Annotated in this window: 43 protein-coding genes and 6 pseudogenes (2 of these 49 running past the window's edge); 10 read left to right on the plus strand and 39 right to left on the minus strand. The window is 35.6% G+C overall.

The genetic code is table 11. The annotated features are described in order from the left end of the window. The 3 genes and pseudogenes from LMD38_RS20930 to LMD38_RS20935 all read right to left on the minus strand — a co-directional run. Positions 1-642, minus strand: a pseudogene (locus tag LMD38_RS20930) (RHS repeat domain-containing protein) (its annotated part extends 1659 nt beyond the left edge of the window); the annotation flags it as partial. Positions 643-748: 106 nt separating this feature from the next. After that, positions 749-883, minus strand: coding sequence for a hypothetical protein (locus LMD38_RS28660; protein WP_262730709.1), 135 nt, complete (start codon positions 881-883; stop codon positions 749-751). Positions 884-1683: 800 nt separating this feature from the next. Further along, a pseudogene (locus LMD38_RS20935) lies at positions 1684-2712 on the minus strand (RHS repeat-associated core domain-containing protein); the annotation flags it as partial. Here LMD38_RS20935 and LMD38_RS20940 point away from each other — a divergent pair. Further along, positions 2711-3094 (plus strand): annotated as a pseudogene (locus tag LMD38_RS20940) (Tn3 family transposase); the annotation flags it as partial. The pseudogenes LMD38_RS20935 and LMD38_RS20940 sit on opposite strands and share 2 nt — an antisense overlap. Before the next feature lie 353 nt (positions 3095-3447). On the opposite strand, the pseudogene LMD38_RS20945 reads toward LMD38_RS20940, so the two are convergent. The 14 genes and pseudogenes from LMD38_RS20945 to LMD38_RS21010 all read right to left on the minus strand — a co-directional run. Then, positions 3448-5067, minus strand: a pseudogene (locus LMD38_RS20945) (RHS repeat domain-containing protein); the annotation flags it as partial. Positions 5068-5149: 82 nt separating this feature from the next. Then, on the minus strand, positions 5150-5512 hold the full coding sequence (locus tag LMD38_RS20950) for a ribonuclease E inhibitor RraB (protein ID WP_228919966.1): 363 nt from the start codon (positions 5510-5512) through the stop codon (positions 5150-5152). A gap of 92 nt (positions 5513-5604) precedes the next feature. Next, positions 5605-6231, minus strand: a complete 627-nt coding sequence (locus LMD38_RS20955; RefSeq protein WP_062822190.1) for a suppressor of fused domain protein — start codon at positions 6229-6231, stop codon at positions 5605-5607. A gap of 152 nt (positions 6232-6383) precedes the next feature. Then, positions 6384-13088 carry a DNRLRE domain-containing protein gene (locus LMD38_RS20960; protein WP_228919968.1) on the minus strand — a complete coding sequence of 2235 codons (6705 nt, stop codon included), beginning with the start codon at positions 13086-13088 and terminating at the stop codon, positions 6384-6386. A gap of 515 nt (positions 13089-13603) precedes the next feature. After that, positions 13604-14677: a sulfate/molybdate ABC transporter ATP-binding protein gene (locus tag LMD38_RS20965; RefSeq protein WP_016716746.1), complete on the minus strand. Its 1074-nt coding sequence runs from the start codon at positions 14675-14677 to the stop codon at positions 13604-13606. Between the two features lie 11 nt (positions 14678-14688). Beyond that, positions 14689-15546, minus strand: a complete 858-nt coding sequence (gene cysW, locus LMD38_RS20970; RefSeq protein ID WP_016716745.1) for a sulfate ABC transporter permease subunit CysW — start codon at positions 15544-15546, stop codon at positions 14689-14691. An 11-nt stretch (positions 15547-15557) separates the two neighbouring features. Next, positions 15558-16385 (minus strand): sulfate ABC transporter permease subunit CysT, encoded by an 828-nt coding sequence (gene cysT / locus LMD38_RS20975; protein WP_062821627.1) that lies wholly within the window; start codon positions 16383-16385, stop codon positions 15558-15560. A 21-nt stretch (positions 16386-16406) separates the two neighbouring features. Further along, a complete protein-coding gene (locus LMD38_RS20980) occupies positions 16407-17462 on the minus strand; it encodes a sulfate ABC transporter substrate-binding protein (protein ID WP_016716743.1) in 1056 nt (351 codons plus the stop codon). A gap of 213 nt (positions 17463-17675) precedes the next feature. Continuing rightward, positions 17676-18701, minus strand: a complete 1026-nt coding sequence (locus LMD38_RS20985) for an NEAT domain-containing protein (RefSeq protein WP_062821626.1) — start codon at positions 18699-18701, stop codon at positions 17676-17678. A gap of 89 nt (positions 18702-18790) precedes the next feature. Next, positions 18791-19042, minus strand: coding sequence for a hypothetical protein (locus tag LMD38_RS20990; RefSeq protein ID WP_000435470.1), 252 nt, complete (start codon positions 19040-19042; stop codon positions 18791-18793). A gap of 112 nt (positions 19043-19154) precedes the next feature. Continuing rightward, complete coding sequence (locus LMD38_RS20995; protein WP_227585698.1) at positions 19155-20687, minus strand: fatty acid--CoA ligase family protein; 1533 nt, start codon at positions 20685-20687, stop codon at positions 19155-19157. Positions 20688-20848: 161 nt separating this feature from the next. Continuing rightward, complete coding sequence (locus LMD38_RS21000) at positions 20849-21277, minus strand: hypothetical protein (RefSeq protein WP_016716739.1); 429 nt, start codon at positions 21275-21277, stop codon at positions 20849-20851. A 252-nt stretch (positions 21278-21529) separates the two neighbouring features. Further along, the gene (locus tag LMD38_RS21005; RefSeq protein ID WP_000897255.1) at positions 21530-22519 is read right to left on the minus strand and encodes a lipoate--protein ligase; all 990 of its coding nucleotides are present in this window, start codon (positions 22517-22519) and stop codon (positions 21530-21532) included. Between the two features lie 9 nt (positions 22520-22528). Then, positions 22529-23263 carry an MBL fold metallo-hydrolase gene (locus LMD38_RS21010; protein WP_228919970.1) on the minus strand — a complete coding sequence of 245 codons (735 nt, stop codon included), beginning with the start codon at positions 23261-23263 and terminating at the stop codon, positions 22529-22531. Positions 23264-23443: 180 nt separating this feature from the next. Here LMD38_RS21010 and yhfH point away from each other — a divergent pair, with 180 nt between their 5' ends. Beyond that, positions 23444-23572, plus strand: coding sequence for a protein YhfH (gene yhfH, locus LMD38_RS21015; RefSeq protein WP_000567010.1), 129 nt, complete (start codon positions 23444-23446; stop codon positions 23570-23572). A 39-nt stretch (positions 23573-23611) separates the two neighbouring features. On the opposite strand, the gene LMD38_RS21020 is transcribed toward yhfH, so the two are convergent. Further along, positions 23612-24625, minus strand: a complete 1014-nt coding sequence (locus LMD38_RS21020; RefSeq protein WP_000103718.1) for a LacI family DNA-binding transcriptional regulator — start codon at positions 24623-24625, stop codon at positions 23612-23614. 197 nt (positions 24626-24822) lie between these two features. On the opposite strand from LMD38_RS21020, the gene LMD38_RS21025 reads away from it, so the two are divergent. From LMD38_RS21025 to LMD38_RS21040, 4 genes are all read left to right on the plus strand, one after another. Next, a complete protein-coding gene (locus tag LMD38_RS21025; protein WP_062821623.1) occupies positions 24823-25764 on the plus strand; it encodes a helix-turn-helix transcriptional regulator in 942 nt (313 codons plus the stop codon). 84 nt (positions 25765-25848) lie between these two features. Next, positions 25849-26349 carry a DinB family protein gene (locus tag LMD38_RS21030; RefSeq protein ID WP_016716736.1) on the plus strand — a complete coding sequence of 167 codons (501 nt, stop codon included), beginning with the start codon at positions 25849-25851 and terminating at the stop codon, positions 26347-26349. A 582-nt stretch (positions 26350-26931) separates the two neighbouring features. Beyond that, complete coding sequence (locus LMD38_RS21035; RefSeq protein WP_228919972.1) at positions 26932-27678, plus strand: hypothetical protein; 747 nt, start codon at positions 26932-26934, stop codon at positions 27676-27678. A gap of 64 nt (positions 27679-27742) precedes the next feature. Continuing rightward, entirely contained in the window at positions 27743-28936 is a 1194-nt protein-coding gene (locus LMD38_RS21040) for a hypothetical protein (RefSeq protein WP_000720213.1), read from the plus strand. Positions 28937-28967: 31 nt separating this feature from the next. On the opposite strand, the gene LMD38_RS21045 is transcribed toward LMD38_RS21040, so the two are convergent. Both LMD38_RS21045 and LMD38_RS21050 read right to left on the minus strand, forming a co-directional pair. Then, positions 28968-29273, minus strand: coding sequence for a DUF2087 domain-containing protein (locus LMD38_RS21045; protein ID WP_016716734.1), 306 nt, complete (start codon positions 29271-29273; stop codon positions 28968-28970). Continuing rightward, entirely contained in the window at positions 29266-29502 is a 237-nt protein-coding gene (locus LMD38_RS21050; RefSeq protein WP_029141072.1) for a hypothetical protein, read from the minus strand. The genes LMD38_RS21045 and LMD38_RS21050 overlap by 8 nt, the downstream gene beginning before the upstream one ends. Before the next feature lie 318 nt (positions 29503-29820). On the opposite strand from LMD38_RS21050, the gene LMD38_RS21055 reads away from it, so the two are divergent. Beyond that, a complete protein-coding gene (locus tag LMD38_RS21055; RefSeq protein WP_016716732.1) occupies positions 29821-30540 on the plus strand; it encodes a hypothetical protein in 720 nt (239 codons plus the stop codon). A 40-nt stretch (positions 30541-30580) separates the two neighbouring features. Here the strand turns inward: LMD38_RS21055 and LMD38_RS21060 are convergent, their stop codons facing one another. The 4 genes from LMD38_RS21060 to LMD38_RS21075 form a co-directional block, all read right to left on the minus strand. Next, the gene (locus LMD38_RS21060; RefSeq protein WP_228919974.1) at positions 30581-33748 is read right to left on the minus strand and encodes a YhgE/Pip domain-containing protein; all 3168 of its coding nucleotides are present in this window, start codon (positions 33746-33748) and stop codon (positions 30581-30583) included. 216 nt (positions 33749-33964) lie between these two features. Then, positions 33965-34537 (minus strand): TetR/AcrR family transcriptional regulator, encoded by a 573-nt coding sequence (locus LMD38_RS21065; protein WP_000963380.1) that lies wholly within the window; start codon positions 34535-34537, stop codon positions 33965-33967. A gap of 273 nt (positions 34538-34810) precedes the next feature. After that, positions 34811-36742, minus strand: a complete 1932-nt coding sequence (locus tag LMD38_RS21070) for a M56 family metallopeptidase (RefSeq protein WP_062821517.1) — start codon at positions 36740-36742, stop codon at positions 34811-34813. Between the two features lie 2 nt (positions 36743-36744). Next, on the minus strand, positions 36745-37146 hold the full coding sequence (locus LMD38_RS21075) for a BlaI/MecI/CopY family transcriptional regulator (RefSeq protein ID WP_000184506.1): 402 nt from the start codon (positions 37144-37146) through the stop codon (positions 36745-36747). Between the two features lie 230 nt (positions 37147-37376). Here LMD38_RS21075 and LMD38_RS21080 point away from each other — a divergent pair, with 230 nt between their 5' ends. After that, entirely contained in the window at positions 37377-38231 is an 855-nt protein-coding gene (locus tag LMD38_RS21080) for a hypothetical protein (protein ID WP_061183727.1), read from the plus strand. A gap of 87 nt (positions 38232-38318) precedes the next feature. Here the strand turns inward: LMD38_RS21080 and LMD38_RS21085 are convergent, their stop codons facing one another. From LMD38_RS21085 to LMD38_RS21095, 3 genes and pseudogenes are all read right to left on the minus strand, one after another. Further along, positions 38319-38618, minus strand: a complete 300-nt coding sequence (locus tag LMD38_RS21085) for a hypothetical protein (RefSeq protein ID WP_061183728.1) — start codon at positions 38616-38618, stop codon at positions 38319-38321. An 86-nt stretch (positions 38619-38704) separates the two neighbouring features. Continuing rightward, the gene (locus LMD38_RS21090) at positions 38705-39007 is read right to left on the minus strand and encodes a hypothetical protein (RefSeq protein ID WP_062821516.1); all 303 of its coding nucleotides are present in this window, start codon (positions 39005-39007) and stop codon (positions 38705-38707) included. A gap of 110 nt (positions 39008-39117) precedes the next feature. Continuing rightward, a pseudogene (locus tag LMD38_RS21095) lies at positions 39118-41483 on the minus strand (DUF6359 domain-containing protein). Between the two features lie 239 nt (positions 41484-41722). On the opposite strand from LMD38_RS21095, the gene LMD38_RS21100 reads away from it, so the two are divergent. After that, the gene (locus LMD38_RS21100; protein ID WP_061183731.1) at positions 41723-43075 is read left to right on the plus strand and encodes a DUF4026 domain-containing protein; all 1353 of its coding nucleotides are present in this window, start codon (positions 41723-41725) and stop codon (positions 43073-43075) included. Between the two features lie 39 nt (positions 43076-43114). Here the strand turns inward: LMD38_RS21100 and hemY are convergent, their stop codons facing one another. The 4 genes from hemY to LMD38_RS21120 all read right to left on the minus strand — a co-directional run bounded on the left by hemY (position 43115) and on the right by LMD38_RS21120 (position 48847). Further along, positions 43115-44536: a protoporphyrinogen oxidase gene (gene hemY, locus LMD38_RS21105; protein WP_062821514.1), complete on the minus strand. Its 1422-nt coding sequence runs from the start codon at positions 44534-44536 to the stop codon at positions 43115-43117. A gap of 19 nt (positions 44537-44555) precedes the next feature. Then, the gene (gene hemH, locus LMD38_RS21110; RefSeq protein WP_062821513.1) at positions 44556-45491 is read right to left on the minus strand and encodes a ferrochelatase; all 936 of its coding nucleotides are present in this window, start codon (positions 45489-45491) and stop codon (positions 44556-44558) included. 14 nt (positions 45492-45505) lie between these two features. Continuing rightward, positions 45506-46552: a uroporphyrinogen decarboxylase gene (gene hemE / locus LMD38_RS21115; protein WP_000252614.1), complete on the minus strand. Its 1047-nt coding sequence runs from the start codon at positions 46550-46552 to the stop codon at positions 45506-45508. A gap of 177 nt (positions 46553-46729) precedes the next feature. Then, positions 46730-48847, minus strand: a complete 2118-nt coding sequence (locus LMD38_RS21120) for a transglycosylase domain-containing protein (RefSeq protein WP_062821512.1) — start codon at positions 48845-48847, stop codon at positions 46730-46732. A 127-nt stretch (positions 48848-48974) separates the two neighbouring features. Between LMD38_RS21120 and hmoB the strand changes: the two genes are divergently transcribed. Beyond that, complete coding sequence (hmoB, locus tag LMD38_RS21125) at positions 48975-49472, plus strand: heme-degrading monooxygenase HmoB (RefSeq protein WP_000644069.1); 498 nt, start codon at positions 48975-48977, stop codon at positions 49470-49472. Positions 49473-49650: 178 nt separating this feature from the next. Here hmoB and LMD38_RS21130 read toward each other — a convergent pair whose 3' ends face one another. The 8 genes and pseudogenes from LMD38_RS21130 to LMD38_RS21165 all read right to left on the minus strand — a co-directional run. Next, positions 49651-51069: a PH domain-containing protein gene (locus LMD38_RS21130; protein ID WP_062821511.1), complete on the minus strand. Its 1419-nt coding sequence runs from the start codon at positions 51067-51069 to the stop codon at positions 49651-49653. Then, on the minus strand, positions 51062-51538 hold the full coding sequence (locus LMD38_RS21135; protein WP_001182711.1) for a PH domain-containing protein: 477 nt from the start codon (positions 51536-51538) through the stop codon (positions 51062-51064). The genes LMD38_RS21130 and LMD38_RS21135 overlap by 8 nt, the downstream gene beginning before the upstream one ends. Before the next feature lie 220 nt (positions 51539-51758). Next, on the minus strand, positions 51759-52055 hold the full coding sequence (locus LMD38_RS21140; RefSeq protein WP_016716722.1) for a hypothetical protein: 297 nt from the start codon (positions 52053-52055) through the stop codon (positions 51759-51761). 247 nt (positions 52056-52302) lie between these two features. Continuing rightward, the gene (locus tag LMD38_RS21145; RefSeq protein WP_062821510.1) at positions 52303-53295 is read right to left on the minus strand and encodes a hypothetical protein; all 993 of its coding nucleotides are present in this window, start codon (positions 53293-53295) and stop codon (positions 52303-52305) included. Positions 53296-53946: 651 nt separating this feature from the next. Next, positions 53947-54318, minus strand: coding sequence for a DUF1304 domain-containing protein (locus LMD38_RS21150; RefSeq protein ID WP_000402488.1), 372 nt, complete (start codon positions 54316-54318; stop codon positions 53947-53949). A gap of 639 nt (positions 54319-54957) precedes the next feature. After that, positions 54958-55272: pseudogene (locus tag LMD38_RS21155) on the minus strand (L,D-transpeptidase family protein); the annotation flags it as partial. Positions 55273-55454: 182 nt separating this feature from the next. Further along, positions 55455-55988 carry a hypothetical protein gene (locus LMD38_RS21160; protein WP_062821509.1) on the minus strand — a complete coding sequence of 178 codons (534 nt, stop codon included), beginning with the start codon at positions 55986-55988 and terminating at the stop codon, positions 55455-55457. A gap of 766 nt (positions 55989-56754) precedes the next feature. Then, a protein-coding gene (locus tag LMD38_RS21165; RefSeq protein ID WP_062821508.1) for a PH domain-containing protein crosses the window boundary here: on the minus strand, positions 56755-57671 show its 3' portion. Its footprint extends 526 nt past the window's final position; only the last 917 of its 1443 coding nucleotides appear in the window; the start codon falls outside the window, past its right edge — the gene reads right to left on this strand; the stop codon is at positions 56755-56757.

Raw genomic sequence — 57671 nt, forward strand, 5'->3', positions numbered from 1 at the left:
GCCTCGGCTATCTGTTGCGCTTGTGACACGGTCTGCCTTGTCGTATGTTTTTGTACGTTCTACGCCATTGACATGGTCTTTGACTTTCGGAACTTGTCCATTTTGATCACGTTCAAATGTAAATGAATCTTTTCCATTTCGCTTTTCACCAATGACGCGATCTGCAGTATCATATACAGATTCTAAGATAGAACCGTTTGGCATTTTCGTTTTAATCTTGTTTGCATTTTCATCGTACATATTTTCAATACGACGGTTCAACGCATCGATATACACTGTATTTTTATTATCTACATCATATTCATATTTGTGTGTTTGTGTTTTCCCACCAAACATAACAGATTTCTCTGTTGTGTTTCCATTATGATCATAACGATAATTTACAGAGGTACCATTTTTTAATGTAACCTTCGTTAATAGATTATCTTTGTTGTAATCATATAGTTTTGTATTTCCTTTTTCATCGGTTTCGCTCTTTTTATTTCCTGATGCATCGTATGTGAATGTATTCTTCTGTCCTTCTTCATCATACGTCGCAACAACATTGCCATCGTTGTCGTACTCGTTTTTAATAAGAGCGTTCCCTTCTAGTAAACGAATATTATCAAACCAAACATTTCCTTTATTATTGTTTCTAAAGAGAAAAGACCCCTGCTAAATCTTCAAAAACAATATATTCTTTTGATCTAAAATCCGGTATAAGCATAAGAATTTTCCCGATTTGTAAAGTATAATTTAATTCATTAAATTATATTGATTCTCTCCTATAACACTCTAACTGTTCTTCATTGAAATCATTTTCAAAATTATCATGTTCATCCAACACTAAAAAGTATCCGTTCTTTTCCGTTGCAGGTTTGTGTATTTCGATGTATGTGTCCATGGTTTCTCCTTCTAACTCGTTCGTATGGCTGATTACTGTTATCCCACTTATTTTCAAGCTCCTTTTAAGGAAAAAACGATATATTCACGTTGTACAATGTATTCCCCCAAAAATACCCCATTTAAAAATTAGATGCATACTGTTTTATAAAGATCTTATTTCAATTATATATAATTGAATACTATCGTAAACTGTGATGTACATTCAGCCGTATAGAGCACTTCTAAAGAATATCCTAATTTATAACATATAAAAAAGGAAGAGCTTAAAAGTTTGCAGTGCTCCCTGTCTACTTGACAGGGGACACTGCATTTCAGCTCTTCTTTCTTTTTAAATTCTTATATTATCATCAATAATTATTTTCTCCTTAACCTCTCAAGTACTTACACACTAAGTTATAATCCAAAATAACTATATACATCATAAAAGATCGAATATAATATAGCTACTCCTACACCGATTGAAAATATCTTAAACAAATAAAAACTGAAAGACAGTACGATTGGGAATGGTGTTAATAAAGAAAATAACAGTGAGTTAACACGCTGCTTTTTAAAAGTTTCTTTATCTATTATAATTCCAAAAATTATAATTCCACAGGCTATAAAAAAACATAGTACCATAAAAAAAATGTCTTCCATATATCTCTCCTACTTTATTATTTTTTAAAGGACCTTATCCATTAAGTGAAAAATATATTTTCACTTAATGGATATTATTCATAAACATTCATCTTACTCATAATAATAAAATAACTTCTAACTAATATACTAACCTCAATTTTCTATTAAAAACTATCTTCACCTTTTTTTAGCAGCCTTTTTATTACTTTTTGTATTTTTCTTCTTACTACTTACATTTTTAGTAGAACGATTATCACGATATGCAGTAGCAAAGGTTAATCCTAAATAACCTTTACTTCCAGTCATAGAATATGCTACATCTCGAGCCATACCTTTTCCACTATAACCACTTTGTCCTTTTCTTTGTACACCACTTCCAGCATTCGCTACAGCATACCCAGGTACTGCTGTATGAGTACTAACAAATAAACGAGCTCCTTTGCCTAAATTCCTAGCAACATGACCTCCTGATCCTCCTATAATACCACCGGCTACCCCCCAAAGGAAATCCTTACCCAGTCTTTTATAATTCATTCCTTTTAAAGTTTTATGTTTTGCATAATGCCCTATTACATAACTGCCCACATTAGCAATTCCACCAACAGCTCCAGAAGCTATCCACCATGCAAGATGCCCATCCGGATCCACCTTCATCACCGGATTATTATCACCATACGTATACCCATTCATTGTAACCGGATCATCCTCATCACCTGGATCTGGATCCACCGATAAGAACACACCATGATTTGGGTTATAATAACGCGCAATCAGATAATACATACCAATCTCTTTATCATACATATATCCCGCATATCCAAATGGATTGTCTGCTGCGATACCTTTTGTATCACTCTTTAATACATTACCCCACGAATCATATTCATACGTTGCTACAACTTCTCTATTTTGATCTGCCATCGCAATGACATCACCACGAGGGTTATAGTGGTAGTATAATGTTTGTCCTTTTGATTTCATTGCTAGACGCACGCCAGTTGTAGAGTATACATATTGACGAAGAACATTTCCACTACCATCCGTCTCGTACAACGGATTAATGCTGTCTCCATCATAGAAATAACGTGTTACTTGACCATTTACACTCTTTTCAATACGACGATTATCCTCGTCATATTTATAAGTCGCAAATGCATTGCTCTCACCTTGTTTTGTAATAGCTACAATTTGGTCATCTTCGTTCCATTCTGATGAAAAACTAAGAAGTACAATCCAAGCCGCTACAAATAAAAGTGAATCTTTTAATGGGTTTGCAAAGTGGTTATTCTTTGGCGGTGAAAGAATTATCGCAGAAAATAATCGAGAGCGTCAAAGAAAAGTTATAAAGTACAATCATCTAGTAACAAATTGCTTAATTTTTTATAATATCTTTCAACTCACACAAATTCTTCATGAATATATACAAGAGGGAAATACAGTTGATGAGGACGTCTTATCTGATTTAAGTCCGTATTTAACATTTCATGTGAACTGATTTGGAAAATATAGATTAGATTCAAATCGACGTCCACTAGATATTGAGTTTGATATACCTGTATCACTTACTAAAACTGAAGAGGCAAGCTAATCAAAAACAAGAGAAATGAGTGTGTGAAAACCTCACTTCTCTTACTTTATATTTGTGAGTAGCTCCAAAAAGAAGGAATGGCTGCCGTACCCCAATAGACTTTACTTTTCTTTTTCAAAAATACCAGCCAAGATAAAACTAATCCCCAGAAAAATTACAATTATCACGTTAATTTTGTAACCCAAGAACGACATATATGAGGTAAAACTTACTAGAATTGTATATATGAGACTTACTACTAACACCATTGTAGCTCGATAGTTTTTCCTTTTTAACATAATCACCAATAATGCTACAATAAAAACAACATTATATATACCAATCATTGTATGTGTCGTCTCCATTTTACTAATCTATCTCCTTCTTTTCTTAGAATTAGTTTTTTTCGGCTTATAATCTTTATATCCTTTTTTATACCCCTTATAATATCCATCTACAAAAACCGCCGCGTCCGGAATCAGCCCTATCCCTCCAACAGCTTTACTACCAGTGAATAACGCTCCTTTAGCCGCTGATTTCACTGCATTTTTTAGTATTTGCTGCTTTTGAACGCGCTGTCCCGGCGATAAATTTGCGATTTGTTTTTTCGAGCTACTTCTAGATGATTTCCATCCATAAGTTGCACCAACACCAAAGGTTAGCACCTTATTCATTATATTTCCAAATCCAGAAATTCCTTCATAACTACTTTTCACAGCACTCAATCCAGACTTAACTCCCTTAAAATGTGCATATCGTGTCTTGTTATTATAATATGGCATAGGTGTCGTACCCCAAGGACGATATGCCCAATGTCCATCCGGATCCACATTCATCACCGGATTATTATCACCATACGTATACCCATTCTGCGTCACTGGATCGTCTTCATCACCTGGATCAGGATCCACCGATAAGAACACACCATGTTCTGGATTATAGTATCTCGCAATCAGGTAATACATACCAATTTCTTTATCATACATGTATCCTGCATATCCAAACGGATTATCTGCTGCGATACCTTTTGCGTCACTCTTTAATACATTACCCCACGAATCATATTCATACGTTGCTACAACTTCTCTATTTTGATCTGTCATTGCGACTACATCACCGCGTGGGTTGTAGTGATAGTATAATGTTTGTCCTTGCGATTTCATAGCCATACGTAAACCATTTACGGAATACACATATTGGCGAAGTACCTTTCCACTACCATCCGTCTCATATAACGGATTAATGCTGTCTCCATCATAGAAATAACGTGTTACTTGACCATTCACATTCTTTTCAATACGACGATTATCCTCGTCATACTTATAGGTCGCGAATGGAGTAGTTGCCCCTTGTTTTGTAATCGATACAAGTTGATCGTCTTCGTTCCATGTATACTTATACTTCCCATCTGATGTACGATTTCCATTTGCATCATACGTTAACGATTCATTTCCGAATTTGACAAGCTGATTCCCATCATTGAATGTTGCCGCTATAGATTTTGTTTCTTTTCCATTCTCTACAACTTTCACACTCGTACGGTTTCCAAATCCGTCATATGTGTATGATTTAGTTGTTCCATTTGGTAATGCTTCATTTAATAATTGGTTAATCGGGTCATAGACAAAGTTTGTCTCTGTTACTTTTCCGCCCGCACCTTCATGTTTAATCTTCGTACGGTTACCCGATTGGTCATAGTTAAAAGTAGAACCTGAACCATTTCCAGCTGTATACGTACGAACATTTCCTTGATCATCATAATCAAATCGATACGTTTGAGAACCGTCTGTTACACGAATGTTTTGATCTAACGTGTTGTAGTCATACGATACTTTATTTGTGTATCCGCCTTGCGTTACTGTTTGTTCTTTTAGCTTTTCTGTCTTACTGTTTGCTTTATCGTGATATGCCCAGTCAACTTTTCCGCCTCGGCTATCTGTTGCGCTTGTAGCGCGGTCTGCCTTGTCGTATGTTTTTGTACGTTCTACGCCATTTGTGGTTATTATTAATTCAGTTCATATTTTCACAATAAAAAAGACTACCTAAAATTTAATTTAGAATAGTCCTTCTTTATTATTACTCTACAACCTGTGTTTCCCATCCGTCATAACTATCACATGTTCCACTATATAGAATCGCTAACTCAGCCATTTGCTTTGTTTCTTCCCAAACATTTTCTTTTGTTGGTATACAATTTTTCCCCACTATAAATACATAGAAACTTAATCCGTCTTCTGATACTTGTTCAGATGGTTCATAAATATCATAGCCTTTTTCATGTAGTACATCTGCAATTTTCTCAGCCATCTCTATTGTATCTACTAAAAAGTAATGTTCTAGATAGTGCACTTTCGTTAAATTAGATCCTGCATCCTTCAAAGCTGCTAGCGTTTCTATATCCTGATTTTCTCGTTTTTGTCTTTCATGAATTGTTCCCAAAATCTATAACCTTCCCGTGGATCACTTTGTAATATGGACAAAAGCTACTATCCTCAGTTCCAAAGTTTCTATTATTATTTAAAATATTTTTATCAAACCGTAGATAAACGATTTGGATCACAGAAAGTTTCTGTGTCAATCTCTTTTTCCAGCCAAAGGTCAAAGAGCACACTAATATCTCCATCTCCCTGTTCCATCATATACTCTTTCTCTGCTTGATGAATAGGTAATAACCAAAATAAATCAAGCTCCTTTTCTTCAAAAAACTCCATTAGCTCTGGAGACTCTCCTGCCTCAATAACTGCCGGGCTTACTAAAAGCACATTCATTGAAAAATCAGATTCAGCATCCGCATTAGAAATTGTATCCCCATAATCAAACGAGGTTTCATCTATAAATGGATAATGTGCTAATCCAGCAAGTAAATCAATTATTTCATCATTTTGGTTTGCATTTAACCAAATTAATTCGCCTTTAGCACCATTAGTCATATATTCAGCTGACATCCCTAATGTTACATATGTCCATACTGGTCTATCTTCATTTTTCGGGAATTCTAAAACGTATAGCATTCCTTTTTTCAAAGTGTAATTATCTAATTCTACTCTTTTAGCTCCTCTTTCACCCCATGTATATTCAAGAATCTGACTAGGCTCTCCAAAATGTTCATAGTACTTTTTCTGAATTTCACTTAATTTATTTTTTCGAAAAAAATTCATTTATGCTCTACAACTCCCTTTCTAATAGCTTTTATCTTATTTTACATCGTAGAAGTTATTATGAGTATTACAACTACTTTATATACTCATAATAACTCAGCTTATCACTTTTCTACTCTTCAATTCAAATCAAGAAAAAATCGAAATTATCTCTATTTCCTTTTTCTGTTAATGAATTTTTTATCATATTTTTTCAAAAACTTTTTAACCGGTAAATCCCTCTTTTTACTATTGCAACTCCTACAAGCAGGTGCCAAATTTATAGTTCTATTATATAGATTTATAACTTTTTCCCTTGTATTCACCTTACTATTTTTAGAAAATGTTTCTTTCAGTCTTTTCCATGGTACAATATGATCAATTGAAGTCGCCTTTTTACCACAATAAACACATTGATTTCCCCATTTCTGTTCTACAGCTTTTTTCGTGCCTGTCCTAAATCCAGGACGATTCCACATACTCGCCCCAAGTTTTTTAGCGATTTTTAACGGCTTAACATAATTCGAAGCAACTGCCCATCCGACTTGCTTCCAGTTTCCACCTGCTTTATATGCTTTATACCCATCATATGCTGCAAATCCAGCGTTGACTGCAATCCATACCCAATGTCCATCTGGATCTACATTCATCACAGGATTATTATCACCATACGTATATCCATTCATGGTAATCGGATCATCTTCATCACCTGGATCAGGATCAACCGACAAGAACACACCATGCTCCGGATTATAGTATCTCGCAATCAAGTAATACATACCAATTTCTTTATCATACATGTATCCTGCATATCCAAACGGATTATCTGCTGCGATACCTTTTGCGTCACTCTTTAATACATTACCCCACGAATCATATTCATACGTTGCTACAACTTCTCTATTTTGATCTGTCATTGCGACTACATCACCGCGTGGGTTGTAGTGATAGTATAATGTTTGTCCTTGCGATTTCATAGCCATACGTAAACCATTTACGGAATACACATATTGGCGAAGTACCTTTCCACTACCATCCGTCTCATATAACGGATTAATGCTGTCTCCATCATAGAAATAACGTGTTACTTGACCATTCACATTCTTTTCAATACGACGATTATCCTCGTCATACTTATAAGTTGCGAATGCATTGCTCTCACCTTGTTTTGTGATAGCTATAATTTGGTCGTCTTCATTCCATGTATACTTGTACTTTCCGTCTGATGTACGATTGCCATTCGCATCATACGTTAACGATTCATTTCCGAATTTTACAAGCTGATTTCCTTCGTTAAATGTTGCTGCTATAGATTTTGTTTCTTTTCCATTCTCTACAACTTTCACACTTGTACGGTTTCCAAATCCGTCATATGTGTATGATTTAGTTGTTCCGTTTGGTAATGCTTCATTTAATAATTGGTTAATCGGGTCATATACAAAGTTTGTCTCTGTTACTTTCCCGCCCGCACCTTCATGTTTAATCTTCGTACGGTTGCCTGCTTGGTCATATTCATATCGTTCAGAAAGTAGAATACTATTTGACGTACCTACTACTAAATCTTTAATTTTGTTCGCGTGGTCATAGTTAAACGTCGAACCTGAACCATTTCCAGCTGTATACGTACGAACATTTCCTTGATCATCGTAATCAAAGCGATACGTTTGAGAACCGTCTGTCACACGAATGTTTTGATCTAGCGTGTTGTAGTCATACGATACTTTATTTGTGTATCCGCCTTGCGTTACTGTTTGTTCTTTTAATTTTTCTGTCTTACTGTTTGCTTTGTCGTGATATGCCCAGTCAATTTTTCCACCTCGGCTATCTGTTGCACTTGTGACACGGTCTGCCTTATCATATGTTTTCGTGCGTTCTACACCGTTGACGTGGTCTTTTACTTTCGTAACTTGTCCATTCGGATCACGTTCGAATGTAAATGAATCTTTTCCGTTGCGTTTTTCACCAACGACGCGATCTGCAGTGTCATATACAGATTCTAAAATCGAACCATTTGGCATTTTTGTTTTAATCTTGTTTGCATTTTCATCATACGTATTTTCAATACGACGGTTTAATGCATCGATATACACTGTATTTTTATTATCTACATCATATTCATATTTGTGTGTTTGTGTTTTCCCACCAAACATGACAGATTTCTCTGTTGTGTTTCCATTATGATCATAACGATAATTTACAGAAGTACCATTTTTTAACGTAACCTTTGTTAATAGATTATCTTTGTTGTAATCATATAGTTTTGTATTTCCTTTTTCATCTGTTTCGCTCTTTTTATTTCCTGATGCATCGTATGTGAATGTATTCTTCTGCCCTTCTTCATCATACGCAGCAACAACATTGCCATCGTTGTCATACTCGTTTTTAATAAGAGCATTTCCTTCTAGTAAACGAATATTATCAAACCAAACTTTTCCTTTATTCTCTCTTCTAAATAGAAGATAGACTTCCATACGCTTAATTGGTTTCGTAGCAGGGATTACAACTGCACTACGATTCCAATCATTTGTACCACTTGGGAATTTCGCTTGATAGTTCGTGCCAGTACCATCTTGATAATACACATCTGCCCAAATAGAGTAATCTCTTGAGAGCTTATCTGGTGCGGTATTTTCTACATTTTGAGATTTAGACATTCCTGTTAGCGTAATTGCTTCTGCTTTTTTCTGGTTTAAATGTATATGCTTAGCATATCCTACATCTGAACCGCCATATTGGCTACGTTCTAATACAATAGATGAATGTCCCGTAAAGCTCTCTTGCTGAGAAACATCTTTTGGATCACAGCTTGTTCCATCTCCTCGAATCCATCCTGGAATACAACCTTTTTCCGTCATATTCTCTACACTACTATTTTCAATTGGGTTAAAACTAGAAGAAACTTCACCTTTTTCTAGTTGAATCTTATCAAACCAGACTGAACCACTCGTAGCAGAACCGCCATTTTCTACTTGTAAATAGATTTTTACTTTTCTCGTTTGTTCTGTTGTTTTAAAAGTAACTTGACGATTAACCCAATCCCTCGTTCCTTGAACTTTATTGTGACGAGTATCATGCCATCCACCATCTACACCAGCACCGTTTTCATTTAATAACTGTACATTGAAGAAAGCAGCACCATTGGCTAAATCCGTCTTCATCATACCGCTTAACGTATACGTTGTATTTGGCTCTAATGTTACTTCTTGAATTGCAGCAGTATAGCCCCAATCATTATTCGTTGCTTTCGTTGTAATCTTAAGTGATGACTCTCCTCCAAGGCCACCTGGTGCCGGTGTTGCATCTTTTGTAATAGATCCGGAATTATTCACATTTACTGGTACCCATTTTTCCGTACCATTCATTTCAAAGCTTGGATTTTGAATCAGGTTTTCTCCTGTTCCTAGCTCTCTAGTTGTTGCAATTGGATTTCCAAACTGATCATACTGCATGAAAGATGATGTATTTGCTGCTTGGTCAGTTTCAGACACTTCTGTATTCGCTGCTTTATAAGCAACTGTCGTTTCACGATTCTCATTATCTGTCGCTTTAACAATCCCATTATCTTTATTGTACTCAAACTTTTCTGTTCCCATTTCATCCGTAACAGAAGTTACATTCCCATTACCATCATAGGTCGCTGTTTCGGTTTGATTTTTAGGAGTTGTTGTTTTTACTAAATTATTTGCATTGTATTCATAAGATGTCGTTAAATTCAGACGTCCCACATCTTCAACTGTTTTCACTGGGTTTCCAGCATCGTTATACGTATAAACAGTTTTACGACCTTTAGGATTCGTTAACGTAACTTCTTTCGTATCTGTATTATATGCTAATGTCGTAGCTTTTCCTAATGGGTCCGTTACTTTTACTAATCTATTATTCTCGTATGCATATGATGTTTTATATGGTTTTGCATCTGTATGTTGCGGATCATAAATAGATGTTAGTAAACCATTATCATATCCGTATTTATATACTTTTCCTTCTGGTGTTGTAGAAGAAACAAGTAAATCTCCATCATATTTAAATGTAATCGTTTTGCTATCTGGGCCGATTACTCTTGCTGCTTTTTTATTATTCCCATCATATTGTACGACTAACTCTTTACCAGAAGCGTTCTTTACTTTTGATAAACGTGATTCCCCATCATACTCATATGTCGTCGTATTTCCGTATTTATCTTTTGTATACTGGATACGACCTTGTGCATCTCCAGATTTATAGAAAGTAACCGTTTGGTCTTTATCTTTTATTTCATATCCGCCTGATACTTGTTTAATTTCTAAATATATACCAGTAGGAGCTTGATACGCATTATCTCCCGTTCTAGTAAAAGTAATATTTGCGCCATCGGCAGAAATTAATAGTAAGTTTCCATTTCCTTCAGCCAAAATTCTTTCTTCTAATCCACTAGACCACCCTGTACCAAATAGACCTACTTTTTTACTTTGGCTATTATACGTTCTTTCTACTGATACATCCGGTCCGCGCCCAGATAACGTAATATCTTTCTCACTCATGATAAAGTTACCATTTGTAGCATTTACTTTACCATTTAGTACTGGAACTGATGCCCAGTAATCAAACATCCCTGTAAACCCAAAGTCTTGAGCAAATTTAGGTACAAACTCATGCGAAATTTCACTTTCAGCATGCCCTACTTTACTATACGCCGTTACACGGAACCAATAATTTTTAAAACCAGCATAAATTCCGCCAGAATTCTTATACACAGGTGATGGATCTACCGCTAATTCTGTTCCTTTTTTATCGTGATGAAGTAAATATTGGCCTTTTGCAATTTCATCTTTCGTTGGCCAAATTTTCTCGTTTTGTGTTGTCCAGTTAGTCTTATCTCCTACATCGAACGCTTCATAATCTTTTCCGTTATATACCCAAACTTTATAGCCGGATGCCGCTGGGACCGCATCCCACTTTAATGTGACATATCCCGTTTCCTTATCTGTCGCATTAATATAAGCTGAACCATCTGGCTTTTTCACTTGCTCTAACGGAATAAATGGAACGATTCCATCCGAAAGCGGACTTTCACCAAATGGATACTCTGCTACAATACGAAACCAGTAGCTACTTCTTCCACTATAATCTCCGTACGGACCGCCTGCTTGATAAGCATTTTTATATATTTGTCCTGGGTTAGTAGGTGCTTCTGCCCCTTTTCCGTCATCATGTATCCAGTATCGTCCTTGTGCAATCTCTTCTGGCGTCGGGAATATTTTTTTATCTTTCGTCGTCCAGCTTGTCACATTCCCAACTGAAATATATTCATAGTCATATCCGTTAAAAATAGCTACTTTATACTCGGTTGCCCCTGGGACCGGATCCCATTGTAGATTGAAGTGACCTGAACCACTCCCGCTCCCATTTGAGTAAGCTTGTACTCTCGGTGTATTTGGTTTTGCGTAAGAATATTTTACTTCTAAGTACGGTGCATTTTCTCCATTTTCAGCTGCAATAAACTTTTTCCAATGGCTTTGCCCGTTTCCATTTGCATGTAGTTTAAAACCGTTGTTTGGTCTCGCGCCATCTACCCATGCTTTCACTGTATTCGTTACATTGAACTGGGCCCATTTTCCGCGTCCGACATCAGTTTGTGCAATGTTATTAGAACCTGGTTTATTATTCCAGTTCACACCACCAACATTCCATCCACCTGTTACTTCATCTAACCAAACACCATTCGGTTGATTTCCATAATAATGCCAAACTGCATAGGCATGGAATGTTGCACCTTCAATCTTTGCACCTTTTAAATCTGAAACATTCGGTTTAATAAATGCAAAGTTTGTTCCAGATGAGCCATCATAATACCCAACTTTTAACGTGTAAGCATTTTGACCTGAATCCCACAGTTTTCCTCCTGAATAATTGACAGTTGGATAGGCACTTGCAGCGTATGCATTTTCAAAGTTACCTAGTTCAACAGAAGGATCTACATATACTGGATATTTTCGCTCTGGTGCCTGTAACCACTGCGGGTCTGCAGTAACAGTTAATGTATATGTTTTTTCATCTGTTTTCTCAATAGTGTAACGAACCGCATCTGACGTTACAGCCTCACCTGATTGTTGATCCACATTTGAATCATTCATATACGGTTTCGGTAATGTGAATACTTTTTCTTTTTTCTCATTTTGGAAGTCGATTGAACCATCTTCCTGTAAGCTCGGTGTTAAATCTGTTTCTAATGCAAACGTAAAAATATGATGTCCTGTATATTCACGTAAGACAAAATCTTCTTTTACATTTTCGTTAAACGTCGTGCTCTTTAAATCAACATTTGGGAAGATCCCTTTATACCATACTGTATTATTTTCATGTGTTGCGGTTACTGGTGATGGCTTCACTTCACCTTTTTCACCATTTGCACTCATTAATTTGTACTGAATGGTATGATCCTTTACTTTAAATTGAACGTACTTTCCATCTTGTGTTGTTTTCTCGAACTCTGGTTCTAATGTTGTATTTTCCGTTACAATCTTTGCGTTAGGTGCTTCTACTAATTTCGGTGAAACCTCTTCTAACTTTCCATCCTTCTCAACATGAATTGGTTCGGTATATATCTTTTTCGTATACGTACCATCATTATTATCGAAAACTTTCTCTGTTTCCGTTCTTTCTTCTACAATCTCAGTCGGACTCGCCTGGGCTTTAGTCTTATCCTTCTTTAATTGATCTGGATGTGGATCTGGTAATTCCTTTTCTTCTTTCTTTTCCACTTCCGGACTTTGTTCTGAATTTGGAGATGGTGTAAACGGTGGTGCCGTTTCCGCCAATCCATTGAGTGGTATGGAGGTAACAATTAATGCAACTACGATAAGTTGGATTAAATACCTATACCATTTCTTTGCTCCCATAAACTCACCTCGCTGAAATATTTTTAACATATATAATGTTACATATCACAATGTAAACAAATGAAATAGTAAAGTAAATATCGTTTTAAAGTTTTGAAGATTTTGTGCACAAAATCCGACAATTTAACAACAATTTTATAAATATTATGACAGATATCTGTTTTTATTATATAATTTAAGATTAACAATAATAGATGCGATTATTGTTTGCTAGCGACATGATATAAATATCATTCAACTAACCTTTTATTTTCACTTTCAATTTTGTTCTAATATTCAATGAAGTTAATATACTGAGCTTCATATTCCTGGTGTAAATGTGCCTCCCTTAACTGTAATACCTTTATTTATAGAAGGTAATAAGAATATATTCCTTAATAACTGTTTGAACACGCCCCCCGCGCCTTGTTATATTTCATATGTGAAAAAGTTATCACTACAAATAAAAGAGGAAGCCTCCTAAAACATATTTTAGGAGACTTCCTCTTATTAATAGATTGCTGATTTTAACTCTCTTAAATCACAAAATCCTCTGGAATAAACACCTTCACTTCTTTCGGCTGTACGTATACAACATCACCCGCTTGAATGCTTAGCTGTTTGAACTGTTCTTTACTAATTTCTGCTTCTAAATACTCATCTGTTCCGTCTCGTTTTAATTCTACATATACGACAGGTCCAACTGCGTGAGAATATGATACTTTCGCCGGGATTGCATCTACGCTTTGTTTTGTACGAGAGATAGATAAGTGATGTGGCCTTACGTAAGCTACTCCGTCTACGTTTGAAACGTGTTTATGCTCTGGTGCTTCTAGTTCCACCGATCCTACATTTAGCTTACCTTTATGGACGCGGCCGTGAAATAAATTTACATTTCCTAAAAAGTCGTACACGAACGGGCTTGCTGGGTTTTCATATACTTCTTCCGGCGTTCCCATTTGTTCAATGCGCCCTTCATTCATTACAACGATGCGATCCGCAACGTCTAGTGCTTCTTCTTGATCATGCGTTACGAATACGCTCGTAATTTGAAATTCGTCATGTAGTTTCCGAAGCCATCTTCGTAATTCTTTTCTCACCTTTGCATCAAGGGCACCGAACGGTTCATCGAGTAATAAAATTTTCGGTTCGACTGCAAGTGCTCGAGCTAGTGCGATACGCTGCCGTTGTCCACCAGATAATTGCGCTGGATAACGCTTAGCAAAGCCATCCATTTTTACAAGCTTTAATAATTCTGTTACTTTTTCTTCTATCGCTTCTGCTGAAGGTCTTAAGCTTTTCTTTCTTACTTTTAAACCGAAAGCGACATTTTCAAATACATTCATATGTTTAAAAAGCGCATAGTGTTGGAAGACGAAACCGACTTGCCGATTTTTTACGTGAATGTCTGTTAGATCTTCCCCTTCAAATGAAATAGAGCCTTCATCCGCTTCTTCTAATCCTGCAATAATTCGTAATAACGTCGTTTTTCCAGAACCTGACGGGCCTAATAAGGCGACAAGTTCACCCTTTGGGATATCCAAATGAATGTCTGTCAACGCTTGAAATGTACCATATTGTTTTGATACACCTTGAATTTGAATACTCACCGTAATCCCCCTTATTGTCGTTTTTCCATTCGCCATTCGATCCAGTTTTTTATAACAAGCGTAAATACCGCGATTAATGACATTAACGTCGCTACTGCAAACGCTGCTGAAAATTGATATTCATTGTACAAAATTTCAATATGAAGCGGCATCGTATTCGTAATGCCACGCACGTGACCTGATACAACAGAAACGGCTCCAAACTCACCGATAGCACGGGCATTACATAAAATCATGCCGTATAAAAGGCCCCATTTTATATTTGGAAGCGTAACGCGCCAAAACATTTTCCAGCCACTTGCGCCAAGTGATAAAGCTGCCTCTTCTTCACTTTTCCCTTGCGCCTGCATAATCGGAATTAATTCACGTGCAACGAACGGGAAAGTTACAAAGATTGTTGCGATAATAATGCCAGGAACAGAGAAAATAAGTTTCACTCCATGTTCGAGTAGCCATTCACCAAGAGCCCCCCTCGGTGTGAAGAGTAAAACGAACACTAATCCTGCGATAACTGGTGACACGGCAAACGGCAGTTCAATAAGAGATAATAATACCTGTTTCCCCTTAAACTGAAACTTTGTAATAAGCCACGCGGCCGCTATCCCAAATATCGTATTAAGTGGCACAACGATTAACGCAACGAGAAGCGTTAACCTAATTGCTGAAAATGCTTCTTGATCAGTGATAGCAGCAAAGTATACATCAAATCCTTTTTCAAAAGCTTTCAAAAAAATTGTTACGAGCGGGAGCAATAGAAAGAGAGATAAAAATAAAACTGTAATCGTAATTAATATACTCGGTACAAGTTTAGATTCTTTTTTAGCTGACACGCTTTTTACTATTTTCTTTTCTAATAATGTTGGCTCCACTTTCTCTCCTCCTATTCATTTTTTAATTCATGCCTTCTACTCCAGTTTTGAATCATGTTAATAAGAAGAAGGAAAAGAAGCGAAATGATAAGCATAACAGCTGCTACTGCTGTTGCTCCTGCATAATCATATTGTTCGAGTTTCGTCATAATCATAAGCGGTGCGATTTCTGTTTTCATCGGCATATTACCTGCGATGAAAATGACAGATCCGTATTCTCCTAATGCCCGTGCAAATGCGAGTGAAAAGCCAGCAAGTAAAGCTGGGAATATTTCTGGCAAAATGATTTTCACAAATATTTGGAAGCGTGACGCCCCTAAACTAGAAGCCGCCTCTTCTACTTCTTTATCAATATTTTGAAGTACCGGTTGCACCATTCGAACGACAAATGGTAAACCAATAAACGTAAGTGCAACAATAATTCCGAGCGGCGTAAAAGCTACTTTTATATGAAACATACTAAATATTTTCCCCACCCAGCCATTTTCGGCATATAGCGTTGTCAGTGTAATACCAGCTACAGCAGTCGGAAGAGCGAAAGGTAAATCTATTAATCCATCTAACAATCGTTTCCCTGGAAATGTATAACGAACGAGTACCCAAGCAATTAATAAGCCAAAAATGGCATTTACAACCGCTGCTGCAAGTGAAGTCGTTAAACTCACTTGATAAGAATGCAGCACACGCTCGCTCGTTACAACTTCAGCAAATTTCTTCCAACCTAACTGTGAAGTTTGAATAAATACGATAGAAAGTGGTATAAGTACGAATAAACTCATATATAGCATTGTAAATCCAAGAGATAATCCAAACCCCGGTAAAACACGTTTTTTCCTCATCTTCTTTCACCTCATCCCCCCTTATTTTTTATAAATTTGATCGAATACACCGCCATCATTAAAATGTTTTTCCTGCGCTTTTTTCCAACCGCCAAATAGTTCATCTACTGTAAATAATTGAACTTTTGGAAATTGAGATGCATATTTTTCTGCTACCTTTTCGTTACGAGGGCGATAGAAGTTTTTCGCTGCAATTTCTTGCCCCTTTTCTGAATACAAATATTCAAGATATCCTTCTGCCACTTTTCTCGTTCCTTTTTTATCAACTACTTTATCCACAACAGCTACTGGTGGTTCCGCTAGTATACTAATTGGAGGTGTTACAATTTCAAATTTATCTTTTCCGAGCTCTTTTTGTGATAGTAATGCTTCATTTTCCCACGCGATTAATACGTCACCAATTCCTTTTTCAACGAAAGTTGTCGTTGCTCCGCGTGCCCCTGAATCTAGCACTTCCACGTTTTTATAAATTTGACCGACAAACTCTTTCGCTTTATCTTCACTATTGTTATATTTTTTTAGCGCATATCCCCATGCCCCTAAATAGTTCCAACGTGCTCCGCCTGATGTTTTCGGATTAGGCGTAATGACAGACACACCTTTTTTCGTTAAATCATCCCAATCTTTAATTCCTTTCGGGTTTCCTTTTCGTACAAGAAATACAATTGTTGATGTGTACGGAGTGGAATTATCCGCAAGTCGCTTCTGCCAATCTTCTGCTAGTTGTTTCTTCTTGCTAATCGCATCAATATCATAAGCTAGCGCTAGCGTAACAACGTCTGCTTCTAAGCCATCAATAACAGAACGCGCCTGACTTCCAGATCCTCCGTGCGATTGTTTTACATTTACTGTTTGCCCATGCTTCTCTTTCCAGTACTTCGCAAAATCTTTATTAAAATCTTGATATAACTCACGTGTTGGATCATAGGAAACATTTAAAAGTTCGACTGTTTTTTTGTCTCCACTTCCTTCAGAATTACTAGTGGATGTTGCTGAACCACACCCTGATAAAAGTACAACTGCTGATAATAAAACACCTGTACTTTTCATAAACGCTGTCTTCCTCCACTGTTTCATCGTTAAATCCCCCTTAGTTTATACAATAGAAAAAGGCACACAATATATTCACAAACGTGAATATATTGTGTGCCTTCAGTTTATCTGATTAGCTTCTAATGTATTCGATTTCTTTTCATTTTAATTCCGTAATTCGCATGTGTCAACTTGGAATTTGTTTTTTTAATAACGAAAAGTCAGTGAGGATTTTCCCTCACTGACTTTTCGTTCACTTTATTTCTTCAACTTATCCGCCTTCGCAATAAATTGTGCTGCTTCCGCACGGCTTACCGCTTTATCTGGAGCCCAGCCATTATCTGTTCCAATTGAAATGTTTTCTTGGATTAAAATATTGGCATACTTCGCACCCCAATGATTGTTTAAGTCAGCAAATTCTTTCGGTAGTTTTATATTTTCATTTCTTTCTAATTTATATGCATTTACTAGCATAGAAGCCATTGATGCACGGTTAATTAACCCGCTCGGATTAAAGTTCCCCCTCTCATCACCTTTTACAATACCTGCTTTTTCAACAGCAGCGATATACGGCGTTGCCCAGTGATTTTGTGCATCAGGGAATGATGGCTTTGCATCTTTCTTAATTTCTAATCCTAAAACAGTTGCTAATATTTTTGCAGCGGAACTACGATCAATATTTTCAGCTGGTGCAAATGTACCGTCTGGCTTACCGTGCACTGCTTCTTTATCTACTAAATATTGAACTGATTCTTGTGCCCATGCTGGTACGTCTGAGAATTTAGATTCCTTTTTTATTGTACTTCCATCTACTTCAAATTGTACTTGGAAGTGATGATCATATTGCATTGCTAGAATCACAATATGTAATTTCATATTATATTTCTTTGAAAAGTCACCCAGCTCAAATTGAATAACTTTCGTACCGTTATTCGCTGCACTTTCCGAGATTACTTTCACATCCTGGTACGTTCCTAATTGATTCGGATTTTCTACTTTGAACTCTTTAAAATAATTACTATCTGTCGCTGTTAATGTAACAATTTTTTTATTACCTTGAATCGTTACTTTTGCATCTTTTAAATATTTTGAAGCGATTGATGCTTCATTTGTTTTATCTTTATATGCTTTAAATACAACGTCATACGTGCCATCTGTTAGTCTACTATTTGCTTTCATTTCAACCGCTGCTTCAGCTTTCGCGATTGGTGCCATAATACCGCTAAATGGAACTACTAACGTTGCTGCTATAACGAATGCATTTACATGTTTTTTCTTAACCATTATCAATATGACATCTCCCTTTATATAAATATATCCAACACAACTATCATATTGATAATGATTATCAATATCAATTAAAAATAATAATATTATTTCCTACATAAGTACGCCTTCCGCTCGTTATTAAAAAGTAAATAATGTGCCGTATGAACTTTCCTCTCTAAATAATCAATAGAATACGAGCTTGATGGATCCACTAAATCACCTATCGCTCCTGAAAGATGATCAATGACTTGCTGCAAAATCTCTAAGTTTTTCTTCTCACTTTCAGCATTCATTTCATCCATAATGTCACAAATAAGGTATTGAACTCTCCGTAAACGTAATTCCTTCTGCTCCACTTATATCTCCTCCTTATTAGTCATATTACGGTTTAAATATATGGCACCATAGCTTAACCAATGCTAAAAAGTAGAAAGGCAACCATCTTCATAAAGATGGTTGCCCCTATTTTTAAACTTGCATCGCTTTTTCTCTCAAAGCTCTTCTCAGCAATTTACCTGTCGTATTCTTCGGCAATTCTGTTAAAAACTCGATACTCTTTGGTACTTTATATTTCGCTAAATGTAACGTACAGTAATGCATCAGTTCTTCTTCTGTTACGTTCGTTTGTTTCAGAACGACGTAAGCTCGCACTGCTTCTCCTAAGTTTTCATCAGGAACGCCGATTACGACCACTTCTGCTACAGATTCGTGTGTATACAATACTTCCTCTACTTCACGAGGGTATACGTTATAACCGCCAACTAGGACGATATCTTTTTTACGATCAACGATATAGAAGTAACCTTCTTCATCCATTTTCGCTAAGTCTCCTGTATACAACCAGCCTTCCTTTAATGTCGCAGCTGTATCTTCTGGCGCGTTATAATATCCCTTCATAACGTTAGGCCCGCGAACAATTAATTCACCGACTGCTCCGACAGGTACTTCTTCCCCAAGTTCATTTACAATTTTATTTTCTACATGCCAAATATTTGTACCGATTGATCCTGGTTTACGCGGACGATCAAGCGGGTTAAAACAAGTAACTGGTGATGCTTCTGATAAACCGTATCCTTCTGAAACGATAACGTCAAAACGTTTTTCAAAGTTTTGCAGAAGAGCAACTGGCATTGAAGCACCACCTGAAATACAAAGGCGAAGTGTCTTCACATCTTCTGCGCTTGCTTCTTCGAATAAATATAAATAATTGTACATCGTCGGTACACCAGCAAAAATCGTCGGTTCGTACGTACGACAAATACGGAATACTTCTTTCGGACTAAATTTCGGTAACATTAAAATCGTTGCTCCGTTCACAATCGGTGCATTGACCGCCACCGTTAAACAAAATACATGGAACATCGGCAGTGCCGCAACGACGCGATCATCAGCCGTATATTGTAAATACGACGCCACATCGCTCGCATTACTATATAAATTTTTATGAGTTAACATAGCGCCTTTCGGTTTTCCAGTCGTGCCTGAAGTGTATAGAATAACCGCTACATCTTCTTCATCTAGCTCTGGGCCTTCGTAAGTTAAATCTCCAGCCCCTATCATTCTAGTAAACGTTTTCATTTTTTCGGTTTCTGTATGGTTAAAATCTGATGAGGTTTCGCATATGATGATGTTTTCTAATGAAGGAAGTCTTGTTGTAAGAGATTGTATAACAGGTAGAAGGACGTCGAGTACGATGATTGTTTTTACATCTCCATTTTGTAAAATGTAATGTATTTCGTCTGCTGTATAAATTGGATTAACTGGAATAACAGTTGCTCCCGCTTTCATTGTTCCGTATAAACCGACCAAAAAATGTGGTGAATTTCCAACAACTAATGCAACATTGTCCCCTTTTCCAATGCCCATTTCTGCTAAATTGCTAGAAAACCTTGTGACCATTTTGTTTAATTGGTCATATGAGACCGACTGATCCATAAATATATAAGCCGTTTTATCCCCCTTCTTTTTCGCCGTTTCAGCCAAAGATTGAACGAGATTCACACAAACCCCACCTTTATAAAATTTAGAATATTTAAAAATTCTAAATTAATTATATTAAAAGAAAATTAAAGTGGCAAGTGTTATTCCATTAACTGCATATAGACAGATCACTTTCTCTTCATTTACTTTGGAAGGATAAGGGAATTTTGTTTGCAAGTAATTTATGAAACTAGACCAGAAATCATTTTAGGATAATATGCACTCATCTTTTCTCTCAGCATTGCAAGTTCTTGTTTATTTAAACTCGTATACTCCCCGTACAAGTTAAGAACGTCCGCTCCATCTTCATGAAAATACACCGTAACATATAATGTTGGTAACCCTGCATTGTCTTCATCTATTGAAAAGACGACATCTGGTGTCTTATTAACAGCGCTGAATGTTTCATTTCTTTTCCACTTCTTATTTTGAAACATGTCTTGTATTTCCTGTATCTTTCGTCTGTTATCTGTATGCGTAAAATATATAACATTATCTTTCGCTGGCTTTCCAATAGATAAAAGTGTGCGACTTTGGGACGTTTCATCGTTACAAGCTGTCATTCCGATGACAAAGCTGAGCAATAATACAACGTACATTACCCTCTTCATTTCAATCCGCCTCCTTTTAAATATATATATTCCTTTATAAGGGGCAAATGTCTTGTGATTTGATGGTATATGAAATTATATCGGCGATTTTTCACATATATCAGCGCAACTCCATTTATATCAGCGATTTTCCAAATATATCGACCGCAACTCGAAATATATCAGCGATTTTTAAAATATATCGACTTACCGACAAAACGCGACAATCTACGCAAAAAAAGAGGCTGCTCGTTACGGCAGCCTCCCTTATTTTTAGAAGAATAAATGTAAGAAATCTTCTGTTGTAATATTACCGAAGTAGCGTGCGATATCTACGCCTTCTAAAGCTGCAGTAAATGCATCTTTATCGAATTGTACGCCTGTTAGACGTTCTTCAATATCATGCACATCTAGTGAACCGAAGAAGTCACCGTAAATTTTGCATTCTGTTACTGTTCCTTTTTTCACTTCAAGACGAACATCAACTTGTCCAACTGGGAAGCGGTGTGAATGTTGTAAGTTGAACTTCGGAGATTTTCCGTAGTTCCAATCCCAATTTTGGTAGCGCTCTTCAGAAAGTTTATGGATTTCTTTCCAATCTTCTTCTGTTAATTCATACGTTGGAATTTCTGTTTCCCCTTCGAAAATTGTTTCTAGAAGAAGTTGTCTAAACTCTTCTGTCGTCATTTCTTCGTTCAGGAACTCTGTAATATTCGCAACGCGGCTACGGATTGATTTAATGCCTTTTGATTGGATTTTATCCATTTTTACTTTTAACGCTGATACGACGTGATCGATTTCAGAGTCAAATAGTAACGTACCGTGACTGAACATACGACCTTTCGTTGAGAACTGCGCGTTACCTGAAATTTTTCTACCTTCAGCTAAAATGTCGTTACGACCACTTAGTTCTGCATTTACACCTAATTTACCAAGCGCTTTCGTTACAGGCTCTGTGAATTTTTTGAAGTTACTGAAACTGTCCCCATCATCTTTCGTAATAAAGCTGAAGTTTAAGTTTCCTAAATCATGATATACTGCGCCTCCGCCTGATAGACGACGAACGACATGAATCCCTTTTTCTTTTACGTAATCAGCATTAATTTCTTCTACTGTATTTTGGTTTTTACCAATGATAATAGAAGGTTCGTTAATGTAGAACAGTAAATACGTTTCGTTAATATCTAAATTCTTCACACAATATTCTTCAATTGCTAAGTTTATTCTAGGATCTGTAATTCCTTTATTATCAATAAATAACATCGTATCACCTCATGAGTTCCATACGTAGCCACTATGCGCTAACGTAATATGGCCACTGAAAATTTGTTTTGCTTCTGTTACTAAATCAGCTGGATTGCCTGTATGCGGTAAGTGCGTTAATAAAAGTTCTTTTACATTTGCATCTTTCGCAATACTTGCTACTTCTGTACTATTCATATGCCTTGCTTTTGCAGCCTCTTGATGTGCATACATATTACACTCACAAATGAAAAGATCAGCACCTTTCGTGAATGGAATAAATTCAGGAATATAACTGGAATCTGCGCTATATACTACAGCGTCATTACCTGCTGTAATACGCATCGCAAAGCATGTAACAGGATGAACAGTTTTTAAGAATGAGATCGAGAACGGTCCAACTTGAAGTGTTTCTTCTGGATTGTACGCGATTCCTTTCGTATGCGGTTCATGCGTTAAAGAATGGAATCCACTCTCATCAAACGTATGACCGTATATTGGTAACTCCGGTAGTTGTCCTCTTGTGGCACTCATAATTAATCTCGCATATTGCAATACCCCAATATCTGCAACATGATCGTGATGGTAGTGCGACAGTACAACTGCATCTATATCAGACGGTGTTATATATTTTTGAAGCTGTGCTAGTACACCACTACCACAGTCTACAAGTAAACGAAAACCATCGTGTTCAAACAAATACCCCGACGTTGCTTCTCCCGCTTCTGGAAAGCCGCCCCAAAAGCCGACAACAGTCATTTTCATATGTATCCATCCTTTCTAAAACCGAGTAGAAATGCATGTTTTACTTACATCCTACATTGTTAACTATAATCCATTTCCTAAACTTTTTCATTAATTTTCAATTTTGTTATAAAACAGTTGTTGACTTTTGTTTTTTGTACTAATACAATAATAGTAAGAAATGGAAATGGAGGGATTGACATGATCGATCAACCAATGGAGTTTTTCAGAAATTTACCGACGAAAACTTGTGCGCACTGCGGGAAAGAAATTGATGAGCAGCACGAAGCATACCATAACAAATGTGATGACTGCGTTCACGAAGAATAGTAGTTTGTGAGCATAAAAAAACCTAGCAGACATAGTCTACTAGGCTAATAACATCGTATCCTTCATCGTTGAACCTTTCACCAAGAGCTCCAGTTCAAACTCATACAATTCTTTTTTTCGATAATTTTTCGTATGGATTTTATCCATCATCAGGTCGACAACTTTTCGGGCCATCTCATCGATTGGTTGTTCAATTGTCGTAATACCTGGCTCTGTAATCTGTGATAAAATTTGATTATCAAAACCGATAACAGCGAGATCATCTGGAATACTCCAGTCATGGCGCTTCGCCTCTGAGATAATTCCAGCTGCTACCTCATCGCCTCCTGCCAAAATCGCGGTAGGATTTTTTTTGTCCTTTAATACTTCATGGAATATTCGTTTTCCATCCTCCCAAGAGAAAGCGTTTTCAAGAAAATCAATCGCTTCTACTTGACGGCTCTTCTCCGTTATGGCACGTAAAAAGCCCATTTTTCGCTGTTGGCTAACGACTTTGGTTTCGTTACCACGGCAAAAAATAAGATTACGATATCCTTGTTCTAACACATGCTTAGCAGCTATGTATGCTCCTTGCGCATGATCAAACTTCACTGTTGGAATATTTGCTTCCTCAATATATTCATTACATAACACGATTGGACCGTGTTGTAAGTATGGCTCTACATCTTCCCACGGATTTTCTAGTGAACATAGAATAATCCCATCTACTTGCTTCGTAGATAATAATTGTAAATACTCCATCTCTTTTTCTGGTAAATATCTTGTTTGACAAATAATCAGTTTATATTTATGCTCAGAAGCAGCAATCTCGATTGCTTCAATAAATCTACTGAAGAAAGGATTTGTAATCCTTGGAACTAGCACCGCAATTGTTTCTGTTTTTTGTTTACGAAGCCTTCTCGCCGCAGAATTAGGAACGAAGCCTAAATGCTTCATTGCTAATTGAACCCTTTTTTTCTTCTCATCTGAAACATATGGATGATTATTAATCACCCTAGAAACCGTTGTCCTTGATAACCCCGCTAATTTCGCCACGTCCTCTATAGTCGACACGAAATTCTCCCCCTTTGCATGAAAACGTTTTCTTAAATTGATTATATAGTATATTATTGGAAACTGCAATACGGCTTCTTATGATTTTACTATATTAATATTATACATAGGGAAAAGTATGTTAATGGGAGGGGAATTTATATTCGTTTTAGAAGTTTACAGGAGGCATATTTATTAAAGATAGAGGGAGATACTTCATGAATCGGACGGATCGTTTATTAGCCATATTAATTGAATTACAAAGAAGACAAACTGTTACCGCACAAAGCTTAGCTGAAAAATTTGAGACAAGTATAAGAACGATTTATCGAGATATGGATGCACTTAGTGAATGTGGCGTCCCACTTTTCGCCATGCCCGGCCACGGTTATTCATTAATGGATGGTTATTTCTTGCCCCCCATTCAGCTTACGCCTGAAGAGGCTGTTACTCTTTTACTAGGCGGTGATTATATCGAGAAAACTTTCACTTCTTCTTTTTCTGTACATGCACGATCAGCAAAAGAGAAACTTGAAATTGTTCTCCCTGCTGATCAACAAAAGAAAGCCCAGGAATTACGAGAAACTTTTCGTTTCCTTTCTCCTATATTTTCACATCAGCAATCTGAACAAGAAAAACTAGAAAATCAACTTCTTCTATTGCAAGAATCTATTCAAAAAGAACAAGCTATCTCTTTTTCTTATCGGAAACCGAGAGAAACTACAAAAATAAAGCGGACCGTTCACCCTTACGGCTTAGTCAACATTTCAGGGATTTGGTACATCGTTGCCTACTGTTTACTTAGAAAACAAATACGTAATTTCCGCTTAGATCGAATGGAGGAATTACAGCAAGAACAAGAATTCTTTACAAAACCCGAAGACTTTTCTTTGCAAGAATATCAGCCTGAAAGCAACCGTACTGTGATGATTCATTTATTATTCCCCTCCCATATTGCACATAAAATTATTGAATCACGATATTTTTTTATAGATTCATATGAACATAGAGATAACTATTTTCACGTCTTTTTGAAATCTAGAAACATAGATGAAGTGTTTCAATGGGTATTGAGCTGGGGAAGCCAAGTGCACGTACTTGAACCAAAAATTCTTTCTGAAAAAATTCGTGATGAAGCAAAAAAAATGTTAAAACTTTAATTTCACTACTGACATAATGTTGTCAGTAGCCATCCTTTATATTAGGTATTAACAAATACATTTTCATAAAAGGGAGTTAACAATATGAAGAAATTTGAGGAATTAGCAACGTATTACATAGACGAATTAGAAAGGTACTCTATAGAACAATTTAGGATGAAGCCTTCTCATGAGGAATGGTCTCTCGGTCAAATGTATAATCACTTAATTTCAGCTACACGCATGCAGTTAGATGCAATCGCGAAATGCAGAACTGAATTACCTTCTGTAACTAACAAGAAAACAGATATGGGAGAAAAGGTATATAGGATGGGGGCTTTCCCAGACATAAAAATCAAATTACCAGATCATCCTGGATATACGCCTGAAAACCCAGCTAATAAAGAAGACGTACAGAAACAGCTTCTAGAATTAATTACAATTGTTAAAGACATTGAGCCAACACTTTCTTCTATCCCAAGTGATTGTAAAGTCGAACATCCTGGGCTTGGTTACTTACATGCAGCAGAATGGTTCCAGCTTATTTTTATGCATTTTGCACATCATCTTCGTCAGAAAGAGCGATTAGAGAACGCAATTTCATAATTTCTCATAAAGGGAAAATGGAATCCTCCCACCAATATAGTGGGAGGAAGAATAAAATGTTTTAAAGATGGCTCAGATATTTACCTGGCCATCTTTTTAATCATGACTATTAAAATGGAACTATACAAAGTACGCTACTAATTTGTAAGAACCCTCGTTGAAAAACTGAATTGAGACAATTATATACATTACTGAAAGTGAAAGTTCAAATAAAGTACTATTTTTATTTCTCAACAAAAAAACGTAGGGAATATAACAAATTACGAATATCACGTATTATAACAAATGGTGCGATTAAAGAATAATTTTTATAAAGCCCGCCATAATCATTCCCTCCTTTAATTCCTTAGACAAATATTCACACAAACTGTATTATACATTTCCATATAATTTATCTACACTTAAAAACATAATAACCTTATTTTTCAAACCTATTACAAGCCAAACTTTCTCAACAATTAATTACTAAAATACGATTTACAGCTATAAAACTATCACTTATCATTAAGGGGAATTTTACCATTTAAATAAAATACAGGTAAAATTCCCAGAAAAAAATAAATTGCACAAAGGGGATGGATTATGAAAAAGCTACATGCATTAACATTAACAATAGGGTTACTAGCTTCTACTGTGATTGTACCTACTGCTTCTCTGGCAAAAAGTGATGATTTACCTTACTTAAATGAAATCAAAAAAATGCAGCCCGATGTAAGTACACAAGAGCTAATATCTAGTATTAATGAATTAGCAAACAACACTGGGAATACAAAAGAAGCTGTTTCTGAACAGATTTATAAAGAGCTAAAAGCAGATGAAGAACAAGGCAAAAAAGAAGCAAGTAAAAAAATGAATACTTTAGGAGCTAGTGGTGGTACAGTTTCAGTAGGGAATAGCAATATGGGGGATTTCTTCTATACGGGTTCATACACTGCATACTTAAATCATGGACATGTTGGTATGTATTATAGTTCAAATACAATTGTTGAATCTGTACCAGGTGATGGCGTTCGTACAATTAGTACTACATCCCGTAAAGTAGATAAAGGAGATAAAGGAGATGCGGTAGTAAAATCCGTAAATACATCTTGGCAAAACAAAAATGATGCGGCATGGTGGGCAAAAGATCGTGTAGGTAAAGATTCATATTCTTATAATTTTGCTACAAATAGAAGTACAACCCATTATGGAGCTAAAAACTGTTCTAAATTAATTTGGTCGGCTTATAAACTTCATGGCGGACTAGATTTAGATAAAGATGGCGGTGCTGGTGTATATCCACGAGATGTTCGTGACGCAAAACAAACCTCAACAATTCGTAATATTTAATACTGAAGAAGAAGTGCAACAACTATAGTTGTTGCACTTCTTCTTATAAAAGGAGCTCATAACAGTGAAAAAAATAATCATTCTTATTTTAAGTGTAATTTTAATTGCAGCACTCATCTATTTTTTCTTCTTTAGAAACAGTACTGTAAATTCGATATCTGAAGAAGATATTGAAAAAAAGGATTTTTTAAAAGATAAACAAGCTGTCATATATCTCTCTTCTACCGCCGACCAAGATATGGATGGCAACGGGATTAGTTATGCGATATTCATCGATAAAAACGAAAAAGCACATGGATATAAAATGAATGGTTTAGAACTCGGCGGAATAGGTGTGTCTGATAACAAAAAAGAAATCGTACTAGAAAGTAAAGATAATATTAAATTTATTGGAGAAGATTTTAAAAATTATAAAATGAAATACCAACATACAGGAGATCAAAGGATATATTTAAAAAAACAAGACTTATTTGTTAACATTTACAATTCAGGCAGTAACTCCACTACTGGCAATTATGATTCAAATGTAATGTATGGTAATCAAAAGCAAATTCATAAAGGAAATATCCCTCATTATCTTATTAGTTCTGGCGTTAATACAGATGAAGTTTTAGTTTTAACTCAAGATATAGATAAAAATGAGCATAGTTTAAAAAAATTATTATTTAATGATTCAACTATGCATCTTGAAGATGTTACAACAATTAATCTTGATAAAAACATGTCGTATTCTAGTTACTCATCTATTTTAAGTGACTCAAATTTTTATTATACGATTTTAATTGAGAATGATAATTCAATTAAAGGAAAAGTATATTTATTACGCATTGATAAAAAATCATTAAAACAAGATTTAATTTTACTTTCTTCCGAGGAGAATTCCACAGCTTCCATACCATTTACAAAAAATAATTCCGCTTATCTACATAACAATGAATTATTTTTTATAAATGGACTAGGTGATGTCATAACTTTTAATACAGAAACAAATGCAGTCAATCTTAAATTCAAAATTGATTACCATGTAACCGATGGCGTTAGATATAATGAACAAACATATTTTGAAGACGATCAATTATATGTATTACGTTATAATGAAAAACAAGAACATAAATATTCTATAGAAACATACTCTCTAACAACCGGTAAAAAAATTAAAACTACTACAATCAAAGACATGGATCAAATTGTTACATCAGTTAAAGGTGGTAAATCCATTTACGCCTACGATTTTAAAATATTGCAACCAAATAAATAATAAGAAGCTCTGTTTTCAATAACAGAGCTTTTCATTTTAACTCCTCCCACTTCGTCCAAACTTCTCTTTCATTTATACGATACATATTATCCTCGCGATCCATAAACCCCTGCACAATAAACTCGCGTCTAATTGTACAAAAATCGTCATGATATTGTTTGATGAATGCATTGATTTCTTTTTCCGTATACTGATTCTCCGCATTTAACTTGCTAATTAAATGCTCTAACAATACTAGTTTTTTCTTCTTTTGACCTGGAATCGATTTTAGACGGTCCTCTTTATCGAAAAAGTTACGAATAGTTGTATCCCTGAATTTCATTTCACTTTCAGTCATTTTGTTGTCCTCCATCGATTTTTTCTTTATCATTTTTATTGATTTTTTTACTTAAAAAGTCAATAAAGTAATAACCACCCATTAACACATAGTAGAACGTAAGTATTCCAAATGCATCTCTCATACTTGTATATACTTCTTTATCAAACAATATAGGTGAAAGGGCATAAACAAGAAAAATAATTAGCGGATTTATAATTAAATAAGAAATATGTTTTCTTTTCATCATATCCCCCCTCTACTCTATGTTTCTCTGTAAATTGTTGTAATTCCTATCTTTTATTTAGCCTACACATGAAATATGGTGAAATTAAGAAAAAAAGGGATATAAAACAACCATTACATTATGAAGAAAATATTTTATCCACTTTAAATACAGTTGTACACCTTTCTTACAACTGTATTTCTTTTTCATTTTTACTCCTCTCATCTACACTTCTCTTAATTTATTTATTACTTTTACGTCTGCAACTTTTTATTTAAATTAATAAATTCAATATGGTAAATTATGTTATAATTTAATTATACATACTTTGGAGGGGAAATAGTGAAAAAAGCTATTATCGTATTAAGCATCCTATATCTTATTTTAACCGTACATACAGGAGCTGTTCTTTTAGGAAAAGAGGATTATAAAGGGACTATCAATACATTAAAGAAAACAAAGGAAACCGCTTCCTTCCAATCTGCAAAAGACGGTGTGATTTTATTAAAAGGAACATTAACTACCGCGCAACCTATTACAGAGGAAAAACTTCAAAATAAAGAATTCGCACTCCTTGAAATTAATACATATAAACGACGAAAAGCAAATTGGATAAACATTAATACTGAGCAGCATATTGCAAAGCAACTCTTACTAAACAACGAGACTCTTCCTGTCTTAAAAGAAATCCGTTTCTCAATGGAACCAATTACACTGTCAGGCAAAGATATTTCTGCCGAAGACTATTCACTAAAAAAGAATGATACCCAATTAACAATTAAAGGTAAAGGATACCGATACACCGGAATAGAAAACAAATCAGACGTTCTTATTTTTGGCATAAAAAAAGGAGATACACTTGAAGGTTATAGTGGCTCTGAAATTCTAATAGGAAAAACAAAAGAGGACATTGCCAGCAACATGAAACTATATACTTTTGCTGAAAAATATGGTCCATTTGTTTGGATTGTAGCTACAATTATTCTTATAAGTATTGCTATATACTTCTTCCGTAAAAATAGAAAAACAAATGAAATTTCTCAGCCAATAAAACAAAACTAATAAAAAAAGCACCATTTCGGTGCTTTTTTATGTTCCTTATTTACGCTTCAATCGATTGATTTTCAGCAATATTTCTAAATTGTCGTTTGTGCATCCAAGTTAATGAAGCGATTGTTCCAAGTGATAATACAACGATGAAGATCATGAGCATTCCAATGTTTTGCCACATGAAGTTAAAGTCTCCGCTTGATACGACTGCCTTCAATCCAGATACAGAGTATGTCATCGGTAACCAAGCATTGAATGGTTGTAAAAACTTCGGAATCAATTCTAGCGGGAATGTTCCAGCACTTGTTGTCAGCTGAATAATTAATGTGATGATGGCAATGAAACGTCCTGCATCACCGAATGCTGTTACTAAACATTGAATTAATGCGATAAACGCTAAGCTTGTAACGATGCTAAAGAGTATGAAATACGGAATGCTTTGTACTTCTACACCTAATCCGAATAGTAATATGACATCAGCTACTACTGCTTGAATAATACCGACTGATAGTAATACGCCGAACTTACTAATAAACCAGCTAAACCCTGATTTTGGAACACCAACTGTATCACGTAATGGATATACGATTGATAATAGTAATGCCCCAACAAATAAACCGAGTGATAAGAAATACGGTGTAAATCCAGTTCCGTAGTTTGGAACTTCCGCTATTTTCTCCGTCTTCACTTTTACAGGACTTGCAAACATATCATACGTTTTATCCGTCCCTTTTACTTCACCAGTTTTTTCTGCTCCTTCGCCAAGTTTCTCAGCAAGTTCACCTGAACCGTCGTTTACTTTTACGAGACCATCTGTTACTTTTCCTGATCCGTCTGCTAGTTTATTTACGCCGTCGATTAGCTGGGTTGAGCCTGTTGACATTTTGTTTAGGCCACCATTTAGAGTACCTAAGCCAGTTGTTACTTGATTAGATCCATCTGCTAATTGATTTACGCCACCTGCCATTTGGTTTGCTCCTACAGATAATGTTCCTAAACCATCTGTTACTTGGCTTGAACCATCTGCTAATTGATTTACGCCACCTGCCATTTGGTTTGCTCCTGCGGATAATGTTCCTAAACCGCCTGTTACTTGACCAGAACCATCTGCTAATTGATTTACTCCTGCAGATAATGTTCCTAAACCACCTGTTACTTGGCTTGAGCCATCTGCTAATTTCGTTACACCTACAGATAATGTCCCTAAACCGCCTGTTACTTGACCAGAACCATCTGCTAATTTGGATACTCCTACAGATAATGTTCCTAAACCGCCTGTTACTTGACCAGAACCATCTGCTAATTGATTTACTCCTGCAGATAATTGACCTAATCCTGCTGTCACTTTTTCAGAGCCACTTTGTAATTGCGTTACTCCATCAATTAATTGAACTGATCCATCTTTTAATTTATCGGCACCTATTTTTGCATTATCTAATCCCTCACCAAATCCATGAAACTTACTAACAAATTCATTTTGTGCGCTCGTTAGTTTCTCAATACCACCTGCTAGAGTTTTTATCCCTGCTGGATTTGGTAAGTTTTTTTGCAACCCATTTGTTGTTTGATGTATTTCACCTTTTAATTGTTTCACTTCTTCATTTAATTTATTTGTTCCACCTGCTACTCCGGCAGCTTTTTGCTGAACTGTCGCTGTACTTTTTACAGCACTTGTTACGAATGGCTGTAACTGCTCTTGATATTCTTTTGGTAAACTTTCAATTTGCTTTTGTAAATTCGCTACCTCTTGTGCTGCATTTTTTGCATCTCCTGCTGTTGATTGCGTAAGTTCATTTAACTGATTTACATTCGCCCCAGCTCCATCTATTTTTTCATTTACTGTGTTCAATATAGAAGGAACTTTCGACTGCATTTCCTCTAAGCCTGCAGCAGACTTTTGTACGTTACTATTTAATTCCTGCAAACCCTTTTGAATTTCTTGAGACCCTTTTTCTAATTGGCTTTGCCCTTCAACAAGTTTTCCCATACCATTTGATAGGTCAGTTGTTCCTGTTTTTAATTCACCGGATTTACTTACTAATTTGTTCAAGCCACCGGTCACTTTCTCAGATCCATCACGCAACTCACCCGTTTTACTATTTAACGTATTTAAACCGTCTGTTACTTTGCCCGAGCCGTCTACTAATTTCCCAATACCTGCATTACTATTTAATGCATGTAAACCATCTGTTACTTTGCCTGATCCATCTACTAGTTTCCCAATACCTGCATTGCTATTTAATGCATGTAAACCATCTGTTACTTTGCCTGATCCATCTACTAATTTTCCGATACCTGCATTGCTATTTAATACGTGTAAACCATCTGTTACTTTGCCTGACCCATCTACTAATTTCCCTATACCTATCTGCATTTCACCTGTTTTGCTATTTAGCGTATTTAAACCATTTGTTACTTTCCCTGACCCATCTACTAATTTCCCTATACCTATCTGCATTTCACCTGTTTTGCTATTTAGCGTATTTAAACCTACTGTCACTTTCCCTGACCCATCTACTAATTTATTAGATCCATCTGCTAATTTCTGAACTCCATCCTTCATCTCTCCAGACTTCCCTTGAAGTGTATGAAGGCCGTCCGTCACTTTACTTGAACCATCATGCAGCTCACTTGATCCGTCGTGAAGTTTATTTGCTCCTTCCGCCCCATCTGCTAATCCTTTTGAGACGTCTTGAATGGAATCAAACATTTTCTCTGCATATGTTTTCGTTAACGTACTTGATACTTCACCTTTAATTTTTTCAATGGCTGTTCCGCCAATTTGTGAAGATAGGAAGTTCAAGCTTTCGTTTGGAATATATTCTAAGTTTAATGGCTTCGGATCGTCTTTTAATAACGTTGTAGCGTTACTTGAGAAGTCATCTGGAATGCGTACTAACATGTAATACTTTCTGCCTTCCATTCCTTTTTTCGCTTCTTTTTCACTTACAAATTCCCATTTGAAACTTGTATTATCTTTTAAATTATCAACGAGCCCTTTTCCGACCTCAATTGGTTTCCCATCAAATACTGCTCCTTTATCTAAATTGACTACCGCAACTGGTAAATCATCTAACTGTTTATACGGATCCCAGAAGGCCCATAAAAACATACCTGCATATAAAATCGGTACGAATAAAACCGCGATAATTGGAATTAATATTTTTTTACTTTTTATAATTTGTGTGAACTCTTTACGAAGTAACTGATTTCCTTTCATTATTTCTCCCCCTTTTTAAAATGACCAAAACGTTCAATCGGTCATTTTCACCCAAACAAAAAGGCTATACTTATTCATACATATGCCTTATCCCCGAATTTATACTATGCAACTGTTCCTTAATTTGAAAGCAATATTTCTATTATCCCCCCCTTAAATTGTATATATGACCATTTTGTTCATATGGTCATTTTTTATAATAATAAAAGGATTATCTTAATTTGACAATCCTTTTAATAAATAAAGTTCAAATAATTCTGCGATTTTTTCTTTTTCTAGCGGTTCATGATTTTTTTCCCAATCAAAAATAAGCGATACATATAAGCGAAGCATAATAAATGCTGTAATTTCTGGATCACATTTGCTAATTTCACCTTTATCAATCGCAATCTTTAAATACGATTGAATGACAGAAACGATTTCCACATCTACTTGTTGCATCACTTCTTGTACTTCTTTCGTTCCCATATCACGCTCTTCTTGAATTAACTTAATCATGAGCTGATGTTCTTTTCTGAATTCTAATATGCTATATAATGCTCTATGTACATTTTCAAAAAATGAAACTTCTGAACGAATTGCATTTTCTGCAACTTGCTTCATTTCTGTAATTAAATTAGAAATAATCTCGCCAAATAGCTCTTCTTTATTTTTAAAAAAAGTATAAATCGTTCCTTTTCCTACATTCGCTAACTTCGCTACTTGATCCATCGTTGTTGCTTTATAACCGAATGCTGAAAAAGACTTTGTTGCAGCTTCAATAATAGAACGTTTTCGATCTATCGCCACATCTTCACCTCCAAAAATGACCAATTGGATAATATAGTCAATTAGTACATCTTTGATATTACCACACGCTTACATTGTATACAAGTTCTCTTTTTTATTATTTCCAGTATAAAAAATTCCAGTCAAGTTATATCATACTGTTCATAGTGTATCAAAAAGTATACTTGTATGGAAAGCTGGAATATATTCGTAAATAATTGCTGACTAGATCCCAATAGAAATTTAATAAAATAGACAGTGTTCTTAAAACAAAATGTTTAAGAACACTGTCTATTATTTTGACATAGAAAGTAAGATTTTCTCCATCTCTTTCTTAGTTAGCTCATCATCGATTATCTCTTCGTATATCTTTGTATCTCTTGTAAAAATATCATTCACTATGACAATTTGATACTCACTATTCTTACCTTGTGCTGGTACAAACATTTTGAGTCCTTTTAACTTACCCTCTCCATGAGAAGATTTATTATAGACCATTCCTTTCCCTTCTAAACTATAACTTTCTAGATTCTCTTCTCCAGGCATCATGTAGTGTAGTGGGTCCTTATTACCACCTGCATACATTCTTGACTGATAAATTGTAAAACCATATTTCCCTTTTTTATATTCTGATTTAGTAACTAATTCTATATCTCTTCCAAAATATGAATCAGCCCATTCTCTCTTTAACTCATAACCTTCAGGTATATAAGCCGGCTGCTTAATTTGAAATGGCACATGATTTTTCGCTTCTTCTATAGTATATGTTAAAGATTTCTCCAGCTTTTCTCCAAGCGGTTTTAATGTCTTCTCAATAGTAGCTAGTCTTTCCTGATCAGCTTTCTTCAAGCGTTCAGGTTTATATTCCTTTGTATCTCCATCATAATTTTCAGGCACATTTTTTTTAACCATTGCTTTTTTACGAATTTCTTGGGCTTCCTTAAATAATTGAACATACTGCTCAAATTCTTCTTTTGTAAAATTCTTTTCTGCCAAATATAAAAAATCTGTATTCATTTTATATGACTTTATTGACATCCCCCATTCTCTACTTGCATTCTCCGGTGTGCCTAATACTGTTTCTATCGCTTCTTCAAAAGCCGCTTTAGATTGCTTTTTTTCTACAACCTTTTCTTTCTGTCTTTCATCCCCCTCAGTTATCCTTGCATTTAATAAAAATCCGCCTGCTATAGCTGCTATAGCAATAACTCCAAGTAAAGAAAGACGATACGATTTCTTTTGGAACTTTTTAATCATAACGATTCTCCTTTTTAATGTTCGTTTATTTCTACTTAAATTTGCTAGGCTTGGTACTTGATAGGAATAATGTTCTAGGAGGGTAATAATTGTATGACCGTATGCAATTTGCTCCTCTTTATCTATAAACGTAAGCGCATATGCATCACAAGCTAATTCTTGATCTTCTATCATACAGAAATAGGCGTACCAAAGAATCGGATTGAACCAATTTAATAAGATTAAACTGTACATAATCCAATTTACAGCTACATCGTTTCTTTTAATATGAGCTAACTCATGGTAAAAAACATGTTGTAATTGTTGCTCGTTTAATACTTTCATATGTTTTTTTGATAGTAATACTTTTGGGCGAAAGAAACTAAACACAGTTGGACTCGCAATCTTTCCTGCTAAACGTAATGAAACTACCTTCTTCATTTTCATAGACTGCTTACAGCGATTAAATACTGTAGCGACTTGTTCATCCATAATATCTGGTTGTTTCTTTATGTAAGAATATAAACGTCTATTTGTAATAAACGTTATAACTGCTAATAGGAATACCCCAACTAACCAAACATACATAGCAAGTTTGTATAAAGAAAATGGAGTCTGTTGTTCCAAACTAACTTCTACTTCCGGTTCGCTAGTTTTTGTAACCATTTTAGAATTTGATTCCACTGTACGGTCGCTTTCTATATTCACTATACTCTCCGTAGACGGCATATTTTTAGGAATAACTTCCGATACGCTAGAACGATAGGAAAGTAATGAATAAATGCTATAAGAACTATCTGGTGACCATGGTAAAAGGAGTCTAATCATTAATACAATCCACAGCATATATTGCCACCGGGGTGTTAATTTATTTCTAAATAAAATTTTTATACATAAAATAAAACCCACTAATATGCTAGCCATAAGTGATGTTTCTATAAGCCAATCAAAAAAATGAGGAAGGTATACATTTATAAGCATGTCTATCATTTTTATCGATCCTTCCTCTTATTCTCCTCTGTCTTCTCATCTAAAATGCGTTTTAGTTCATTAATATCTTCTGAAGATAATTTCTCCTCTTTTAAGAAATTAACAAGTAATGGTTTAAACGCTGCACCGCAAAAACGCTTTAGCAAAGATTTCGTTTCCACTTGTAAATAATTATCTTGTGATACTAACGGATAATAAGCATACATGCGTCCTTTATCTTGATGGTAAGAAACGGCTTCCTTTTGTACTAACCGATTAATTAATGTACGGATTGTTTTCGGTTTCCAGTCCATTTCATCTTCTAGTTCTTCTATAATTTCATTCGCTGTTTGTGGAGAATTAGACCAAAGTACTTTCATAATTTCTAATTCTGCTTCGGATATTTTAGGTAATTGATTTGTCATAATATATTTCACTCCCTCGTATTACATTTGTAATCTATAACTAAGATTACAAATGTAATACTTAATTGTCAACCATATTTTAGAAAAAACTAATTTCAACTAAACCTTACTTCCCAACAACAAATTTCTCTTTTTTCAAATAATCAAATAAAAAAACAAGAAAATCTTTACATTTAATAGTAATATAGAAAATAGACAAGTTTATCAAAATAGTGGAGGCTTTTTCAGTCATGATGCGTGCACTTCGTTTAAATATAAAGCAAGCTTTTTGTAATCGTGTTTCTTTAATTATTATGTTTAGTGGATTCGTTCTTATTTGTATTTATCATTATTATTATGTCATTCGTTATTTAGGAGACGCTGCGAGCGGATCTATATCAACAGATATAAAATGGATTGGATTTCGTGATAATGAAATGGATGTTTATTTATTATTAATGCCAGTTATTGCGAGTTTCCCCTTTAGTACAAGTTACAATTCCGATAAGTCAGATAGTTTTAAACCGTTCGTGAGCAAAGGAATTTCTTTATTTCCTTATTCAGTAACGAAATATATCGTTACGTTTTTTTGCGGAGGATTTCTTTATACCTTTCCATTCATCTTATCGTTATTATTTTGCAAATTAACAATTCCAGACGGAACACCTACGATTGGTTCTGGCATCATAAATGAGGATGGAATGTTCGCAAACCTATACTTCGATGCGCCTCTCACTTACATTACGGTATATATTGGAATTAATTTTTTATTTGCAGGTTTAATGGCCCTCTTAGGACTTGCTGCATCTGCATGGTCACAAAAAGACTATATGGCCATTCTATTTCCATTTGCAGTTAACTCCATTCCGTACGTCCTACTAAATACAATATTCCCTACAATAGGTGGAGCACCTATTCATTTATATGATCCAAAGCAACCATTGCAAGGCATGTCACCGTACATTTTAACGATGCAATGTGCTTTCTTCCTTCTCGTTAGCTTACTTATGTATATACAAGGAGTAAAGCGAGATAGAAAAAAATATAAAAGAAGACTGCAAAAAAGAGATCGATGTAGAAAAGCGTTTCAAGTAATTTCAGACTAAATCATTGAACGACTAAGAGCGTAATTCCCTGAGTGAGATTAGAGAATTACGCTCTTATTATCATTACTCATATAATCATCCTCCCCTTTACGACGTACCTGCCAATCCCCATAAAATAACAACCGTTACAAAGTAAATCGCTTTAATACCTACCACTAAACATAACAAACTAATTGCATATTTACTTAGCTCTCTTCTTGCGCCGATTAAAGTAAAAATAACTGCCAAGCTAAACGTTATATAAGATGCTGCTGTTTGTATTAAGTTATATGTAATATCTAAATTTTGTGTAAGTCCTGTTACATCAGCTAGAAATTGAAGCATGACGATTGTACTAAAAAAAATTGCAAGCTGATTCATTATCTTTCCATTTAACCATGCTTGCATCTTTAACCTCCTTACCTTATCAAAAAAACTGAATTATAAAAAATAGAAAAGCCTTTAGTATCAGTAGGCTTTTCTATTCATAACATTTACGGCGTACCTGCCAACATCCATAAAACTACAAAAACAATCATATAGATTATTTGAATTCCTACCGCCGAACATACTGAAATAATGGCATATTTACTTAATTCCTTTTTAATACCCAATATAGTAAATATTACGGCTAGACCGAATGCTATATAAGCGATATTAGTACTAAGCGTGCCTAAATAATACATACCTAGTGGTTGCGTAAGACCTGTTACATCGGCTAGAAACTTAATTATTATGAACATGCTAAAAAAAATCGCTAGTTGGTTCATTAGTTTCCCATTTAGTTGGGATACCATATGTCTACACCCCCTAACAATAAAAATGAATATTCAGTCTATTTTACCATGAAATTCCTAATTATGTAAAAGAACGCTCAGTATATTTCTAAGCGTTCTTTTACAATTATTTAAGAAGCTTTCTTCAAATCAATTTGAGCAAGTACTGGGTCGTGGTCACTTACACGTCCATGTTCTTTCATAATGTTTGAGTTTAAGTGTACTGGATCTACTATTGTGTGTGGTGCAATGTTGTTTGTTACTAAAATATGATCTAACACTTGTGCATTTCCTTCATGGATGTACGTGTAGCGATTTTCTTTCGGCACTGTGTTTAACATATTTTTCAAGATTGTTCCTTCTAACGTTTTTAATGGTTTAGCGAACTCAAAATCGTTCATATCCCCTAACACAACAACTGGTGCATTCGTGTTCTTTTTCTGAATACCTTGTACGAAATTGTTTACTTCTTGTGCTAATTGAACTCGTTTTTCTTCACTTTTTAATACGAGCGGTTGTACTTTTCCAAATGGCGTTGCATCTCCTAGTTTTGAGTTTAAGTGATTTGCAACGACGACAACGTTTTGTCCTTGGAATGTAAATTCTGCCGCAAGTGGTTTACGTGTACTTTCAAACAATGGGTTTTCGTCTCCAATGCGAACGACATTTTTATCAAGTAACTTCGGTACCGCTGCTAATTTCACGCGTGATGGGTTGTAGAAGAAACCGACGCGAATATTCGCTCCTGGCGCTCCACCGTCTAGATTATTATGCGGAGCAATTTCTACATACTCATACTTTGGCCCGCGAATTTCTAGCACCGCATCAATAATACGTTTTGCGCTTAATGAAGCATCTGTTGTACCGTCATTAATCGTTCCATTATTATCTTGCATTTCCTCTACCCCGATAATATCTGGCATTTTTAAATTGTATTTAATAGAATACGCTAACGCCTTTACTTTTTCATCTGTTGTTTCTTTTTTATTCGCCGAGAAGTTTTCAATGTTATATGTAGCAACTGTTAACTTATCAAGACGCGGCTGAATATTGGCCCCTACTTGCTTAAATCCGCCGTCTACTACAGATGGTAATTCCGTTATTGGCGAAATGCGGAACGCACCATAATCATATCCGACTACTCCTGTTATATCTCCAGTGAAAGTATCTCCTACTTTTGCTACATAATCACGAGGTACTTTTACAGAAAGACGCTCTGGATTTAATTGATTTTCATCTAATACAGGTGTGCCATATTTCGTTACGATTTTATTCCCGCCATTTTTCACTGTTACATATAAATTCCCGTTTTTCTGAGGGGCAATAATTTTTGGCGTTGGCATCGTAACGCGCATACCTTCTATACTTTCATAAAAGTCGATTGCATCTTCATTTGGATCAAATAAACCAAATGCATCATTATCGATAATTTGATCAGGAATTTTCACACCGTTTTCTCCAAGTACAATCGGTGCTGGTAAAGCTTGATCTTTTGCGATTACAGCAACGCGGCTCGCTTTAATTTCCGTCGTCGTTAAGTCTGTTTCAAACCTTTCTGCATATCCAGGTCCAACATATTCTTCTACTACTCCATCAACTTGAATAAGATCTCCTACTGCTACATTTGCATCTTTTTTGTATACGTACATACCTTCTGAAGTAGCTGGATCATTATCTGGCTGGTTGTCTTCTATATAAAAACCATTTTTATCAAGTGCTGTTACAACGCTTCCACATTGTATACTTTCTTCCCGTTGTAAGGAGAAATATGTGATTTTCCTTGAATATCATGAATACGAACTGGCTCATTGTTTACGATAATAAATGAAAAAGTTGAAATTCCTGAAGAAGTAAGTCCTTCTTTCTCTGCAATTGCTTTAATTACACTATTTTCATTCACTACAATCTGTCTGTTATAACGAACACTTTTATTTGTAGGGTTAGAACCATCTAACGTGTAATAGATTGTTGCTCCTTCTGTATTCGTTGTTAACGTTACCGCTGTTCCTTTCGCAACTTCTCCGCCACTAGGTGAAGCTACTACATCGCTAACACGGTTTTGTCCTTCTCCTTGAAACTTATGAGCTGTTACTGATTTTAAACCTGGGCTACTAAAATATAATTCAAGCGTCCCTGTTAAACTAACTTTCTTCCCGATATTTTCAGGATGATCTTTTACATTTACTGCCGCTCTCACATCGCCTTTTGGCAACTGAACAGGCATGATTTTGTCTGGATTCGTTTCATTTGGAGAATCGGCAATTGCCACATTTGTGTCGTCAAACTTAGCCGGATCCTTCGTGTACTTAGAAGGGCTTTGCGTATATCCAACGATATATCCTTCCACTGTCCCCTTCGTTTTCCCTTGCTGCTTAAATACTTGAATTGCTTTTTCTACTGACATAGAAGTAGTTTCTTCTGCTTGTACTAAAGTTCCAGTAAATGAAAGCAATAGTATGAATGATAAAAAGACACTTAACAATTTCTTCACAGCCATTTTCCTCTCCCTATTTCATATTTTCTCAGCATTTCTATCATATCAAATGATTCGTTATATAGAATGATATTTCGACAAGTTTTACAAAAAATTAATCTAATTTACTCGTTTTCAAACAATAATACAAAATAATAATTTTACACCTTCTACGAATACGTTTTATAATATGAAAGAAAAAAACAGAAATATCGAAATTTAATTGGCATGTAAAATGGATTCATTTGAATAGGAGTGATTGGATGGAAGTGCAAACAGAAACATACCGCGCAGCTATGAATGGAACATTAGAACGTCATTTTTCAGATATGATTGCTGTTATACCAACTAGAATTACAATTGAGCAGTTAAAACAGCGGCTAGAAACTATCGCTACTAAAGTTGATGAGTTAAAAATTGTTTATAGTGATGAGACAAGCCTTATCGTTGAGTTACATATGGATGAAAAAGTCATACCATATGAACTGCATATTGATGAGGCGAATGACCCAGAAGAATATAAACTGTACAATAGACAAGATTCTACAATCGTAGATCGTCATTTTGAAGATGCGGCTTTCGGTACTGAAATTTTCACCCGTACGCTATTTGTAGGCGATGTGCTAGACTGCTTTTTCCAGCAAATACAGTTTTTATGGAACCTCGCCCCGGATTTGTTATTTGTAATTGATTCAAGTGCCGCAATGAAAGTGATATCTAGAAGCTATATTGAATATCATGTTGAAAATGAATTATTACCTGACATTCCTGACTTATACGTTATTCATTCCGTTTATGAAGACGATAAAGAAGGCGAGCCTACGCAATATTGGTTTCATACACACGGCCTTTTAAGAGCGGGCGTAACAGAAATAGAATTAATTATTCCAAATCGTATTTCTTCCTACTACGGCATTGGTGACCTCTTTCAAACATTTGCGAATAATGCCGTTGAGAATGGACAAGTCCCTATGAATGAGCCTATCGTTATCGCGCATAGTCAGCAAGGTTCTATACATACAGTAGCTGTTCCGTGGGAAAAAGGATTATCTTATATTGGGCATAAAACGAGTATGGATCAATTATCTTCAATTGAGGATGAAGAAGTGAAGCTACAACCTATAGATGCACAAAACACATTCTTAGGCGGGATGGATGACCGAGATGAATACCATCAATCGCCATCTGTTCTCTTGTTCAAATTTGATACTTCAGAAGAATGTATCGAAAGCTTTTTCAAAGAACACGAGGAAGCTACAGGGCTTATGTTCTATAAAACAAATAGTGAAACCGATCGTATGGCTTACAATGCGAAGAATACTTTCGGGTACTTCTGCAACATTTTTCAAATTGAACAATCGAATGAAGATTTTCGTTTTCTCGCTAAGTTTGGTGTTTCCTACGAAGAGGGAAAAAGTGAACATATGTGGTTTGAAATGCAAAACATTACGGAAGAATTCATTCAAGGAATACTCATTAACGAACCATATTTTATAAAAGATATGAGTGAAGGAAATAGTTATCATTTAGATTTTGATGACTTAACAGAATGGGTTATTTATGCAGGAGATGCCGTTATAAAGCCAAATAACTTATATATGTTTATTGGTGAATAAGTAACAAAACGCCTTCAATATGATTGAAGGCGTTTCTCTTTACTGTGCGATTAATTCCGTATCCATTACTTTCTCCAAATGAGCTAGCACACGCTTTGCTGCTTTCTCACCTTGATCAATACAGTCCGGCAGACCAGAACCAGCGTAGGAACTACCTGCCAAGTATATACCTGGCAACTCTTTCTCCATAAATGTTGTGAGTTTCTTCATTCGCTCGTTATGGCCTACTGTATATTGGGGCATCGCTTCTTTCCAGCGGCTTACGACTGTAAACTCTGGATCTTCTGTAATATCCATCGTCTTTCGTAAGTCTTCTAGTACGAGCTGAACGAGTTCCTCTTCTGTTTGTTCTACAACTGCTTCATCACCAGGTCGTCCAACGTAACATCGAAGAAGCATTTTTCCTTCTGGCGTTGTATGTGGCCACTTTTTATGCGTCCACGTACATGCTGTAATTGTATAATCACTATTTCGAGAGACAACAAATCCTGTACCATCAATATCGCGCTGAATGGCTGATTTCGGGAAAGCCATTGCTACATTCGCAACTGATGTGGACGGAATGTTGCGGAAGAAACGAAACTGCTTGTACTGTGCAAACATAGATGGCAATACTTTATGTGAACTTGCCACTACGACCGCGTCCGCTTCTATTTCTTTTCCGTTACTAAGAGTAATCGTATAGCCATCACCCTGTTTTGCAACTTTTTCAATGCGAGTTCCCTTTATTATCGTACCTTCATGCATCTTTGCTTCGAGAGATTCTACGATAGATTCTAAACCTGTTTTCACTGTTTGGAAGATTCCTTTTTTCGGTTCAGCTTTCTCTTCTTTCGGAGCGAGCGTACGCATACCGAGTGAAATACTGCGATGTTTCTGCTCAATTTGATACATTTGCGGGAATGTTGACATTAAGCTCATTTCATCAATATCCCCTGCATAAATACCCGATAGTAACGGTTCTATTAAGTTTTCAACCACTTCGTTTCCAAGACGATGTCTGAAAAATTGTCCGAGTGATTGGTCAGATACTGGCTTTGACCTCGGCATTAATAGATCAAAACCAGCTCTTAGTTTACCAATTGGGGAGAACAGGCCGGAGAATAGAAACGGCGTAATTTGCGTTGGAATTCCCATCATTGATCCATTCGGCATTTTATGTAACCGATTGTTTACGAGGATAAATGATTGACCGGCCTGATTATTTACAAGTTCATCGCCAAGACCTAATTCTTTCACTAATCTAGCTGCACTTTCTTTTCGTGCTAAGAAAGAATCCGGTCCGCGCTCAATTGTAAATCCATCTTTTCGAACGGTTTGAATTTTTCCGCCAAGTTTACCCGATGCTTCTATCAGTAATGTATCAATCGGCAAGTTTTTTTCATGAATATTTTTTTGTAAGTTATACATTGCTGTTAATCCAGTGATGCCTCCGCCGATGATCACAACTTTTTTCCTCAAGCAGGCTCCCCCTTTCTTCTTACAGTACAGATTCTTTTTTCTTTAATACAACATCTGTTAAACAATCAATAAATGCGTCCGACGCATTTGGCATTTCTGGACGATAATATTTCGCACCAATTTCATCCGTTACAACTTTACACTCAAAGTCGTTGTCATATAAAACTTCTAAATGTTCCGCAACAAATCCAACTGGTGCATATACGAATGAAGTATAACCGTGCTTTTCATTTAGTTCTCTCGTTAAATCTTGTACATCTGGACCAATCCAAGGATCTGGTGTGTTTCCGGCGCTTTGCCAGCCTACTGCATAGTTTGCTACTTCAGCTCCGCGCGCGATATAATCCGCTGTTTCATTTAATTGATCTGGATATGGATCGCCCATTGCAATAATCTTTTCTGGTAAGCTGTGAGCTGATACGATTAATACTGCTTTTTCACGTTCTGCGTCTGACATACCATTATATATACCTTTCACTGCATCAACCCAGTACTGGATAAATTTCGGTTCTTTATACCAGCTAGCGATGCCATGAATTGTTAAGTTTCCAAGTTTCTCAGCTTCTTCTTGTGCTCGTCCAACGTATGATTTTACGCTAAACGTAGAATAGTGCGGCGCAAGAACAAGTGCGATTGCATCTTGTATACCGTCGTTATGCATATCTTTCACCGCATCTTCAATAAACGGTTCAATATGTTTTAAGCCAAGATACATATGGTACTCGACTTCATCTTGTACTTCATTTAAACGCTTCTCTAACTTCTTAGCTTGCTCTAATGTAATAGTAGCTAAAGGAGAAATACCACCAATTGCACGGTAACGCTCTGTTAAATCTTCTAGCATTTCAGGACTTGGCTTTCTTCCTCTGCGAATATGTGTATAGTAACGTTCAATATCTTCTTCTTTATATGGCGTTCCGTATGCCATTACAAGCAAACCAATTTTCTTTTTCATACAGCAATTCTCCTTTACTTCGCTAACTGCCCTTTAGAGTATTCATGAATAAATGTAGTTAAACGTTTTAATGTATCTGGATTTACTTCTGGGAATACACCGTGACCTAAGTTAAAGATATAACCCGGCTGTTTCATCCCTTGATCTAAAATACCTTTTACATGTTCTTCAATAACAGACCATGGTGCAAGTAAGAACGAAGGATCCATATTACCTTGTACCGCCTTGTGAACGCCGCGTGCACGTGCTTCTTCAATTGGTAAACGCCAGTCTAAACCGACTACATCAAGCGGTAAGTCGTGCCATTCATTTACTAAGTGTGCAGCTCCTACGCCGTGCATAATCATCGGTACACCCATCGTGCGAACTTCTGCAAAAATACGCTCCATTGCTGGTTTAATAAATACGCGGTAATCTGCTACGTTTACTGTTCCAACCCAAGAATCGAAAATTTGAACTGCTTTTGCCCCTGCGTTAATTTGCGCTTTTAAATATGTAATAACCATATCTGCTAGTTTATCCATTAAAGCGAACCAAGCTTTTGGCTCTGCATACATGAACGCTTTCGTATTATGGTAGTTACGAGATGGACCGCCTTCAATCATATAGCTCGCTAATGTAAATGGAGCTCCTGAAAAACCGATTAACGGTACGTCTAACATTTCTGTCGTTAATAAACGAATTGTATCTAGTATGTACGGCACGTCATCTTCTGGATTGATTTCCCCTAGTTTTTCTACGTCTTGTAAAGAACGGATTGGATTATCAATAACTGGGCCAATACCTGATTTAATTTCTACATCCACGCCAATTGCAGGTAGTGGTGACATAATATCTTTATATAGAATTGCTGCGTCTACGTTATATTGATCAACTGGCAGTTTTGTAACGTAAGCACATAACTCTGGATTATGTGTAATTTCAAATAAAGAATACTTTTCTTTTATCTTTCTATATTCCGGCTGCGAACGACCTGCTTGACGCATATACCACGCTGGTACATAATCAGTACGTTCCCCCCTACATGCTTTTAAAAATGTCTCATTTATAGTTCTTACCAAGACCCTTGCTCCCTTCCTTACCAATGCTTCGAATACGTTCGATATTTATCTTTTTTTACTATACAGCTTGTAAAAACAAAATGCATAATATTATGTACGTTGTTCATTAAATTGACACAAACATTCTTAAAAACGCTTACTATTTTCATAACATTCTTATTATAACACAGAGAAAAACTATGGTTTAGCTACTTTTGACTTTTCTCCTTCGCGATTCGTTTGTGTGTTATATGGCACAACGTAAAAACTCGGTTTTGAAAAGATGTTAACGAACTTTTCCTCATATTCCCCGGCACCGTTTACAGTACCTACATGCGTATGAATTCCATTTTCCACTCTATAAATACGATACATAATTCTTTCATCTGGAAGTGGTGTCCAGCTTAATTTCGCTTTAAATAAACCGAAAGGGCTAAATGCTAATTTCATTTTCACATCTTCAATCTTGCGCAGCCGAATTGGAGCACCGATTGTTTCCACACCTTCTGGTTTCCTAAACTGCTCTTTCTGTTCTACATTTGCTTTCGTTAAAATTTTCTTAAACAATTTTGTTGCTGACGCACTTTCTCCTTGCAACTGATGCTCTTTATCTATGCGGTCATAACCAATCCAAACAGCGCCTACTAAATTTGGCGTATAGCCAACGAACCACATATCTCTCGCTCCATTATCGTCATTTGGTAAGGAAGTTGTACCTGTTTTCCCAGCTAACGCCCCGTTATATACACCAGCTTTCGCTGTCCCTTCCTTTACAACTCCTTCTAACATTTTCGTCATATACCAGGCCGTTTGTTTCGAGAAAATTTTCGTTTCTACTTTTGGCGACTCTCCAATGACTGCGCCGTGTCTATTGAATACTTTATCAATAACGTGCGGCTCAATAATATCACCATTTGCTAAAAACGCACGGTACATTTTCACAAGATCAAATGTTGAAACGCCATTTTTTAATCCGCCAAGCGCTGTACTTAAACCAGCATCAGCAATGTGAACATTTCCTTTCTCTAAATATTGCTTTCCTTCTTCTACCCCTAACTCATTTAATAAAGAAACCGCAGGTACATTTGCTGACTCTAAAATCGCATCGTACATCGTTATTTCTTTCGAATATTCACGGTTATAGTTCCGAGGTTCATAACCTTCAAAAGAATGTCTTTCATTCTTTAATAAAGAATACGGATTATACTTTTTCGTTTCGAGTGCTGGCGCATAAACGATAAGTGGTTTTAGCACAGAACCGGGCTGTCTTTTTGCAAAAACACGATTAAATCCTCTCGGGACGTACTTTCTTCCGCCAATTGCCGCTTTAATTCCGCCTGTACGATTATCCATTAATAAAAAAGCACCTTGCGCTCCCTCTTCTTTCCCAGGGAAATTTCTTGCATCTTGAAATTGGTTATACGCTACCTTTTGAATCTTTTCATCCATCGGTACAACAAACGTATATCCTCCGCGAAGTACTTCTTGATGAGACAATCCGTATAAACGTGCTGCTTCATCTATGACCATATCAATATACGGCATATATGCGAGTTCATTTTCGTCCAAGTTTTTATATAAAGCAATTGTCTTACCTTGATAACGCACGCTTTCTTCGGCAGTCAAATAGCCTTGTTTATGCATAAGTGACAATACGAGATCACGGCGCTCTTTACTTTTCTCTGGGGAGAAATACGGTGAATATCCGCTTGGCGACTTCGGAAGACCTGCAAGCATTGCCCCTTCTTCTACTGTTAAATCTTCTACATTTTTATTAAAATATAACTTTGCTGCAGCTTGAATACCATAAGCTCCATGGCCAAAATAAATATGATTCATATACATTTCAAGAATTTGTTGCTTCGTATATTTTTGCTCTAATTGAAGGGAAATTGCGACTTCCTTCAACTTACGCGTAAATGTTTTTTCACGAGTTAAAAAGACGTTTTTAGCAAGTTGCTGCGTAATCGTACTGCCGCCTTCGACCTTCCCTCCAGCTAACGTGTCTTTATAAAGAGCACGAAATATAGACGGGTAATCAATTCCTTGATGCTCATAAAAACGAGAATCTTCCACCGCAACGAACGCCTGCTGCACGTATTTTGGGATTTGTTCGATTGGTACGAGGTCTCTATTTTCTACGTATAATTTCGTAATTTCTTTCCCTTTCTGGTCAACGATACGTGATGAAGAGTGGAAAACGAGCTGCTTTTCATCCATCATATAGCCACCAGCTAACACGATAAGTTTATAAAGGACAATCGCTAATACAAGCGTTGCTAACCCACCTAATAAAGTCCACTTTACTTTCTTCATACATCGGCCTTCTTTCCAAATGATGGTACATTTATTATTTGAAAAAGAAGTATCTTTATGTATATAATCTTCGAAGTTTTTTAAGAGAGTTGATATAATAGAAACAAATAAGTAAGGGGGCATTAAAATGAAGGCTATTATTTCATACGAAACACCTCTAGAACAAGCACATTTCACTGCAAAAAATGATGAAAAAAATATGTTTTATAAAGAAAATACAGAAGAATCTGTAGAAGGATCTCTTAGGTATGATGTACTAGACGCTGTTGGAGAATTTAAAGGACAGCCTGGCTATATCGTTTGTAACAACATTTCTGTCACAGACGAAGGTCGCCCTGTATTTGAAAACCGTTTTAAAAACCGCGCAGGCCTTATTGAAAACGAACCAGGATTCCAAGCGATCCGCGTTCTACGCCCATTAAGTAACGATACATATGTCATCTTAACGATGTGGGAAACAGAGCAAAACTTTAAAGACTGGACAGAATCACGTTCATTCGAAAATGCTCATAAAAAACGCCCCGCCCAAGCAGAAGGACAAGCTCCGGCGCATCCACATGCAGAACAACAAAAGAGTATTTTCTCTCGTCCGTCTTTCGTGACTACTTTTGATGTGTTAGTTTAGAGTTTTGGAGTTCGAGGGCTACGGTATGTGAAATTATATCGGCGATTTTCCGAATATATCGGCGCAACTTGAAATATATCGGCGATTTTCCGAATATATCGGCGCAACTTGAAATATATCGGCGATTTTCCGAATATATCGACTTATCGACAAATGACGACATAAAAAGGAAACACCGTTACACGCCGGTGTTTCCTTTTTCTTTATACCAATTATATATACAAAGCGCATCTTCTTTTTGCATATGCTTCACTTTGTAAGGATGCCCCGCTACCGATACGACAGCTGTACATAGCTCGTCTTTCTTTTGAAAATACGATTGACTGTATCCGACTGCTTGCACATGCCTTCTTCGCATGATTCCTGTATATTTCGCGAGTCCTCGGTACACCATGACTAACTGATTGTCTCGTATCATATAACCACTACTTGTATACCGCGCGTATGCAAGTAACGTAAATATAATACATAGTGGTATGAGAGTGAATAACGCGATATTTTGTTTAAAATATATACTCGCACCTATGATTGGCACAGCGAGTACGGCACTTGTAATCCAGCCCATGATGACGTAACGACGTAATGCAGCCTTCGGTAAATGAACGATTTCCTCTTCCATTTCATACGGCAACTGTAAATATGCGAGTAACTGCTGCACATCTTTTTTCTTCATAAAAGGATGTAACATCACTTCATTTCCCGCCGCCTCTATACTTTGAATAACTTCTACTTCGACAGAGCAATATCCGAAAGGCTGGCGGAGAATACCTTCTTTCACCGTAATCGCTTGAATACGGTGTAATTTTAAAACAAACTCTTTCTTATCAAATAAACCTTGCACGATACGAACTTCATTTCCATTTCGCTCAATTTTAAAGTTCGCATATTTTAATGCATAACCGGCTGTTGAAATGACCCACGAAACTGCCATTAAAATCGCCGCCATAACGATTAATTCATATACACCGTTATCCATCACATACGCTTCCACTTTATTGATGAGCCATTTTGGAAGAAATTGATTAAACTCTGTGTAAAGGATGACTAACATTGAAAACACTAATCCGAATCTACCAGATGTAATAGATGCTGCTAAAATCTCTTTCGTTGTTAACTGATATACCGTCTTACTTCCTTCTTCCGTAGGCCCTCCTTCACTCACAACACTTCTTTCTTTATGTAATAAAGTAATGAGTTCCTTCGCTTCATCTTCTCTAATACCCGCCAACATCACTTCTGGCTCAGTACCGCCGCCTGCCACTTCAATATTTAATTTCGTCAGTCCGAGCACTTGATAAATGATGTTAGAAGACGTACTAATATTTTGCACACGTTCTTTATTTAAGTAACTTTCTTTCTTAACGAACACACCATGCTTTATATGTAAAATATTACTTTCAACCCAGTACACTTTGAAATACCATTTTATAGCTGAGAAAATAGCCATAATGAATATAATAAACAAGATAAAAAGATAAAATAAATACCAAGGTTTCACTTGTTCTTCCGGTTTAAACATAACAAGGATAATAAGTGGAAATAAACTAGTAATCTTAATACCTAACAATATTGTGATCGGATGTTGCCTCTTATACATCCTCATCACTCACTTTCGCAAGTTCTCCAATTTGTCTTTTCAGCTGCTCTGCTTCTTCTTTCGTTAAACCTGGAATACTATGAGAAGTTGCTGCTGTTGAAATATGTAATTCTGCTAAATTGTACTTTCTCATAATCGGGCCCTGTTCAATCGTTACGTGTTGCACGCGAATCATCGGAATAAGTACGCGTTTTACAACGAACATTCCCTTTTGAATCTCAATCTCTTCTTCATTTAATCTGTAACTATAATAGCGCTGACGTAAATTTGGAAACACAAAATAATCAAGCGGAATAAATGTAATAGCGCCTGTTACTAACAAGCCAAACAACCAACCCCACCAATTAAAATTGATCATAAAAAAGAAATATGCAATTACGACTGCTAGTATAACTGCCGCCCCAATTAAAGCGTGAATTCGCCACACTTTCAGCATATTAGAATGAATCTCCCTTTCTAACGGCTGCATTTCATCACTCCAATTATATGAATTTATTACTTATATATTAGTTGGTATATACATATTTGTAAAATTATCCCGCGTTAACGGGCAGTAGAACTCCCCCAAAAATTTCAGCTGGAGCAAAGAAGTTAGAGGAACGATCAACTGCCCGTAAACGTCCGATTGGTTCAACTAATAATCAGTGGGGATGAGTCTCCCACTGATTAAAGTTTCACTTTATAGTTTTTTACATCGTATCGATTATTTCTTTAAAATTCCCTTCATTAATAGAATACACTTGAAACTGAATGTAATCTATCTCATTCGTATCTAGTTTAGCAAATGGCAAAATGTTAAATTTAGAAGCTGATCTTCCTAACATATCTACAATCATTAGAGAAACATCAATATGGTCGAAATCTACACGGAATACTACCGCTTCCCCTGTAAATTCATAATCTTTAATCGCATCATAAGACTTATTCGCACTAATGAGCATCACTTTTAATAGTTGGTTCAAATTTTCTGGTTTAAAATTAATCATATACGTGGCTCCTTTTCCAACAAAACACTATAAAAATAGTGTAATCTTATACTTTCATAGCTTCACACATCAATTATATTAAAAATAAAGCTAGTTTTTTATAAATTTTTTGATATAATTACTTACGGGAAAAGGGAAGAATTTTGTCTTCCCTTGTGTTTTTATTTGCATCTAGTACTTTTGCTAGATGCCTTTTTTTATGCTAAAAAGGTATCCTCAAACACTTTGAGGATACCTTTCCATTAATTTAGTGCACTTCAACAATTGTACCATCTTCAAATACTTTAAATACGCCAGTAAATCCTGATCCAGCTGCGCCTTCTATTTTATATGTCGTACGCACTCTAATTTGATAATATTTCTTTCCATTCTCTACTTGCGTATTTTCTAGCGTATAATCATAGTCTTCTTTATATTCATTTTTAATATATTCTTTCGCTTTCTCAAAAGTAAATGCATCTTGAGTCTTTCCTGTCTCTACTTTTTGGTTCTTTTCTGCTTCTACCTTTTGATTCTTGTCAGTCTCAGTTGTTTGGTTCTTTTCTGTTACTACCTTCTGATTCTTTTCTGTCTCAGTTTTTTGAGTCTTTTCTGTTGCTACCTTTTGATTTTTTTCTGCCTCAGTTTTTTGAGTCTTTTCTATTGCTACCTTTTGATTCGTTACTGCATTTGTTTTTTGTGCCTTCGCTGCTGCTTCATTCTTTGCAGTTTTTTCTTCTTCATTCATTTTAGTAACTAATCCTACCGCTTTTTTATTATATTCTTCAAGATTCTTGTTATCTTTTGTTTCTGCAACTAGCTTATTTAATATTTCTTTCGCTTCTGCATAATTTTTCTTACTTATTAACTCTTCACTTTTCGTCAGTTGCTCACTATACTTCTTTTTTTGTTCTAAGATAGCTAGTAATGCAGTTCGTTCTTCCTTCGCTTGTTTTACAAGCGTAGTATTTCCATTCTTCATGTTCTCTACTTTTTCAAATGACTTGATTGATTCTTCTACCTTTGTTTCTTCTTTTAACTTCACAGCTTCAATCATTACTTTCGTTTGTTCTACAAGCATCTTTGCATCCGAATCGTCTTTTTTCTCATCTAGCGCTTTTTCAAATGATGATAAGGCATTTTTATATTCTTTATTCGTTAACGCGGTCTTTCCTTCATCCATTGCTTTGTCAAAATTCCCATTACTACATCCAGCTAACATTAAAAATGTAAGTCCAATTACCATTAATAACTTTTTCATTTTTTCTCCTCCTATATATCCCCTAAAACACTAGCTTTATATGTATAAAAGTCTGTGTAGTAATTAGACTGAAAGTAAAGATGTACTTTGTGTGTGGGAAAGGAAGTACATTTCATTTACTATCATTACTTAAAACTCCTAAATAGTTGGTAGTTGGTTTTCTTCTTCTTTTAAAGACAGAAAGGAATTTTAATAATGTGCGCAAAGTTCTCACCAGGCTCTTTACTACACACACTCTTATACACATAGAAAAACTATTTTTATTTTTCAAACTTCATATATCTTCTGACGATTCGATACGCACTTCATTTTGTAACATACCGAAAAACAAAAGAAAACAAACTGCAATGTAAGTTACATTTTGTAACCACTCTGTAACACAAATGTAACACAAGGTTTTAAAACATACAATAGTTTTTTTACATTATTTTCCCCACTTTCTATATTTTAAAGCGTTAATCCGGTTCCAATCCTTAATGTAATACGTATTTTCATAACACTCACGCTAAAAAAAAGAATTTACATTTTTGATTAAATTGAAGGATATACCCCCTTAAAAAGAAAAAATACGCTATTCTTTCCTATGAGCCTACAGGAGGAAAGAATAACGTATTTTTCAAAAATGAGTTCTTTTATACAAACGCTTTAGTTCTATATCACAATTAAAAGGGCAATCAACGCTAATATAGCTGGAAGCCCTTGTTTCACAATAATTGATTTATTAGATGTGAAACCGCCGAACAGAGCTGCTACTACCACACACATTACAAAAAATAATTGAACCATATAACCAATTGAATTGAAACCAAGTATAAGTCCCCAAATGAGACCAACAGCTAAAAATCCATTATATAAACCTTGGTTTGCAAACATAATGGCTACGTTTCGATCTCCTTCTAAATGCTCAGGTAATTTAAAAGCACGTTTTGCCACTTTTGAATTCATAAAAAACATTTCGAGGATCATGATAAATAAATGTTCTAATGCTACGATCCCGACTAAAATAGCTGCGATTATTTCCACAGTATTGTGCCCCCTCTATCTTCGCTTTAATCTTATAGCTTATATAAAAATCCGACATCGTCTGAATAACACGTTTTCAAAAATTCCTCCTTCTTACTTATTAAAACATTAATTGACATATCAATATTTGATATGTCAATTAATATACAACTCCCCTTTTAGTTTTGCAAGTTTTTTTTGTTCAATTTGTTTTATCCCACTTTAATGGGCAGTAAGACCCCCATCTCAAAATTCAGCGAGAGCAAAGAATTTAGGTGGGGATCAACTGCCCATTAAAGTCCGATTAGTTCAACTAATAATCAGTGGGGATGAAGAAAACCCACACTGATTAAAGTTTCACTTTATTTTGTTCCATCATCTTTAAATCAATTCAAATCCTATGTTAGCTCCCTAGAAACTATACTGTTTTTTTAATAACTCCATAAAAGGAATCAGCTATATCGTCAAATTAATAATTCATTGTCTCCAAAAACGAAAATTTTATTTCTTTTCTATTAAGAAAGCTCATTTTTATTATTTTAGGGCCAGTCCATTTTGTAAGCTCTATGGGCATGGGATTACACCAACAAAACAAGAATTTCATACTTAACAAAAAAGCCTACTAATGAAAGTAGACTTAAATTTTTTTAGGTTATTAACTTAATAATTTATCAGTTCATTTTCAGGGGTTTGAATAATAACAGGTTTTTTCCCTGGATCAATCCATCTTAAAATATCAATCACATTTTGTTTATCTACATCTGTACATCCTTCTGTCCATGAAGTAGAAACATGGAAGAAGATTGCACTTACTTTGTATGGTGTACGTGATTCCGTATTATAATTAATTACGAAGCTATAATCATATGCTGGGATATACATATTTTCAGCTGATTTCCATCTACCTCTTACAGGCTTTTCCTGCAGCGTATTATAGTATGGAGATTTAGAATCATCTACCCAAACATGATTTGGTTTTGCTTCCAAACTTTCGCAACGTTATTTTCTTACATAGTATTTAATTCACTTGATTATCAAAAGGGAATCCTATTATTTATGTATATTAGTGTTATCAGTCTTAAACTACAAAATAAATAATCAAAAGGTTTCCTATAAACTCAACCACTAAAAATCCTCCAATCCATTAAAATGTATAATTAATCTTCAGTTTGCTTTAATCGAAATATACTTATTCCTTTTTCCTTAGCCATGTTTTCAAGATTGCTTTCTAAATACTCATAGACTTCTTCAATAGAATCTTTAGACAGAAAAATATGTTCTAAATTCAAAGGATCTTTAACCGTTATACTTTTTTTAGAAAAAAGATTTATGATTTGTGGCAAAATACGTATAGTTTCGCACTCTAAATGTAAACGTCTTCCATTTTCAAAGCTGAGAATTAAGTCTAAACTAATTCTCGTTCCAGGAAGGAAAAGAACCGCGTTGGGCTTCTTAACAACAGAAATTTCTATATCGCTAATTTCGCTGTACATAAACTCTTCTACCGGCTCTTTCTTTTTTTTTATTTTAAGCGCCTCACAAAGGGTGATGGTAATATTATGCTCTCCCAAAGTAGTTATACAAAAAGGGTGTAATTTACTAGCATATGTAGGATAATATCTTCCTTCTAATTCAATAAATGTTGGTAATATTATATTTTCGGAATACAACAAAAATTCTTCCTTTTTCATAACCATTCCACCTTATAAATATATTATTAAAACAACATTTAACAACAAATGCTTAAATATATCACAAATAAAATCTAAAATTTTACTAATCAGGATAAAGTTGGTCTATAATTATTTTACCACAATCTCGAATATATGTATTGTCTTGTCCGTATTTCAGACATTTTTCTTATTTTCACTTATATTTATCGATTTACTGCCAGTATTTTATTTAAGAAAAGAAACACATCCACCTTCCGATTGCTACGTTTATGAACGATCTAATGGGTAATTATACAATCTCTTCTAATCCTAAGTTGGAACAAATACAAACTGCTGATTTATAAACCACCTATACTTCATCATATGAATACTTTTAAAAGAATACTAACGTCCCTATAAGAAAAGTTTTAGGAGCGAACTCCATTCGTCAACTACCCCCACTGAGATAAAACGTTTCAAATGAAACAACATGCGAACATGTTCTTCATCGTAATTCCTTTTGACTCAAGTAGTCGAATTATAATGATAATCATAATCATCGTTTAATTTCGTTGTCTTACAATCCATTCCCTCCTTATCTATGCAGATTATATCGTAAAACGAAAAAAACATTAGCACTGGGAAAATTACTATGAGCGAAACAAGAGAGTTCAGCCTACCTTCTGACAGCAATTCATCTCCACCTGAATTGTTGGGTTTCACCCGTAACACAAATCAGATGGAGTCTTCTTGCCGAAAAGGATAAAAAAACAGCCCGCCTTCCGCAAAAGACGAGCCATTCCATTTAATTTTCACTTATTCTCTTCTTATACCAATCCTGCATTCTCTCCGCATCCTCTACTCTCGTATGCTCTAATTTATAACTTGATGATGCACTGGAAAACTTATACGTACATAAATCCGCGCGGCGCTGGAAATAGGATTGCGTCTTCTCCATTGATTGGACGTGTCTTCTTCTGACAAGTCCGGTATATTTTCCGACGCTGCGATATACAAGCGTAATTTGCTCTCCATTTACACTGTAACCATTTGTTTTAAATGTTGCGTATCCAAGTGTAAAGATGAGAATCGCGAGCGGAATGAGTGCCCACATAATGAAGTGCTTTTCAAAGTATATACTTATTCCAATAAGCGGGATAGCTAACATTGCGAAGAAGATGAAGCTATCAATGAGATAGCGGCGTAATGCTGCTTTTGGTAATGAAATAATATTTGTATTCAGTTCGTATGGTAGTTGTAAATGCGCGAGTAACTGTTGTACTCGATCTTTTCGAATGATTGGATGGAGTGTAACTTTCTCCTCTTTCCCCTCACTTTGAATGACTTCTACTTGCACAGCACAATAGCCGAACATTTGACGGAAAATGCCTTCTTTTATCGTAATCCCTTGAATACGATGTAACTTTAAGACGAGTTCTTTTTTCTCAAGTAATCCTTGTGAAATGCGGACTTCGTCATTTTTTCGATTTACTGTGAAATCTCCATGTTTTAGCGCATAACCGATTGTAGATATAACCCACGAAAGGGCAAGCAAAATAGCTACCATGAAAATCCAGCCATATATGTCATGTTCCATTACATACGACTTTACGCTATTCTCTATCCATTTCGGAATATACTCATCTACTTGGTGATACACGAAAAAGATTAACGAGAATAATAGCCCAAACTGACCCGATGTAACAGAGGCTAATAAAATTT

The sequence above is a fragment of the Bacillus pacificus genome, from assembly GCF_020861345.1.
Classification (GTDB): domain Bacteria; phylum Bacillota; class Bacilli; order Bacillales; family Bacillaceae_G; genus Bacillus_A; species Bacillus_A pacificus.

Bases quoted from the DNA above. Each gene is read 5' to 3' on its own strand.
- LMD38_RS21145 (WP_062821510.1), bottom strand. From the start codon at position 53,295: ATGAAAAAGTTATTAATGGTAATTGGACTTACATTTTTAATGTTAGCT.
- LMD38_RS21085 (WP_061183728.1), bottom strand. From the start codon at position 38,618: ATGCAAGCATGGTTAAATGGAAAGATAATGAATCAGCTTGCAATTTTT.
- LMD38_RS20960 (WP_228919968.1), bottom strand. From the start codon at position 13,088: ATGGGAGCAAAGAAATGGTATAGGTATTTAATCCAACTTATCGTAGTT.
- LMD38_RS21035 (WP_228919972.1), top strand. From the start codon at position 26,932: ATGAAAAAGCTACATGCATTAACATTAACAATAGGGTTACTAGCTTCT.
- LMD38_RS28660 (WP_262730709.1), bottom strand. From the start codon at position 883: ATGGACACATACATCGAAATACACAAACCTGCAACGGAAAAGAACGGA.
- LMD38_RS21060 (WP_228919974.1), bottom strand. From the start codon at position 33,748: ATGAAAGGAAATCAGTTACTTCGTAAAGAGTTCACACAAATTATAAAA.
- LMD38_RS20955 (WP_062822190.1), bottom strand. From the start codon at position 6,231: ATGAATTTTTTTCGAAAAAATAAATTAAGTGAAATTCAGAAAAAGTAC.
- LMD38_RS20985 (WP_062821626.1), bottom strand. From the start codon at position 18,701: ATGGTTAAGAAAAAACATGTAAATGCATTCGTTATAGCAGCAACGTTA.
- LMD38_RS21005 (WP_000897255.1), bottom strand. From the start codon at position 22,519: ATGTTATTTATTGATAATAAAGGAATTACAGATCCTAGAATAAACTTA.
- LMD38_RS21080 (WP_061183727.1), top strand. From the start codon at position 37,377: ATGATGCGTGCACTTCGTTTAAATATAAAGCAAGCTTTTTGTAATCGT.
- LMD38_RS21140 (WP_016716722.1), bottom strand. From the start codon at position 52,055: ATGATTAATTTTAAACCAGAAAATTTGAACCAACTATTAAAAGTGATG.
- hemH (WP_062821513.1), bottom strand. From the start codon at position 45,491: ATGAAAAAGAAAATTGGTTTGCTTGTAATGGCATACGGAACGCCATAT.
- LMD38_RS21000 (WP_016716739.1), bottom strand. From the start codon at position 21,277: ATGAAGAGGGTAATGTACGTTGTATTATTGCTCAGCTTTGTCATCGGA.
- LMD38_RS21045 (WP_016716734.1), bottom strand. From the start codon at position 29,273: ATGACTGAAAGTGAAATGAAATTCAGGGATACAACTATTCGTAACTTT.
- LMD38_RS21050 (WP_029141072.1), bottom strand. From the start codon at position 29,502: ATGATGAAAAGAAAACATATTTCTTATTTAATTATAAATCCGCTAATT.
- LMD38_RS21135 (WP_001182711.1), bottom strand. From the start codon at position 51,538: ATGCAGCCGTTAGAAAGGGAGATTCATTCTAATATGCTGAAAGTGTGG.
- LMD38_RS21010 (WP_228919970.1), bottom strand. From the start codon at position 23,263: ATGAAAATGACTGTTGTCGGCTTTTGGGGCGGCTTTCCAGAAGCGGGA.
- LMD38_RS21090 (WP_062821516.1), bottom strand. From the start codon at position 39,007: ATGGTATCCCAACTAAATGGGAAACTAATGAACCAACTAGCGATTTTT.
- LMD38_RS21075 (WP_000184506.1), bottom strand. From the start codon at position 37,146: ATGACAAATCAATTACCTAAAATATCCGAAGCAGAATTAGAAATTATG.
- LMD38_RS21120 (WP_062821512.1), bottom strand. From the start codon at position 48,847: ATGAAGAAAGTAAAGTGGACTTTATTAGGTGGGTTAGCAACGCTTGTA.
- hmoB (WP_000644069.1), top strand. From the start codon at position 48,975: ATGAAGGCTATTATTTCATACGAAACACCTCTAGAACAAGCACATTTC.
- LMD38_RS21070 (WP_062821517.1), bottom strand. From the start codon at position 36,742: ATGATAGACATGCTTATAAATGTATACCTTCCTCATTTTTTTGATTGG.
- LMD38_RS21030 (WP_016716736.1), top strand. From the start codon at position 25,849: ATGAAGAAATTTGAGGAATTAGCAACGTATTACATAGACGAATTAGAA.
- LMD38_RS21100 (WP_061183731.1), top strand. From the start codon at position 41,723: ATGGAAGTGCAAACAGAAACATACCGCGCAGCTATGAATGGAACATTA.
- yhfH (WP_000567010.1), top strand. From the start codon at position 23,444: ATGATCGATCAACCAATGGAGTTTTTCAGAAATTTACCGACGAAAACT.
- LMD38_RS20980 (WP_016716743.1), bottom strand. From the start codon at position 17,462: ATGAAACAGTGGAGGAAGACAGCGTTTATGAAAAGTACAGGTGTTTTA.
- LMD38_RS21160 (WP_062821509.1), bottom strand. From the start codon at position 55,988: ATGAAAAAGGAAGAATTTTTGTTGTATTCCGAAAATATAATATTACCA.
- cysT (WP_062821627.1), bottom strand. From the start codon at position 16,385: ATGAGGAAAAAACGTGTTTTACCGGGGTTTGGATTATCTCTTGGATTT.
- LMD38_RS21025 (WP_062821623.1), top strand. From the start codon at position 24,823: ATGAATCGGACGGATCGTTTATTAGCCATATTAATTGAATTACAAAGA.
- LMD38_RS21130 (WP_062821511.1), bottom strand. From the start codon at position 51,069: ATGTATAAGAGGCAACATCCGATCACAATATTGTTAGGTATTAAGATT.